The 57,671-nt window shown below is 39.8% G+C and carries 58 protein-coding genes and 1 pseudogene (1 of these 59 running past the window's edge); 24 read left to right on the forward strand and 35 right to left on the reverse strand.

Annotated elements, in window-relative coordinates:
- The 15 genes and pseudogenes from JU57_RS06325 to JU57_RS06395 form a co-directional block, all read right to left on the reverse strand.
- Nucleotides 1-382 (reverse strand): annotated as a pseudogene (locus JU57_RS06325) (hypothetical protein); the annotation flags it as partial.
- Nucleotides 382-1,872, reverse strand: a complete 1,491-nt coding sequence (locus tag JU57_RS06330) for a SulP family inorganic anion transporter (RefSeq protein WP_349678041.1) — start codon at nucleotides 1,870-1,872, stop codon at nucleotides 382-384. The gene JU57_RS06330 and the pseudogene JU57_RS06325, both read right to left, overlap by 1 nt.
- A gap of 125 nt (nucleotides 1,873-1,997) precedes the next feature.
- Entirely contained in the window at nucleotides 1,998-3,104 is a 1,107-nt protein-coding gene (locus tag JU57_RS06335) for a hypothetical protein (RefSeq protein ID WP_037958489.1), read from the reverse strand.
- Nucleotides 3,105-3,821, reverse strand: coding sequence for an outer membrane lipoprotein-sorting protein (locus JU57_RS06340; protein ID WP_037958492.1), 717 nt, complete (start codon nucleotides 3,819-3,821; stop codon nucleotides 3,105-3,107).
- Nucleotides 3,822-3,830: 9 nt separating this feature from the next.
- A complete protein-coding gene (locus JU57_RS06345; RefSeq protein WP_037958495.1) occupies nucleotides 3,831-5,069 on the reverse strand; it encodes an FtsX-like permease family protein in 1,239 nt (412 codons plus the stop codon).
- Nucleotides 5,066-5,752, reverse strand: coding sequence for an ABC transporter ATP-binding protein (locus tag JU57_RS06350; RefSeq protein WP_037958498.1), 687 nt, complete (start codon nucleotides 5,750-5,752; stop codon nucleotides 5,066-5,068). The genes JU57_RS06345 and JU57_RS06350 overlap by 4 nt, the downstream gene beginning before the upstream one ends.
- Before the next feature lie 308 nt (nucleotides 5,753-6,060).
- Nucleotides 6,061-7,173 (reverse strand): nickel/cobalt efflux transporter, encoded by a 1,113-nt coding sequence (locus JU57_RS06355; RefSeq protein ID WP_037958501.1) that lies wholly within the window; start codon nucleotides 7,171-7,173, stop codon nucleotides 6,061-6,063.
- 13 nt (nucleotides 7,174-7,186) lie between these two features.
- Nucleotides 7,187-7,456: a metal-sensing transcriptional repressor gene (locus tag JU57_RS06360; protein WP_037958504.1), complete on the reverse strand. Its 270-nt coding sequence runs from the start codon at nucleotides 7,454-7,456 to the stop codon at nucleotides 7,187-7,189.
- 90 nt (nucleotides 7,457-7,546) lie between these two features.
- Nucleotides 7,547-8,575 carry a hypothetical protein gene (locus JU57_RS06365; protein WP_294876312.1) on the reverse strand — a complete coding sequence of 343 codons (1,029 nt, stop codon included), beginning with the start codon at nucleotides 8,573-8,575 and terminating at the stop codon, nucleotides 7,547-7,549.
- Nucleotides 8,576-8,771: 196 nt separating this feature from the next.
- A complete protein-coding gene (locus tag JU57_RS06370; protein ID WP_037958511.1) occupies nucleotides 8,772-9,434 on the reverse strand; it encodes a response regulator transcription factor in 663 nt (220 codons plus the stop codon).
- Between the two features lies 1 nt (nucleotide 9,435).
- The gene (locus JU57_RS06375) at nucleotides 9,436-9,897 is read right to left on the reverse strand and encodes a hypothetical protein (RefSeq protein WP_037958514.1); all 462 of its coding nucleotides are present in this window, start codon (nucleotides 9,895-9,897) and stop codon (nucleotides 9,436-9,438) included.
- A 10-nt stretch (nucleotides 9,898-9,907) separates the two neighbouring features.
- Nucleotides 9,908-10,354, reverse strand: a complete 447-nt coding sequence (locus JU57_RS06380) for a hypothetical protein (protein ID WP_037958517.1) — start codon at nucleotides 10,352-10,354, stop codon at nucleotides 9,908-9,910.
- Nucleotides 10,351-10,893 (reverse strand): cytochrome b/b6 domain-containing protein, encoded by a 543-nt coding sequence (locus tag JU57_RS06385; protein WP_037958520.1) that lies wholly within the window; start codon nucleotides 10,891-10,893, stop codon nucleotides 10,351-10,353. The genes JU57_RS06380 and JU57_RS06385 overlap by 4 nt, the downstream gene beginning before the upstream one ends.
- Nucleotides 10,894-11,107: 214 nt before the next feature.
- Nucleotides 11,108-12,115, reverse strand: a complete 1,008-nt coding sequence (locus JU57_RS06390) for a rod shape-determining protein (RefSeq protein WP_037958523.1) — start codon at nucleotides 12,113-12,115, stop codon at nucleotides 11,108-11,110.
- Nucleotides 12,115-12,858, reverse strand: coding sequence for a TerC family protein (locus JU57_RS06395; RefSeq protein WP_037958526.1), 744 nt, complete (start codon nucleotides 12,856-12,858; stop codon nucleotides 12,115-12,117). Before JU57_RS06395 ends, JU57_RS06390 begins: the two co-directional genes overlap by 1 nt.
- 124 nt (nucleotides 12,859-12,982) lie before the next feature.
- On the opposite strand from JU57_RS06395, the gene JU57_RS06400 reads away from it, so the two are divergent.
- Complete coding sequence (locus tag JU57_RS06400) at nucleotides 12,983-13,639, forward strand: MqnA/MqnD/SBP family protein (protein WP_037958529.1); 657 nt, start codon at nucleotides 12,983-12,985, stop codon at nucleotides 13,637-13,639.
- A gap of 34 nt (nucleotides 13,640-13,673) precedes the next feature.
- A complete protein-coding gene (gene gdhA / locus JU57_RS06405) occupies nucleotides 13,674-15,035 on the forward strand; it encodes an NADP-specific glutamate dehydrogenase (protein ID WP_037958531.1) in 1,362 nt (453 codons plus the stop codon).
- A 47-nt stretch (nucleotides 15,036-15,082) separates the two neighbouring features.
- On the opposite strand, the gene upp is transcribed toward gdhA, so the two are convergent.
- The 3 genes from upp to gltX are packed head-to-tail and all read right to left on the reverse strand — an operon-like array spanning nucleotide 15,083 to nucleotide 18,387.
- Nucleotides 15,083-15,715 carry a uracil phosphoribosyltransferase gene (gene upp, locus JU57_RS06410; protein WP_037958534.1) on the reverse strand — a complete coding sequence of 211 codons (633 nt, stop codon included), beginning with the start codon at nucleotides 15,713-15,715 and terminating at the stop codon, nucleotides 15,083-15,085.
- A gap of 1 nt (nucleotide 15,716) precedes the next feature.
- Entirely contained in the window at nucleotides 15,717-16,994 is a 1,278-nt protein-coding gene (locus JU57_RS06415) for a malic enzyme-like NAD(P)-binding protein (RefSeq protein WP_037958536.1), read from the reverse strand.
- On the reverse strand, nucleotides 16,984-18,387 hold the full coding sequence (gene gltX, locus JU57_RS06420; protein ID WP_037958538.1) for a glutamate--tRNA ligase: 1,404 nt from the start codon (nucleotides 18,385-18,387) through the stop codon (nucleotides 16,984-16,986). The genes JU57_RS06415 and gltX overlap by 11 nt, the downstream gene beginning before the upstream one ends.
- A gap of 200 nt (nucleotides 18,388-18,587) precedes the next feature.
- Between gltX and JU57_RS06425 the strand changes: the two genes are divergently transcribed.
- Nucleotides 18,588-19,442 (forward strand): peptidylprolyl isomerase, encoded by an 855-nt coding sequence (locus tag JU57_RS06425; RefSeq protein ID WP_037958540.1) that lies wholly within the window; start codon nucleotides 18,588-18,590, stop codon nucleotides 19,440-19,442.
- A gap of 76 nt (nucleotides 19,443-19,518) precedes the next feature.
- Here the strand turns inward: JU57_RS06425 and JU57_RS06430 are convergent, their stop codons facing one another.
- Complete coding sequence (locus tag JU57_RS06430) at nucleotides 19,519-20,850, reverse strand: acetyl-CoA carboxylase biotin carboxylase subunit (protein ID WP_037958543.1); 1,332 nt, start codon at nucleotides 20,848-20,850, stop codon at nucleotides 19,519-19,521.
- Nucleotides 20,850-21,326, reverse strand: coding sequence for an acetyl-CoA carboxylase biotin carboxyl carrier protein (gene accB / locus JU57_RS06435; RefSeq protein WP_037958546.1), 477 nt, complete (start codon nucleotides 21,324-21,326; stop codon nucleotides 20,850-20,852). Before accB ends, JU57_RS06430 begins: the two co-directional genes overlap by 1 nt.
- Nucleotides 21,327-21,417: 91 nt before the next feature.
- Between accB and dcd the strand changes: the two genes are divergently transcribed.
- Genes dcd through JU57_RS06450 form a run of 3 tightly spaced genes read left to right on the forward strand, consistent with a single transcriptional unit; the run spans nucleotide 21,418 to nucleotide 23,090 of the window.
- The gene (gene dcd / locus JU57_RS06440; protein ID WP_037958548.1) at nucleotides 21,418-21,978 is read left to right on the forward strand and encodes a dCTP deaminase; all 561 of its coding nucleotides are present in this window, start codon (nucleotides 21,418-21,420) and stop codon (nucleotides 21,976-21,978) included.
- 6 nt (nucleotides 21,979-21,984) lie between these two features.
- Complete coding sequence (locus JU57_RS06445) at nucleotides 21,985-22,623, forward strand: GNAT family N-acetyltransferase (RefSeq protein ID WP_037958551.1); 639 nt, start codon at nucleotides 21,985-21,987, stop codon at nucleotides 22,621-22,623.
- Between the two features lie 11 nt (nucleotides 22,624-22,634).
- Nucleotides 22,635-23,090, forward strand: coding sequence for a hypothetical protein (locus tag JU57_RS06450; protein ID WP_037958552.1), 456 nt, complete (start codon nucleotides 22,635-22,637; stop codon nucleotides 23,088-23,090).
- A gap of 55 nt (nucleotides 23,091-23,145) precedes the next feature.
- Here the strand turns inward: JU57_RS06450 and JU57_RS06455 are convergent, their stop codons facing one another.
- The 6 genes from JU57_RS06455 to JU57_RS06480 form a co-directional block, all read right to left on the reverse strand.
- On the reverse strand, nucleotides 23,146-23,415 hold the full coding sequence (locus JU57_RS06455; RefSeq protein WP_037958554.1) for a type II toxin-antitoxin system YafQ family toxin: 270 nt from the start codon (nucleotides 23,413-23,415) through the stop codon (nucleotides 23,146-23,148).
- Nucleotides 23,402-23,650, reverse strand: a complete 249-nt coding sequence (locus JU57_RS06460) for a type II toxin-antitoxin system RelB/DinJ family antitoxin (protein ID WP_037958556.1) — start codon at nucleotides 23,648-23,650, stop codon at nucleotides 23,402-23,404. Before JU57_RS06460 ends, JU57_RS06455 begins: the two co-directional genes overlap by 14 nt.
- A gap of 61 nt (nucleotides 23,651-23,711) precedes the next feature.
- A complete protein-coding gene (locus tag JU57_RS06465; protein WP_037958558.1) occupies nucleotides 23,712-24,884 on the reverse strand; it encodes a class I SAM-dependent rRNA methyltransferase in 1,173 nt (390 codons plus the stop codon).
- Complete coding sequence (locus JU57_RS06470; protein ID WP_037958560.1) at nucleotides 24,877-25,659, reverse strand: alpha/beta fold hydrolase; 783 nt, start codon at nucleotides 25,657-25,659, stop codon at nucleotides 24,877-24,879. The genes JU57_RS06465 and JU57_RS06470 overlap by 8 nt, the downstream gene beginning before the upstream one ends.
- Nucleotides 25,656-26,243: a class I SAM-dependent methyltransferase gene (locus JU57_RS06475; RefSeq protein WP_037958562.1), complete on the reverse strand. Its 588-nt coding sequence runs from the start codon at nucleotides 26,241-26,243 to the stop codon at nucleotides 25,656-25,658. Before JU57_RS06475 ends, JU57_RS06470 begins: the two co-directional genes overlap by 4 nt.
- Nucleotides 26,244-26,272: 29 nt before the next feature.
- Nucleotides 26,273-26,992, reverse strand: coding sequence for a flagellin (locus tag JU57_RS06480; RefSeq protein ID WP_037958564.1), 720 nt, complete (start codon nucleotides 26,990-26,992; stop codon nucleotides 26,273-26,275).
- A gap of 115 nt (nucleotides 26,993-27,107) precedes the next feature.
- Here JU57_RS06480 and pseB point away from each other — a divergent pair, with 115 nt between their 5' ends.
- From pseB to JU57_RS06570, 18 genes are all read left to right on the forward strand, one after another.
- The gene (pseB, locus tag JU57_RS06485) at nucleotides 27,108-28,097 is read left to right on the forward strand and encodes a UDP-N-acetylglucosamine 4,6-dehydratase (inverting) (protein WP_037958566.1); all 990 of its coding nucleotides are present in this window, start codon (nucleotides 27,108-27,110) and stop codon (nucleotides 28,095-28,097) included.
- Nucleotides 28,094-29,215, forward strand: a complete 1,122-nt coding sequence (pseC, locus tag JU57_RS06490) for a UDP-4-amino-4,6-dideoxy-N-acetyl-beta-L-altrosamine transaminase (protein ID WP_037958568.1) — start codon at nucleotides 28,094-28,096, stop codon at nucleotides 29,213-29,215. Before pseB ends, pseC begins: the two co-directional genes overlap by 4 nt.
- The gene (gene pseF / locus JU57_RS06495) at nucleotides 29,212-29,910 is read left to right on the forward strand and encodes a pseudaminic acid cytidylyltransferase (protein ID WP_037958570.1); all 699 of its coding nucleotides are present in this window, start codon (nucleotides 29,212-29,214) and stop codon (nucleotides 29,908-29,910) included. The genes pseC and pseF overlap by 4 nt, the downstream gene beginning before the upstream one ends.
- Nucleotides 29,888-30,778: a UDP-2,4-diacetamido-2,4,6-trideoxy-beta-L-altropyranose hydrolase gene (gene pseG / locus JU57_RS06500; RefSeq protein WP_037958571.1), complete on the forward strand. Its 891-nt coding sequence runs from the start codon at nucleotides 29,888-29,890 to the stop codon at nucleotides 30,776-30,778. Before pseF ends, pseG begins: the two co-directional genes overlap by 23 nt.
- Entirely contained in the window at nucleotides 30,765-31,808 is a 1,044-nt protein-coding gene (gene pseI / locus JU57_RS06505; protein WP_037958573.1) for a pseudaminic acid synthase, read from the forward strand. The genes pseG and pseI overlap by 14 nt, the downstream gene beginning before the upstream one ends.
- A gap of 16 nt (nucleotides 31,809-31,824) precedes the next feature.
- Nucleotides 31,825-32,361, forward strand: a complete 537-nt coding sequence (locus JU57_RS06510; RefSeq protein WP_037958575.1) for a GNAT family protein — start codon at nucleotides 31,825-31,827, stop codon at nucleotides 32,359-32,361.
- 2 nt (nucleotides 32,362-32,363) lie between these two features.
- The gene (locus JU57_RS06515; protein ID WP_037958577.1) at nucleotides 32,364-32,651 is read left to right on the forward strand and encodes an acyl carrier protein; all 288 of its coding nucleotides are present in this window, start codon (nucleotides 32,364-32,366) and stop codon (nucleotides 32,649-32,651) included.
- A complete protein-coding gene (locus JU57_RS06520; protein ID WP_037958579.1) occupies nucleotides 32,644-33,345 on the forward strand; it encodes an SDR family NAD(P)-dependent oxidoreductase in 702 nt (233 codons plus the stop codon). The genes JU57_RS06515 and JU57_RS06520 overlap by 8 nt, the downstream gene beginning before the upstream one ends.
- On the forward strand, nucleotides 33,345-34,679 hold the full coding sequence (locus JU57_RS06525; protein ID WP_037958581.1) for a fatty acid--CoA ligase family protein: 1,335 nt from the start codon (nucleotides 33,345-33,347) through the stop codon (nucleotides 34,677-34,679). Before JU57_RS06520 ends, JU57_RS06525 begins: the two co-directional genes overlap by 1 nt.
- An 8-nt stretch (nucleotides 34,680-34,687) precedes the next feature.
- Nucleotides 34,688-35,659 carry a glycosyltransferase family 2 protein gene (locus tag JU57_RS06530; protein WP_037958770.1) on the forward strand — a complete coding sequence of 324 codons (972 nt, stop codon included), beginning with the start codon at nucleotides 34,688-34,690 and terminating at the stop codon, nucleotides 35,657-35,659.
- Nucleotides 35,652-36,785, forward strand: a complete 1,134-nt coding sequence (gene glf, locus JU57_RS06535; protein ID WP_037958583.1) for a UDP-galactopyranose mutase — start codon at nucleotides 35,652-35,654, stop codon at nucleotides 36,783-36,785. Before JU57_RS06530 ends, glf begins: the two co-directional genes overlap by 8 nt.
- Nucleotides 36,782-39,067, forward strand: a complete 2,286-nt coding sequence (locus tag JU57_RS06540; protein WP_037958585.1) for an HAD family hydrolase — start codon at nucleotides 36,782-36,784, stop codon at nucleotides 39,065-39,067. The genes glf and JU57_RS06540 overlap by 4 nt, the downstream gene beginning before the upstream one ends.
- 15 nt (nucleotides 39,068-39,082) lie before the next feature.
- Nucleotides 39,083-41,434, forward strand: a complete 2,352-nt coding sequence (locus JU57_RS06545; protein ID WP_037958588.1) for a hypothetical protein — start codon at nucleotides 39,083-39,085, stop codon at nucleotides 41,432-41,434.
- Between the two features lie 18 nt (nucleotides 41,435-41,452).
- Nucleotides 41,453-42,526, forward strand: coding sequence for a polysialyltransferase family glycosyltransferase (locus tag JU57_RS06550; protein ID WP_037958592.1), 1,074 nt, complete (start codon nucleotides 41,453-41,455; stop codon nucleotides 42,524-42,526).
- An 80-nt stretch (nucleotides 42,527-42,606) separates the two neighbouring features.
- Entirely contained in the window at nucleotides 42,607-43,653 is a 1,047-nt protein-coding gene (locus JU57_RS06555; RefSeq protein ID WP_037958594.1) for a nucleotidyltransferase family protein, read from the forward strand.
- A gap of 11 nt (nucleotides 43,654-43,664) precedes the next feature.
- Nucleotides 43,665-44,516 (forward strand): radical SAM protein, encoded by an 852-nt coding sequence (locus JU57_RS06560; RefSeq protein WP_037958596.1) that lies wholly within the window; start codon nucleotides 43,665-43,667, stop codon nucleotides 44,514-44,516.
- Complete coding sequence (locus tag JU57_RS06565) at nucleotides 44,509-45,225, forward strand: acylneuraminate cytidylyltransferase family protein (protein WP_037958597.1); 717 nt, start codon at nucleotides 44,509-44,511, stop codon at nucleotides 45,223-45,225. The genes JU57_RS06560 and JU57_RS06565 overlap by 8 nt, the downstream gene beginning before the upstream one ends.
- The gene (locus tag JU57_RS06570) at nucleotides 45,219-46,247 is read left to right on the forward strand and encodes a radical SAM protein (protein WP_037958599.1); all 1,029 of its coding nucleotides are present in this window, start codon (nucleotides 45,219-45,221) and stop codon (nucleotides 46,245-46,247) included. Before JU57_RS06565 ends, JU57_RS06570 begins: the two co-directional genes overlap by 7 nt.
- On the opposite strand, the gene neuC is transcribed toward JU57_RS06570, so the two are convergent.
- From neuC to JU57_RS06615, 9 genes are all read right to left on the reverse strand, one after another.
- Entirely contained in the window at nucleotides 46,237-47,403 is a 1,167-nt protein-coding gene (gene neuC / locus JU57_RS06575; protein WP_037958601.1) for a UDP-N-acetylglucosamine 2-epimerase, read from the reverse strand. The genes JU57_RS06570 and neuC overlap by 11 nt on opposite strands.
- Nucleotides 47,400-48,398, reverse strand: coding sequence for an N-acetylneuraminate synthase (neuB, locus tag JU57_RS06580; RefSeq protein WP_037958604.1), 999 nt, complete (start codon nucleotides 48,396-48,398; stop codon nucleotides 47,400-47,402). The genes neuC and neuB overlap by 4 nt, the downstream gene beginning before the upstream one ends.
- Complete coding sequence (locus tag JU57_RS06585) at nucleotides 48,395-48,970, reverse strand: NeuD/PglB/VioB family sugar acetyltransferase (RefSeq protein ID WP_037958607.1); 576 nt, start codon at nucleotides 48,968-48,970, stop codon at nucleotides 48,395-48,397. Before JU57_RS06585 ends, neuB begins: the two co-directional genes overlap by 4 nt.
- Entirely contained in the window at nucleotides 48,967-50,106 is a 1,140-nt protein-coding gene (locus tag JU57_RS06590) for a LegC family aminotransferase (RefSeq protein WP_037958610.1), read from the reverse strand. Before JU57_RS06590 ends, JU57_RS06585 begins: the two co-directional genes overlap by 4 nt.
- Nucleotides 50,099-51,079, reverse strand: coding sequence for an NAD-dependent 4,6-dehydratase LegB (locus JU57_RS06595; protein ID WP_037958613.1), 981 nt, complete (start codon nucleotides 51,077-51,079; stop codon nucleotides 50,099-50,101). Before JU57_RS06595 ends, JU57_RS06590 begins: the two co-directional genes overlap by 8 nt.
- Entirely contained in the window at nucleotides 51,076-52,089 is a 1,014-nt protein-coding gene (locus JU57_RS06600; protein ID WP_037958616.1) for a phytanoyl-CoA dioxygenase family protein, read from the reverse strand. Before JU57_RS06600 ends, JU57_RS06595 begins: the two co-directional genes overlap by 4 nt.
- Nucleotides 52,090-52,106: 17 nt before the next feature.
- Complete coding sequence (locus JU57_RS06605) at nucleotides 52,107-53,726, reverse strand: hypothetical protein (RefSeq protein ID WP_294876358.1); 1,620 nt, start codon at nucleotides 53,724-53,726, stop codon at nucleotides 52,107-52,109.
- A 6-nt stretch (nucleotides 53,727-53,732) separates the two neighbouring features.
- Complete coding sequence (locus JU57_RS06610) at nucleotides 53,733-56,516, reverse strand: 6-hydroxymethylpterin diphosphokinase MptE-like protein (RefSeq protein WP_294876361.1); 2,784 nt, start codon at nucleotides 56,514-56,516, stop codon at nucleotides 53,733-53,735.
- Between the two features lie 159 nt (nucleotides 56,517-56,675).
- On the reverse strand, nucleotides 56,676-57,671 hold the 3' portion of the coding sequence (locus JU57_RS06615; protein ID WP_037958622.1) for a flagellin B. The gene runs 474 nt beyond the window's last position; only the last 996 of its 1,470 coding nucleotides appear in the window; its start codon lies off the right edge, out of view; the stop codon is at nucleotides 56,676-56,678.

A 57,671-nucleotide genomic window follows, 5' to 3' on the forward strand; every position in this document is an offset into this window, starting at 1 on the left:
ATGTATTTATATGGTGTAGTAATAGTTCGACCAGTGTTTCGTAAAGAGTACCGTGTCGTTGTGCTATTTGCACACTATGCGCCCCTTGATCTTTGGCACTCTCTTTAAAAATCTCCAAAAGAGCTTTCCCTTTACAAATGTTTTCTCTGCTTGTAGTCTCGTCTTCATTGACAAGCGTTTCCAGCAAAAGATCCCGTGAACCCAGACCAATATTTCCCGCAAGATTCATCGAAGTAGAAACATGTGCGTGTTCTACGGTGTGTAAAAGCGCCAAAGGAAGATTCAGTGTTTTCGAAAAGAATGCGCCATAAGCAGTGACGGATTGACTCAATTTTGACCCATCAATACATGCAAAGACTGTTTTTGTATTAGTATTTTTCATCAATGACCTCCCATCATTTTTTCAATCTCTTCGGGTTTATCATGAATCCCAAAACGATCGATAATTGTTTGATTTGCCTCATTAAGACCCATCAATTCGACCTGAGCGCCTTCACGGCGAAATTTAATCACCACTTTATCCAAGGCACTCACCCCTGTAATGTCCCAAAAATGAGCACGACTGAGATCAATCACCACTTTTTCGACCACCTCTTTAAAATCAAATGAAGCGATAAAACGATCAGCGGAATTAAAAAAGACCTGACCCACAACGGTGTAGATTTTGGTGTTGTTCTCTTCATCGAAACGCGATTCAACATACATAAAATGGCTGATTTTGTTGGCAAAGAAAAGCGATGCTAAAAGCACACCAGTTAAAACGCCATACGCCAAATTGTGCGTAAAAACAACGACAACAACGGTCATCACCATCACAAGATTTGTTGAAAAAGGAAGTGTTTTAAGCCTCTTTATCGAACCCCAATCAAACGTTCCAATGGAGACCATAATCATAATAGCCACAAGTGCCGCCATCGGAATCAGTGAGAGCCATTGGCTTAAAAATACCACCATGATAAGCAACATCACGCCTGCAAAGAGGGTTGAAAGCCTGCCGCGTCCACCTGATTTGATGTTGATGACCGACTGCCCGATCATCGCGCATCCTGCCATGCCACCAAAAAATCCTGCAACGATGTTCGCTACCCCTTGACCTTTACACTCACAGTTTTTATCGCTTTTGGTATCGGTGAGTTCATCCACAATGGTAGCGGTCATAAGTGACTCTAAAAGTCCAACAACCGCAAGCGCTGCGGAATAGGGAAAGATGATTTGAAGTGTTTCCAAACTCAAAGGCACATCGGGGAGTAAAAAAATGGGCAAGGTATCAGGCAGTGTTCCCATGTCACCGATGGTGCGCACATCCCAACCACTTAGCAATACAAACCCCGTAATCACCACAATCGTGACCAAGGGAGAGGGAACCAACTTACCCAACATAGGAATCAAAGGAAATCCATAAATGATGCCAAGTCCAAAAGCAACCAGTGCGTAAGTGTGCCACGAGACATGGGTGAGTTCAGGCAATTGCGCCATAAAAATCAAAATGGCTAACGCATTCACAAAGCCTACCACAACAGAGCGAGAAACAAAACTCATCAAAGAGCCCAACTTCAAATACCCAGCGCCTATTTGCAAAACGCCTGTCAAAACCGTAGCCGCAAGCAGATACTCTAAACCATACGATTTAACCAATGTCACCATCAAAAGCGCCATCGCTCCCGTGGCAGCTGAGATCATACCAGCGCGACCTCCCACAAACGCAATCACTACGGCGATACAAAACGACGCGTAAAGCCCCACTTTGGGATCAACCTCTGCGATAATTGAAAAGGCAATCGCCTCAGGAATCAGTGCCAATGCAACAACCAGACCTGAGAGAATATCGCCTCTTATATTTCCAAACCACTCTTTTTTTACTGTTAAGACCAACAATTTTTCCTTTGCATAGTGCAAGCGTAAAAGTACATAAAATCTGAAACTAAAACACAAGTATCTTTGTATGTAAGAGTTTTAGTATAGCCAAAGAAGCGTTATAAAGGCATAAGAGTACGTGTTTAAAAATACCAATACAACTTTGTCCAAAGCGTATCTTGAACCAGTTTTGAGCCGTATTCAGAGCCTATTTGTCCATCGTTCATATTGTAGGAAATATCCAAGAGCATGTTGTTTTTAAAGCTATACGTTGCGCCAAAAGAGTTTTGCATCGACTTATCTTCGAGGTTGTAAATATTTTTATAGTAAAGTGACCCATACAGCCAATCAAAGGGTTCTTTTTGTGAAAACTTGTTTATGAAATACTGATGATCAAAAAAAGGCTCAGACTTGCTGCTTTGATTTTTTTGGTAAAAATACTCACTGGTGATGCTCAACTCAAACTCGGTTAAATACTTTAACCCCACCAAATAAGCATAATCATCCGCGCCTAATGTTTTAGCAAACTCTCCATGCACTTCAATGTTCGTTTGAAGATTTTTAGAAAAATCCAGCCCTATTTTATCGCTCTGCTCGCTTCGATGATAATAGATAAGGTCAATATCCGTATCATACGCCAAAAAATAGGCTTTAACCCCTATATGATTTTGCTCTTCTTCATTAAAATCACTGTTCATCTGGTCATTGCTTTGCATCACAATGAGATCTAATGAGATATTTTTCACATCCCCATCGTAGCTTTTGTTGTACCGATAATTCGCCATCACATACCCCTCACGTGAAGCATCAGGGTCATTTGGGTCTTTCTTTCGATCAAAAAATGCGATGGGATTGACAAAGTAGCCTTTACCCCATTTAGGCGCTTTTTTACCGACCTCTATAAGATTATTTTGATCAAACTTATACTGCACGAAGAGTTGCGCGATGGTGTAGGCATCACTGTATTCGCCATCGACATCGTTGTAATTCACCATCACTTCAGAATCGAACTTGAACGCATCGTGAAAGTAAGCAAATTTAAGATCACCCTCGCTAGCATAAGTCTTCATGCTATCTTTGTTTTTAGTACGAAACTGCGGTGAGTCTTCATTTAAGCCTTGAAGTTTATTTTCACCTTTGAGATAACCACTCAAAGTATAGGGTTTGACCTCGATGGCATCAAGGTCAAAATCGTAATCTCCTGCATGGCCTAAAACAGCTGCAAAAAGAATTACATGTAAAGGTTTCATCTATTTTCGAAACTCTTGCACTTTGCCAATATTTTCGATGGTAAAGAGTTCATCGGCAAACTCACGCGAGGTTATTTTCCCATACACCATGATGGATTTGTAGCCTTTATACAGTGGCGAATCTGTCTCAATCACCGCAGGTCTTACGATGCCCCCACCAAAGTCTTTCATATCTTTGTAGTAGAGCGTTTTTATGAGCATCCCCGTAGAAGTATAACAGGCAATTTTTGTCGGTGTCACTGTTTTTTTATCGACTTCCATCAACAATTTATCATATGCAACCGTCTCATTTTTAGCTTTCAAATCTAAGACAATGATTGCCCCTTCATCTGTTTCACTTTTGATGTCATACTCAGCCGAGAAATCGAGTTGCATAATATCGCTGTTGTTAAATACGCCTCCCACCACACTTTGCATCGAAGTGATACGAATAGGTTTACCGACCTCAGGCAAATAAAGCCACATATTTTCATCCAATCTCAGTGTACTTCTGCCTTTTTCACTGTCAGGCTGTAAGAACAACGAGACAATTTTATCTTTGCCTTTTTTGATCTGATACAGCAAAAACTCTTTTTTACTCCCATCTGGCTCAATGTTAATGAGCTTTTTATAACTATCCGCAGAACTAGGACTGAGCTTTTTATCCACTTGTTCTAAAAGGCTCTCCGCTCCAAAGAGGGCTAGCGTTGTGAGTAAAAAAAGTATGATCTTCTTCATGGTCTTCTCCTAATAAGTACGTAACGCTTCAACAGGATCAAGTCTTGAAGCTTTGATGGCGGGAGATATGGACGCAACGAGTGAGATCAAAATAACGATGATACTCACACTAAGTATCTCATTTATCCCTAAACTCGGTGTTAAAATAAGACCGCTCTGTTGCCCAATGCTATAGGTAATTTTGACAATGTTGAGAAGATAAACAATCCCCAAAGACAAGATGCTTCCCACAACTGCTCCAAACACGCCTAACATCAAGCCTTCACATAAAAAAAGTTTGACGATGGTCAAAGGCGGTGTGCCCATCGCCGCGATGGTTCCTATTTCTCTGACACGCTCAAACACACTCATGATCATCACATTAAGGATGGAGATAAGAACAATCGAGATAAGAATGATTTGAATCGAAATATTCATAATATCAATCATCTTAATGATGTTGTAAAAAGGAGAGAGTTGCTGCCATGTGTGAATTTCCAAAACAGGCTTGCCCTCTTTATTGAATTTTTCCAAAAGTGGCTGAAGTGATTTTTCTGCAACTCCTAGTTTTTCTACATCTTTGAGGCGAAGGACGATTTCACTGATCTCAAGTTCATTATTCATACGCAGTGCCTTCTTGGCATCTTCGATGTGAATGTACCCATCCCTTCCTCCAGGTCCCATGACTTGCCCCACAATACCTGCAACTTTAAGGTTAATGCCATTGACGGAACCATTTTTGTTATTGGCAACCAAGACGATGGTATCGCCTATTTTGACATCCATACCTTTGATAAGCAGTTCAGGAACGATGATTTCGCCTGGTTTAAAGGTACCATTCATATCCGAAATTCGACTTTCAAGCAGTGGCAGCGTTGGAAATTCATCTTTAGGATTAATCGCATTCAGTCTGATGTTGGTCGTACTGGTAAAGTTAGAAAACATTGCACCAAACTTTATGCGGTAAGAGTAACTCTGCACATAAGGGTTAGACGCTAACGTTGATTCGATAAATTCTAACATTTTGGCATTGAGGTTTTTATCGAGAGGGAGGTTATCGACAGAAGCCACATACCCTTTTTTGTGTATCTGAATATGCCCCATTAACGAATCGGTAATCTGCCCAACCGTGTAACTTTTAAAGCTTCCTGACATCGCCGTGTAGATAAGCACAAAGATGACCCCTATCGTAATAAGTGAAGCCGTTAAAAGCGTTCTTCGATAGTTTCGTTTGAGATTTCGATAGGATATTTTAAGGATATTGTTCATTGGTTCATCCTTTGATCAGCTACAATTTCACCATCGACAAGGGTGATAAGTCTGTCCACATTCGAGACTATTTTTTCATCATGCGTTGCGAACACAAACGTCGTTTGATGCTCTCTTTGAATTTTTTTCATCAGATCAATAATCATATGCGCTGTTTTGGTATCAAGATTTGCCGTAGGTTCATCGGCAAAAACGATTTTGGGATTGGTGACAAGCGCTCTTGCAATAGCGACGCGTTGCATCTGCCCACCTGAGATTTTATCGGGTGTTTTGTCTTTATGATCCAGCATCCCTACTTCTTCTAAAAGCTTCAAAACCCTACTTTTGCGTTCATTCTCGCTTAAATTTTGAATCATAATAAGAGGATATTCAATGTTTTCATACACGCTCAAAACAGGAATAAGGTTAAAACTTTGAAAGATAAAGCCAATGTTTTCACCCCGAAAGTTAGCTCTTTGCGTTCGACTCATTGCTTTAGTAGAGACACCATCAATGATGATTTCACCACTAGTTGGAGTATCAAGGCACCCTAACATATTAAGCACCGTACTTTTTCCACTACCACTTGGACCCACGAGTGAAACAAACTCGCCTTCATTTATCTCCAGTGAAAAATCCTTGATAACCTCAAGATCTATCTCGCCTGCTCGATAAACTTTTTTCAGATGACTCGCTTTAACCATAGTATCTCCAAAGTTTTAATTTTAAACAATAGACTTCTTGCATAACCCTTGAAAAGATAAAGAGTTTGCTTAGAGTGCGTTAATTTTTGAAACTCAAAATTGAGTCATAGCCGAAGCTATGGCGATGTTTTTAGTTTCAAAAAGTGATGTGCTATAAGCGATACTCTTTTTGCAATGGGTTATGCAAGAAGTCTAATATAGACCGTCTATCTTAATAGCGTGTTAATACTAGAATAGTACACGATTACCTTCACTAAACTATCAAGTGAAGATAAACGAAGTTAAACACCTCATAGCTTCCTTTTTAACTATACTAAATGTATCAATCCTTCATATCCAATATAGAGACCAATACATAAAATAAGTCCTCCAGAGAAATAAGGTGCTTTTCTTGCGATGGTGCCAAAACCCGTAAATTTTTTCGACATATAGTTAGCACTAATTGCTGCAATTGAGCCTGTCAATACAAGAGTTATGGCTAATCCAATACTAAAACCTAGAACTAGTGTAGCGCCCAAAGCCATTTTTTTGAGTTGTAAACAAAGAAGGAGTACCGTAATACTTGCGGGACAGGGAATAAGCCCTCCTGTTAAACCAAAGAGTAAAACTTGCCAATTGGTTACATCTTTATTGGCGAATCGTTTTCGTATATCATTGGCATGTGCCAACTCATGCGCATCTTGGTATCCAGGGGAAGTAAGATCAAGTCCTACTAATTCATTATGTACATGTCCGTGAGCATGTTCTACAAACTCTATATCATAAGCATAGGCTTCTTCATTGTGCGTAAGAAGAACTCTTGCCATAAACTCATGAGGTTCTGGTATATCATCAACTGATTCTAAAAAATCACCTTTATCTATGAAAGAAAAAGATTGTGCTTCTCCATTTGCTCTTTCTGTTTGAACCGTGAATATATCTTGTTTTGTTATATCAAAATCTTTAGCAATTAATCTAAATTTTGGTGGTTGACCTTTTTCAAAGATTGATAAATTGATGATACCTATTTCTGTCTCTATGACAAAATCTTCACAATGATGATCATGTGCATCTTCTTTGTGATCATGTTCATAGGACTGTTGATGAGTTTTATATGTCTGTCGAATCATCCATAATGCTATGCCAATAATTATAATGGCAGAGGCAACTTGGAGATAAGGTTCAAGTACACCGTCACTATACTGTGCTCCAAAGTACAATCCCATTAAGGCGATGATCCAAACAATAGCAGTGTGTGAAATCGTAGCAGCAACACCAAGCATAACGGCTTGCCAAATACTTCCTTTAATAGCAATGATAAAAGAAGCCATCATCGTTTTAGAATGTCCTGGCTCTAACCCATGTAGGGCGCCTAATATAATAGCACTAGCCAATAAAACCCAAAGGTTTGACCCATCTGTAATAAGCGTTGTCATATCCATTTGTTTTTATTCCTTATAAATATTTCGTGATTTGTTTAAATTCATGAATCAGTTCATCGGAACTTAAGGTGCCATCTTTTGCGGCATTATCGAGACAGTGGTTTATATGATCATGAATTAAAAGCTTTTTTGCATTGCTTACAGCTTTTTCAACAGCATGTAGTTGCTGTGCTATCTCAGAACACGCGCGTTCTTCTTCAATCATGCTAATAATGCTTTTTAAATGCCCACTAGCTCTTTTTAATCGTTTTGAAACATCTTCATGTGAATTGTGTTTTGACATGTTATATCCTATAGGGGGGGATAGGATATTGTAAAATAAAAATACTTCAATAGAGTTTAGAAACTAAGACTTACATGTAAATCTTAGTTTCTAGCTGTATGGCTTTGCATCAATTTGAATAGAGACCAAATGTGTAGTATCATCGTAGGTATAGTGGAGGAAATATTTGTTGATAGAAACAATGGTTTTGATAATAAATAGCCCAAAGCCGTAGCCAGTAGAGCTTTTATGGCGTATGCTTGAGTCTATTTTCCATTGAGTACCCTCTTGCGAAACATCAATGGGCAAAGCATTACCTTTGTTATAAAAAATGAGGCTTTGGTCATTACATGTAATGTAAAGCTTTTTATCGGATGTATATTTTAGGCCATTATCAATCAAGTTTTTAAAACAAAGTACCCACAATTCTGCATTACCTTTAAGCAACAAAGATTTACAACCACTGATCACAATAGCATTTTTTTCAGTGGATTCAAACAGCTTCATCGCCTCTTCGATTAAATCTGAAGCCATGTTTAATGTCTCATCACTTTGGTGTTGTGCTACTATCAAGCGTTCAATGTGCAAAAATTCATCCAATTGGTCATTGAGCCCTTTTAAAATGTGAGCAAGTTTTGCATGACTCTCATAAGAAGGCTCTTGTTTGACATAAAACATACCCTTTGCAAGGGGGGTTTTCATCTCATGCATAAAGACTTTGTTAAACATTTCCCGCATTTCTATCATCTGTTTAAGCTGAGCAACTGAGCGATTATAAGAGTCAATCAAACGATAAATCTCTTCATGAGGAGAGGAGGTATCTAACGAAGAGAGATCGCCTGATTCAAGAGCTTTTAGTTTTTCATTGACGAGGGCAAGAGGCTTAAGCCCTTTTTGCAACCGCTTGTACACAAATACTTGCGATAACAATAATATGGTAAAAATAAAATGTACGACCTCATTACCACGAGGGAGTGCCTTATCGCTAAGTATCACTTCTCCTATTGAATTGTAAACGCGTAGCACTTTCTCATTTCCAATTTCAAGGACTTCAAATCCTTTAGTAACATCACCTCGTTTAAGTAGACTCTTAGCGTGAGTCGGTAATATTTCCTCATAAGGTGTCAATTCAAACAGCACTAAAACCTCTTTAGGAATGGGCAATGCTTGAAAAATAAAGGGCTGTAAAGCACTCACACTACTGAAATAGCGTGTCATATCCAATGCCTCTTGGCGTTGTTTTTGATCATAAATAAAAAGTGCCCACAAACCAATCATAACCATTGCTACTAAAACAAACAAAAATTTGGTTTGCTGTAAAAGTGAACTTTTGATACTACTCCACAAGGCGATACCCTCTTCCTCGTATAGATACAATATGTTTTTTATCGGAAAATGGCGCAATTTTAAGTCGAATTTTACTAATAATCATCTCCAAACTATTACCACACTGGGATTGAATGGCATAGGCTTCTGCTAAGAGCTGATCCTTGGAAACAATGGAGCCAAAATGTTTTATGAGTGCAAAGTAAACTTGAAACTCTGCTTCGGTAAGAAGGAGTGGCTTACCTTGATACAGCCCATCATGCGCATTTTTATCGATTTCAAAAGGTTTTACATGTAAGGTTTTTTCTAACCCACCACCCACTCTTCGGTATACACTGATGATACGCGCATACAACTCATCAGGGTCATAAGGTTTAGGGAGATAATCATCAGCGCCTATTTGTAGCCCCAAAACTTTATCTCCCACACTGCCCCTAGCCGAAGAGATGATGATAGGAATAGTACTTTTTTGTCGCATTTTCTTGCACACTTCAAGCCCGTCCATCCCCGGAAGTCCCAAATCAAGCAATACCAAATCATACTGCTTAAGATCCAATACCAAAGCCCTAAAAGGGTCATCGCATATCTCACAAGCAATGCTTCGATGGTGTAAAAAATCTACTATTAGCTCTGCAAATTCGATATCATCTTCTACGAGGAGTATTTTTATCATGTTATTTCATAATATATTTAACATTGTTTTTCCACGCAACATGACAAGAGATACATGTGCGATCAAGCTCTTGTGAAGCCTCTTGAGCTCCTGCCCAATCTTTTTGCAACAGTGCTTTTTCTATTTTTGCTACATCTTCATCCATGATTTTATCCATCACCACCAAAGTCTCCTTAAATGCTTCTCGCTCTTCTTGCGCCATAATTACCCATGGTTTATCTTTGGGGGCTGGATGCGTGCGTATAAAATCTATCCCTCTTTTGACCAAATAAGGATTCATCCCGATGATACCTCTTTGGATATTGCTAGCAGCATTGCCCATGCCCTCCATCAATTGTGCGTAAGTTATATCTTCTTGCTTCATGGACTTCAACAAATCCTCTGCTGTTTTAACCTCAGCAAACAATGCGCTAGAGAGTCCAACCAGTAATGCTACAGTGATGATTTTATGACTATTTTTCATGATTATTCCTTTAAATTGTAGCTAATTTTTGAATGATTGCTTGTTTTTGTGTATCATTTAACACACTTAGAATATCGCCAATGGCTTTAGCCTGCGCTTCGATAAAATCACGGGAAGCTTGAGCTTGTTCTTTGATAAATAAACCTTTGTCAAAATGACCATTTTTATCCAAAGGAATGGCAACTTTTTGCTTTTGAGTAGTCACATCACATGGCTTTTGTGCTAAATCTCTCATGATACTTTGTATCGCCATCTTTTGTTTGATTTCAAGCTCTATCGTCGAAATGGCAGACATCAATACCGCCATACTATTCACGCTTGAGGGTTGGTTAAACCAAGTACCTCTCAAGTGATCCTCGGCGCAAAAATCCCTCGCACCCATGGGTCCACCAAAACCATAAGCAACATTTGTCGCCAACACAAAAGCAAATCCTAATGCTATTATTTTTGTTTTCATCTTCTATCCTTTGGTTTTGGGAACCACATTCTTTTGAGAATATTTTCTTTTGTTTTCAACATATATGAAAAGACTCCGATGATATGAATAACGATCAGTGCAATAAGAACTTTTGAGAGCATCCCATGAACAACGCCTACTGTTAAAGCCTTAAAATTTTCAGGCAAAGCGAGGGTTGAACCAAAAAAGATGATCTCCGATAACCCTGTCATTCTTCCTAGTACAATACCACTAACCGCCATGGCAAGGATAACCATGTAAATCAAAAGGTGATTCAAAGAAATGAGTTTTTCTCTCAAAATACCCATTTGGGTAAGCTTTGCGGGTTTTGGGTATTTGGCTAAAACGATTAACCTTACGATGGTAAGAAGAAAAATAAACAACCCTAGCACAATGTGCACCTTGAGTGAGCCTATTTTTGCAATAGTATTGGGGATATTGGAGAGAACAAGCGTACCGCTCACCAAAATAAAAGTGAGCAATATGCCTTGAAACCAGTGTAGAATGACTAACGGATTACTGTATGTTTTAGGCATCATCTGTTTTCCTTGATGTTTTGATAATGAAATCTTACAATGCAAGATTCATCACAAAATCAAGTGAAATTAAACGAACTTAAACCAACAATAAAACAATTTCATCCACACTCAAAAGTTTTCCACTACTTTTAACTTCAATCTAATATGCAAGAGTTCAAACTGTAAGCTTTTTCAAAAGGTTTTATCTTTACATGTAAAGATAAAACCGATGCGTTTACGTGCCTAAAAGGGAGCTGTAACGCGTCTCTTCCATGGCACGTCCAGCACCAAGGATAATGTTATGCAGAGGATTTTCCACAAGATTGACCTGTATCTCTAACTTCGCACTGAGGTAGCGATCGAGTCCTTGAAGCATCGAAGAACCGCCTGTGAGCAAGATGCCTTGATCGTAAATATCTTGGGCAAACGAAGGGGGGAGCTCTGAAAGCAGTGAATGGGTGAGTGCTACCATTTTATCGGCAAGGGGCATAATGGCACGGTGCACATCGGTGGAGCTGACCACAAAACTCTCAGGCAGTCTGGAGACGAGATTTTTTATATTGATTTTCATCGTTTTTTCTTCGGTTTCAAACAAATTACCCAGCTCTTTTTTCAAACGCTCTGCATCGTTATGCGAGATGAGAATACGTTTATGCGCTTTAAAATACTCGATAATCGCCTCATCAAGGTCATTCCCTGCAAGGCGAAGCGACTTACTCATCACAATGCCATTGCACGAAAGCAGTGAAATATCGCTCACACCAGCTCCAATGTCAAGCACTAAAACACCTTTGGGTAGCTCAATGGACTGCATAGAACCAAGAGCCGCAGAAAAAGGGTCTTTGATGAGCATCACATCACGTGCACCCCCATCTTTGCACGCTTCCACCACCGCACTTCGCTCCATGGATGTCAGGTCGCTCGGCACACTCACCACGATAGTTGGCTTGAAAAAACGACGTTGCGCAATACGCGAAATCACCTCTTTGATATAGGCTTTTGCCACCGTCAAATTGGCAATCGCCCCTCTGGAAAGTGGGTGCATGATTTCAATGTATTTGGGATTTTTACCCCACATGCGCCTTGAAGAAGCACCTCCATCAAAAAAGGAGTTTCGGTTATTATCAAAAGCGATGGAGGTGGGTTCATCTAAAATAATCCCACGGCTTGGTTGATACACCAGTGTATTATTGGTGCCAAGATCAATGGCAAAGGCGTTGGAAGAACGGAGAATTGCAAACATTACAACTCTTTAGGTGTGACTGATTTTTTAGCTTTTTTCTTACGACTGTAGATGTTAATCGACTCAACCGCAAGGGAGAATGCCATCGCAAAGTAGACATATGCTTTTGAGATATGAAGCCCAAGCCCTTCAGCGATCAAAGTTACCCCCACCAAGATCAAAAACGAAAGTGCTAAAATTTTGATGGTAGGATTCATATCGATAAAATGTGAGATGCCTTTACTAGCAAACATCATCACTCCAACCGCGATCACAACGGCTAAAATCATAACGATGATGTCATTCGCCATACCCACTGCGGTAATGACCGAGTCAAGTGAGAAGACGATGTCCAAGATCGCGATCTGAATGAGTGTATTGAAAAAACCGCGTGAGCCTTTTTTGAGCTCTTTTTCCTCTTCGCCTGCCTCTTCAATATCTTGGTGAATCTCCGTCGTTGACTTTGCAAGCAGGAAAAGTCCTCCGATGATTAAGATCAAATCGCGCCCTGAAATATCTTGCCCTAAAATGGTCAAAAGAGGTGTCGTAAGCTTCATAATCCAAAAGAGTGATAGTAAAAGCATAATGCGGGTGATCATCGCAAGTGCGAGTCCAAAAATGCGCCCTTTATCGCGTTGATGGGCTGGTAAACGCCCTACTAAAATGGCAATAAAGATAATATTGTCGATGCCAAGTACAATTTCCAAAGCCGTCAAGGTCAATAACGCCATAAGCGCTTCAAGGGTAAACAACGATTCTAACATTTCATTCTTTCCTGATTTTTGTTTATTTCATTGTACCGACTTTTGGGTATAACTCTTCTTAGTAAATCCTCTTGTTAAGCTAGCTACGTTATAATTTGTCCATTGTTATCTAAGGAGTTTTTATATGATTTTTGGAAAGATAGATTATATCAATCTACTTCCGTTTCATGTTTTCTTAAAAAAATCTTCTCTACCCAATGCTTTTAAACGCTCATGTGAACATCAAAAATCCGTTCCCTCCGCCATTAATCGCAAATTTAGAAAACGTGCTGTGGATGCTGCTTTTATCTCAAGCATTGAGAGTAAACGCACAGGGATTAAACGCCTCAATATCGGCATTGTGGCGCAAAAAAATGTTAAAAGTGTCATCATGAAACAAGGTGAGCCCAAAAGTGATCCTGCATCCGCAACATCCAATAAACTAGCCCGTGTCCTTGGGTTACAAGGTGAAGTGTTTATTGGTGATCGCGCTTTAAAGCTCTATTTAAAATCCCCCGAAACCTACATCGATCTTGCGCAAACATGGCATGACACGTACCATTTGCCGTTTGTATTTGCCCGTTTTTGTGTCAATGCCCGTTACCGTTTTTACAAACGTCTCTCAACTCAATTTGTACGACATCCGATTAAAATTCCCAACTACATTCTCTCCCAGTACGCCAAAGAGCGTGGTATCGTTGAAAAAGATATTAAAGCGTATCTCAAACTGATTAGCTATACTATCGGACGAAAAGAGCAAAAAGCGCTCTTTATGTTTTTAAAAAAAGCCAAACGCCTTTAAGCCTTCATCGTAAAATCCCCAAAGGAGTTGCCTGATGTCTGTGAAAAGTGATATTGAGAAAGTTTTAAAATCCACGATCCAAAGTACCCCTGGACAAACCGAGTTCTACCAAGCCGTTGAGGAGGTTTTGATCTCCCTTGAACCGCTTTTACACGCAGAACCCAAATACGATCAGTACAACATTTTAGAGCGCATCGTCATCCCCGAGCGCCAAATTCTTTTTCGCGTCGTTTGGATGGACGACCAAGGCAAAATTCAAACCAACATCGGCTACCGTGTGCAGTTTAACTCCGCCATTGGACCTTACAAAGGCGGTCTTCGTTTTCACCCGAGCGTCAATCTTGGGATCATCAAGTTTCTAGGCTTTGAGCAGATTTTTAAAAATTCCCTCACAGGGCTTGCCATCGGCGGTGCCAAAGGGGGAAGCAATTTTGATCCCAAAGGAAAAAGTGAAGGCGAAATCATGCGCTTTTGCCAATCATTTATGGTCGAACTTTCCAAACACATCGGCGAAACCAAAGACATTCCAGCAGGCGACATTGGCGTGGGAGGGCGCGAAATTGGTTATATGTTTGGCGAATACAAACGTCTTACGAGTCGTTTTGAAGGCGTTTTAACGGGGAAAGGACTCAACTGGGGTGGCTCCCTTGCGCGCACCGAAGCGACAGGCTATGGCTCTGTCTATTTCGCCGAAAACATTCTCAACAAAGCCAGCGACTCACTCAAAGATAAAGTCTGCACCGTCTCAGGCGCAGGTAACGTTGCCCTCTACACGATCCAAAAACTCTATGAGATGGGCGCACTTCCCGTTACATGTAGCGATTCAAAAGGGATGATTTACGACAAAAATGGTGTCGATTTCACCGTGCTGAAAGCGATCAAAGAGGTAGCGCGTCAAGACCTCAGTGAATACATCAAAATTCGTCCTAATGCCGTCTATATTCCCCTCTCTGAGTATCCTCAAGGAACCAATGCGGTGTGGAGTATCCCTTGTTTTGCGGCCTTTCCAAGTGCTACTCAAAATGAACTTAACCTGACCGACGTCCAAATTCTCTACAAAAACGGGTGTCGTTTGGTCAATGAGGGTGCGAACATGCCAAGTACCCCTGGTGCGATTGGCTTTATGCTGGCACACAAGATGTTCTACGGCCCTGCCAAAGCCGCCAACGCGGGAGGTGTCGCAACCAGTCAACTGGAGATGAGTCAAAATGCCAGCATGCAAAAATGGAGTTTTGCCGAGGTTGACAGCAAACTTCACACCATTATGCGGTCTATCTTTGATCTTGCCTACGCCACCTCAAAAGAGTTTGGAAATGAGGGAAATTTGATGCTGGGTGCAAACATCGCAGGCTTTCGAAAAGTAGCCGACTCCATGATCGACCAAGGCGCGGTGTAGTAAAACGGGCAAAGCCCGTTTTACATGTAAAGATTTAAAAAGTGTTTTTAAGTACCCAACGTATTAAAAACACGATCTCCTGCGTCTCCAAGGCCGGGAACGATATAGCCATTTTCATTCAGCCCATCATCCACACATGCCGTAAAAACAGGGACATCTGGGTGAACGTCACTAAAACGCTTTAACCCTTCAGGCGCCGAGACCAACGCTAAAAAGCGAATATCTTTGACCCCTTTGCTTTTAAGAAAATTCACCGCATCAATCGCTGTGCCACCCGTCGCAAACATCGGATCAATGATGATCGCGGTACGCTCAAGATGATCCGAGGGAAGTTTGGCATAGTAAAACTCTGCTTCGAGTGTTTTTTCATTGCGTTGAAAACCCAAAAAGCCTACGCTCGCATCGGGAATCAGTTTAAAAACACTGTCCAACATGCCAAGAGCAGCTCTTAGAATCGGGCAAATCATAATCTTAGCATCCAGTTTTTTAGCATTTGCCACGGCAACAGGGGTTTGAACCTTAACGTCACGAAGCGGTAAATCTCTGGTTGCCTCAAAGAGCATCAAATAAGAGATTTCATCGACCAAAAGTCGAAACTGAAAGGGCTCTGTTTTTTCATCTCTTAAGATCGAAAGTTTATGCTCAATCAGAGGATGTTTGATGACATGAACATTTTTCACGTTATTTCAACTCCGCGTCGATCATCGCTTGTAAATCTCTTTTATACAGACCAATATCAAAGTCCTCTACACGAGCTACGCCATCTTTAATTGCAGCTTCAGCCACCGCAGCAGAGACCCAAACAAGCACACGTCTGTCAAATGGTTTTGGAATAATGTAATGAATACCAAACTTCAACTCTTCACCATTGTAGGCTGATTTGACATAATCAGGCACCTCTTCTTTCGCCAATTTGGCCAAAGCAACAGCAGCCGCCATTTTCATGCCTTCGGTTACTTTGGTTGCTTTGACATCCAACGCACCTCTAAAGATGAAAGGGAAACCTAACACGTTGTTGACTTGGTTTGGATAGTCACTTCTTCCTGTTCCCATCATTACATCATCTCTGACCGCATGAACTTCTTCTGGCAGAATTTCAGGAGTTGGATTCGCAAGGGCGAAAATAATAGGGTATGGATTCATGGATTTAACCATCTCCGCACTCACAACACCCGGCGCTGAAAGTCCAAGGAACATATCTGCACCCTTCATGGCATCCTCAAGTGTGCGATCACTTGTCTCTAAGGCAAATTCTGCTTTGTAGCTGTTAAGATCGTCTCGACCTGAGTGAATCACCCCTTTGGTATCGATCATAACGATCTTTTTAGCGCCCAAAAGTTTGTACATTTTTGCACATGCAATACCAGCAGCTCCAGCACCTGAGACGACAATTTTCATATCTTCGATTTTTTTACCGCTGATCTCAAGGGCATTGATAAGACCGGCAGAGGTAATCATCGCCGTACCGTGTTGGTCATCGTGCATCACGGGGATATTGACACATGCTTGAAGTTTTTGCTCAATCTCAAAACATTTAGGTGCTTTAATATCTTCGAGGTTGATACCGCCAAACGTTGGAGCCAGTGCTTTACAAATAGCTATAATTTTATCAGGATCTTTTTCATCCAATTCAATATCAAACGCATCAACGCCTGCAAATTTTTTAAACAGAACGGATTTGCCTTCCATAACAGGTTTACCAGCGACTGCGCCAATATCACCCAGACCAAGAACCGCTGTTCCATCGGTAATCACCGCAACAAGATTGCCTTTGTTGGTATAGGTATAGGCTAGCTCGTTATCTTTTTCAATTTCAAGACATGGATGGGCAACACCTGGAGTATAGGCCATTGAAAGGTCTCTGGCTGTATCACAACGTGTTTTAACATTGATCTCGATCTTTCCACCAACGTGGTATGCTAAAGATTCCTCTTTCGTTACTTTTCCTTTATGACTCACCAGAACTCCTTTGAAATAAAATTAATGTTTCGATTCTTTTAACCACGTCTTCATATCCAATAATTTCCAAAACGTCAAAAATAGAAGGACTGACTGAACTGCCTACCATGGCAATACGAATCGCTTGCGCCAAATCTTTAAGCTTTAAGCCGCGCTCTTCTAAGAATGCTTTGGTAAATGTTTCAAATTCACTCGCAAGTAAAAGCGATTTCTCACCTTTTAATACCACCAAATAGTCTTCTAAAACGCCTAGTCCATCGGCAGTTAAGAACTTCTCAACCGCTTTTTCATCGTAACACGTTGGTGCCTCTAAAATCTGCTGAATAAGGTTTGCAAACTCGACCAAGGTTTTTGCACGGTCACGAAGTGCGTCAATCAGTAACTCTTTCTTTACATGTAAGGAAATATCGACATCAAAAAAGCGCAATTCTTCAATCAAACGCTCATAACTGGCCTGCTTAATGTAATGCGTATTAAGCCATACCAATTTTTCTTGGTTGTAGGCTGACGCTGATTTGTTGATATGCGAAGGATCAAAGAGCGCTTGCATTTGCTCAAAAGAAAAAATCTCCTGATCGCCATGACTCCACCCCAAACGAATGAGAAAATTCAGCAGTGCTTCTGGCAAATACCCTTCGCGTTTATACTCCATCACATCCACCGCACCATCGCGTTTGGAGAGCTTTTTCCCTTGCGGATTTAAGATCATCGGCACATGGTAAAATTTTGGAATTTTAAAACCAAAGGCTTCATACAAAATGATCTGTTTAGGGGTATTAGAAACATGATCGTCGCCTCTAATGACCTCATTAACACCCATCAGCGCATCATCAATGACCACAACAAAATTATACGTTGGCGTGCCATCACTGCGCGCAATAATAAAATCATCAAGAATGTCAGTGGCATTAAAACAGATTTCACCTTTGACACCATCGACAAAGGAAATCACGCCACTCGTGGGCGCTTTAATGCGAATCACAGGCTCAACGCCCACAGGAGGTGTACCTGTAAAATCACGGTATCTGCCATCGTAATGCGGGCGCTCTTTGCGTGCGGATTGCTCTTCACGCAGGGCATCAAGCTCTTCTTTGCTCATATAACATTTATAGGCTTTGCCTGCATCTAAAAGTTTTTGAACATAACTTTTATACAGATCAAAACGCTCAGATTGATAAACAACCTCACCTTCATGTGCCAATCCCACCCATTTAAACGCTTCTATAATGGCATCTACGGCTTCTTTTGAGTTTCGTGCGAGGTCTGTATCTTCAATGCGAAATAAAAATTTTCCACTGTTTTTTTTCGCCCAAAGATAGCTGTAAAGGGCTGTGCGAAGCCCTCCTATATGCAAATATCCCGTAGGACTAGGGGCAAAACGTGTCACTACCATGACTCTACCTTCACTGTAATTTGATGAATTATGTATAAATTATGTATCATTTTGTTACGCGTTAACTAAAAATTCTACGAGAGCGGACGCAAAAACATTTTTTTAATTTTTTTTGTCTAAAAACATGTTATCATTCGTAGCTCTTATTTTTAATACAGACACGATTATATAGCTATTTTTCTTAAAACAAAGGACTATTGATGAAGATAAACCTAAAGGTGTTAACTTTTGTAACGTTGAGTGCTACCCTTCTTTTTTCACCTGTCAATGCAGGAACCATTGATGGCGTTTCCGTTATTATTAACAAAGAACCCATCACGCTTTACGATGTTTTCAAATACTCACAGCGCTTTAACATCTCTAAAAAAGAGTCTTTGGACATTTTGGTAAGACAAAAGTTGGAAGAGTCTGAGATCAAAAAACAAAGTATCACCGTTGATAATTTTGAAGTTGATCAGTACATTGAAAACTTAGCAATTAGCAACAACATGAGTCAATACGACTTTCTCAATATGATCCGTTCAAAAAACATTGATGTCTCCGAGTACAAAGAAGATCTCAAAAAGAAATTACAACGCGATAAGCTGTATAAAAAAATTGTCAACACCAAAATGCAACAAATGGGTGATGGTGAGCTTCAAGCCTATTACAATGAAAACCTCAATGAGTTTTCACAAGCCAGTGCGTTTGATGTAACGATCTATACCAGCGCAAATCAACAAAGCCTTGCCGCGATTCAAAGTAACCCCATGAGTGCAGTGAGTGATGTTGAGCTTAAAGAGGGAAAACTTGAAGCGAGTCAAACCGATCCAAAATTAGCAGCCCTGCTTAACAAAACGGCCATTGGTCACTTTTCACCTGTTGTCAAATCCGATGCCAATAACTACGCGATGTTTTTTGTGAAAGAGAAACACAATGTGCAAAGTGTCTCATTTGAGAACGCTAAAAACTATATCTACTCAAAACTAAGCGAAGGTAAAGAGCAAAAAGCGATTGAAGAGTTTTTTGAAAAACTCAAATCTTCTGCCAATATTCAAGTCGTTAGAGCGCCATAATTTTTTACATGTAAACGAAAAAAGGGGCTTGCTTCAAAATCGAAGCAAGCCCCTTTTTTATCTCGAAAAATGTGTTTTAGTAGTGTGAAAGGTAGTTTGTATCGAAATGATTTTCGATAAAATCAGGATTTTCCATCATGTTTAAGTGAAAATCACGAACAGTTTTAATGCCCTCGATTTGTAACTCACTCAAAGCTTGTTTCATCTTTTTGATCGCACGTTCACGGTTTTCACCCCAAACAATCAACTTTCCAATCATAGAGTCATAATGCGGTGGTACAGAATAGCCTTGGTACGCATGTGAATCCATACGTACATTGCGGCCTCCTGGAATGATGTACTTTGTAATCTTACCTGGGCTTGGGATGAATTTGACAGGATCTTCCGCCGTAATACGACACTCAATCGAATGACCTTTGAAAGTAAGGGCACTTTGATCAAAAAGTTTTTCACCCTCCGCAACGCGAATCATCCACTCGATGATGTCAATGCCGCTAACCATTTCACTCACACAGTGTTCGACTTGAAGTCTCGTGTTCATCTCCATAAAGTAGAAGTTTTTATCGGCATCCAAAAGGAACTCAAAGGTACCGGCATTTTCATAGCCGATGTATTTGGTTGCCTTAACCGCGACTTCGTGAAGGCGTGCTCTGGTTTTATCATCAAGTGCAATCGCAGGAGACTCTTCAATCAGCTTTTGGTGACGTCGCTGCATCGAACAGTCACGCTCGCCTACATGCACAACATTGCCAAACGAATCGCCAATAACTTGCACTTCAATGTGACGAGGATTTTTGATGTATTTTTCCATATAAAGCGCGCCATCGCCAAACGCACTGAGCGCTTCGCTTTCAGCCGCAAGAAACGATTTTTCCAAATCTTCCATCTTCTCAACCACACGCATACCACGTCCACCACCGCCTGCACTCGCTTTGACAATCACAGGAAGTCCGATCTGTTCAGCCAATTTTTTGGCGTCTTCAACACTCTCAAGAATGCCTTCACTCCCAAGGATAACAGGCACGCCTGCTTTTTTCATCACATCTTTGGCTTTGGATTTATCGCTCATCAAAACCATAGAGTCCACTGAAGGGCCGATAAATTTGATATTGTGGTGTTGGCACACTTCAACAAAGGTTTGGTTTTCACTTAAAAAACCATACCCTGGGAAGATCGCGTCACACCCACTGATTTCAGCGGCACTGATAATGGCAGGAATGCTAAGATAACTTTCCGATGATTTGGGGCCACCAATGCAAATACTCGCATCAGCATGTTGAAGATAGAGCGCATCTTTGTCCGCCGTAGAATAAACCGCAATCGCTTGCTTGCCCATCTCTTTGATGGTTCTTATTGCGCGAAGGGCGATCTCACCACGATTGGCAACAAGAATTTTCTCAATCTTCATTACACTTTCTCCACCGCAAAGATTGGCATATCGTATTCTACTGGCTGACCATCTTCAACAAGGATTTCTAAAATTTTACAATCAAATTCTGCTTCGATTTCATTCATAATCTTCATCGCTTCGATAATGCCAATAGGCTGACCTTTACGGATCACATCGCCTACTTTGGCAAAGGGAGCAGCACCAGGAGCTGGAGAACGGTAGAATGTTCCAACCATCGGTGATTTCATACTAAGACCTGCGGGTGCAGCATTAATGCTCGCTTCGCCGCCAACGTGAGCAGCAGGTGTTGCAGCAACAGCGTGTGCAACACCTGCTGCTTGATGTACGACAGGCGCAGGAGCTGCTGCATAGGCAACAGGACCATCAAAACCTTTTTGAAGTTCAATGCTAAAATCACCCTCTTTGATTTTCAATTTTGTAATATCGCTTTTATCAAAAATACGTATTAACTCTCTAATCTCACTTTTGTCCATTCGGTTTCTCCTAAATATTTGCCATTTTTTGGCATGACATAAAATGTGTTATAATACCACACTAAATATATACGATCACTTAAGGGAAATTATGGGTTTAAAAGCAGACAGTTGGATACGAGAAAAATCGCTCAAAGAGCGTATGATAGAGCCTTTTTGCGAAGAACAAGTGGGCAAAGATGTCGTCAGTTACGGTGTGAGCAGTTACGGGTATGACATCCGCGTAGGACGAGAATTTAAGATCTTTACCAATGTCAATTCCACCGTCGTTGATCCCAAAGAATTTGACGATAAAAATGTGATTGATTTTGAAGGTGACATCTGCATTGTCCCCCCCAATTCATTTGCCTTAGCACGTACCGTGGAGTACTTCATAATCCCTAAAAACGTCCTAGCCATTTGTCTTGGCAAAAGTACCTATGCACGTTGTGGTATCATCGTTAATGTCACACCGTTTGAACCAGAGTTTGAAGGTCATATCACCATCGAAATTTCAAACACGACACCGTTACCTGCTAAAATCTATGCCAACGAAGGCATCGCACAAGTGCTCTTTTTAGAGGGGGACACCGCATGTGAAACCACCTACAAAGACAAACACGGTAAGTACCAAGGACAAACAGGTATTACCCTACCACGCATTTTAAAATAAGCACTTATGGCTTTACATGTAAAAGCTTTAGAGCAAAATAATTTAGAAGAGTTTGATGGCTTTTATGCCATCTACTCAACTGCATTTCCCCTCTCAGAGCAAAAATCTCGCGACGCACTTTTAGCAATGCAACACGCCCCTTTTTACACCATTTATCTTGCCTATAATGACGAAAAAATAGTTGGATTTTGCATTATGTATCATCCGCACAATGACGATTTTTTCTTGCTCGAATACATGGCGGTCGATGAGCGTCTTCGTGGCAGTGGACTGGGCTCCACGCTTTTAAAAAGTAGCATCGAACAGCTCTTTGAAACGCATGGCACGCGCGCACTTTTGATCGAAATCGACTCACCTGAAAAAAGCTCAATTGATCATGAAATTCGCCAAAAGCGAGAAGCCTTTTACCGTCGTTTGGGGGCATTAAAAATTGATCCGTTTGATTATATCTTAGCGCTCCAAAGTAGTGAAAAAGCCCCACCTATGGAGCTTTTAGTCTATCACCTCCGTATGCGCGAAGTTTCCAAAGAGACGCTGCACACATGGCTTGAAAAACTTTATGTTGATGTGTATGGATGCACGAATGACGATCCTCGCATTGCACACATGCTTGCGCCTATGCCCCCGATGTTAAACCTCATTTAGAAGGATTGTTGATGGAGATTTTTTTAAGCGACCAATACGAAACCCTCTGGACAGCGATTAGCTCCATTATGGGTGTTATCGCAACAACTTTGGCTATTTTTGCACTTATTTATTCGATGCGGACGTATCGTAAAACGATGCAAATCGTCCATTACGGCGAAATCGATAAAATGTACTTTGAGATTCTCAAAGAAGCCCTTGCTAAACCACATTTAGTGCAAAAAAACAGTGAACGAAGTGCCGAACAAGAGGTAGAGTATGACATCTACGCGTTTATTATCTGGAACTTTTTAGAGTCAATCTATGATCGCTGTATGCTCGATCACGATCTACAAAATACATGGTTCCCCATCATCCAAGCCGAACGAAAAATTCATCTTCCATGGATTCAAGAGAGCGAGAATAGAGCTAAATTTAAAGCAGAATTTTTGAGATTTATTGATGAGGGGAAGTTTGAGATAGCTTAATACTACCGAAAACGCTCTTTTTTTAAAGAGTAAGAATCTTTACATGTAAAGATTCTTAGCCGAAAAGCTCACTATGCGTTGCAAGTCTTGCCAAGATGATTTCATCATTGATTTTTTGATACACCAGTAGAATATCGCCACCCAAATGGCACTCTCTAAAATCTTTCCAATTCCCTTTTAAAGCGTGATCTTTTGACTCTGGTGGAAGTTCACAACCCTCTTTCAACAACGCCAAAAAAGAGATAAGTTTTTCAAATTGCATATCTGTTAATTTGGTATGGGCATAATCTTTTAAAAATGATTTATGCCTCTTAAGCGTTGGCACGTTTTAACTCGTCAAGTGAAAAAGTGTCAACATTTTTACCTTCTCGAACCTCTTGCAATATCTGTTGTGTTTTTGCATTGGGTATTTCGATGTCAAAAGGGATGCCTTTTCTAAGACGGACTTGATTTAAAAAAAGATTGACCGCTTCGCCCAGTGTTAAGCCAAGCGTTGCGAAAATTTCTTGCGCTTCTTGTTTGACAGTCGGGTCTAGTTTGATGCTCGTAGTTTGTCTCATAATGCGACCTCCTATTTTTGTAATACCATCGTATTATAGAGCAATCCCAAAACCTTGTCAATTACTTCTCAACTCGGAGCAACAACCCATTCAAATAAAACGAAGCGCTTGCGTTGATAAGGCACGGATGGTCGCTGTCTTGTTGCATTTGCTCTAAGAGGATGTATTGCACTTTCAGATCGTGGGAAACTTCCATGGCGATCTCTAAAAGCTCTTTTTTACCGACGTGAAAGGAGCAGGAGAACAGAGCGATTAACCCACCGTCTTTGACCGCTTTGGTACTTTCCATTAAGAGGTGTTTGAAGCCTCGTTTGGCGCCACTGGTTTGCTCTTTGGTTTTGGCGAAGGATGGTGGGTCGAGTACGATCAGATCGAAGCTATTTTTATATTTTTTCTCTTTCATAAAGGTAAACGCGTCGGCGGCATAAGCTTCGTAATTTTCCATCGCATTGGCTGCTAAATTGGCTTTGGTTTGTTCTATTGCCGATTCGGAAATGTCGACGAAGATGGCATTTTTAGCCCCTTTTGAGAGTGCGTAGATACCAAAACCACCCGCATTGCAACAGATGTCGAGCACGGTGTCGTTCTCTTTGATGTAACTCGCACAGATGGCTCTGTTTTTGCGTTGGTCGAGGTAAAAGCCTGTCTTTTGGGCATCTTCGATGTCGACTAAAAAATGGAGCCCATTTTCATTCAACGTAAACTCTTTAGTGGGTGTTCCAAAAAGGGTGCCATTTTTGCTCTCCAAGCCTTCGATTTCTCGGGAGTGAATGTCGGATTTTTCGACGATCCATGAAGGGTTTACAAGCTGCTTGAGTGTGCTTAAAATGAGTTCACGAAAGATTTCCATACCTGCGGTGTTGATCTGAATGGAGAGCGTGTCGCCGTATTTGTCGACAATCAAGCCTGGCAAAAAGTCGGCTTCGGAGTGAATCAGGCGCACCGCGTTGGTACCATGTAAAAGCGTTTCGCGTTTCGCGATAGAACGTTTGATGCGGTTATGGAAAAACTTTTTGCCGATCTCTTCTTTGCCAAAACTCAAAATTCGTGCGAAAATGGCGCATTTGGGGTTGACGTACGCGGTTCCTAAAAAACCGTCTTTTTTAGAAAACAGTGCGATTATTTCACCGCTTTGAAACTCTTCAGCGCTTGAGTCGATTTCGTTGGCGTACACCCATGGGGTAAAGCATCTGATTTTGGGGACAACGGAGTGTTTTACGTATACTTTATTCAATGATTTTTCCTAATATAGTTTGTAACTCTTTGGTAAAGGCAGGATGTTCGAGTACGTCACCGTGCGTTGTGTTGGAAAAGATGACATGTAAAGGTTTTATTGGCATTACCTCTAAAAGTTTTTCAAGATGATACCGCGGAATGATCGTATCATGTTCAACTTCGATAACAGCAATTTGTGCTTTGACCAAAGGGAGGTAATTTACACTTTCAAATTTGTTTTTGAGCAAAAGATCCACGGGGAAAAAAGGGTACTTGAGTTTGGCTAAAGAGAGGATCGAATCATACGGGGTGATTAAAACCAAGCCGTCCACAACGCGTTTACTGGCAAGATACGTCGCAACGCCTGTGCCCAAACTTCGCCCTATCACAACCACTTTGCGACCTTTCGCATAGGTGTCATAGATCTTCAAAGCATCTTCAAAAAAGGCTTGCTCGCTAGGCTCTCCCGTACTTTCCACATACCCTCGGTAGTTAAAAGCAACCACATCATACCCTTGCAACACTTTTACATGTAAAACAAAATGCGTCGCATCATCGGCATTTCCACCAAAGTAGAGAATCAACCCTGCATCGCTTTGCGCATCGGTACGCAATACACCATCTAACACGGCATCAGCGCTTACATGTAAGGAGAGTCGCTCAATGTTTTCACCACTTATCTGAGCCTGCTTTTCAATTAAATGTGCAGGGAAAAGCTGCGCGTTTTGCGTGAAATAGAGATACCCCATCGCTACTGCATAAAATCCGATCATTCCAAATAAAAGTTTTTTCATCGTGCTTCTTTCTTCAAAAATACCGTAAAATCGCCATCCATATAGCCCTCATACATTTCCACATCGTAGGCAAAATCACTCACGTGGGCTTCGATTTCTTCGGGCAAGAAGTAGTTAAAATGCCCCTCTTTTTCTTCACCTCGAAGCAGGTTAAAGACAAATCCTTTTTTAGAAACCTCATAACAACGGCGAATAAATAAAAAGGTCTCCGAACGGTTCAAGATATTCATCGAACCACTGGCGATGTAAAAATCCGCAAACGCCAATTCGTCATTTAAAATATCTTTTTTCACGCAGGTCTGCTTGGTACGTTTATGCGCCACAAAGAGGGCCTCTTCAAGCATATCGTAGCCTGTGTATTTTCGAGGCAACGCACCTTTTTGCTGCAAAAAAAGATACAAATCGCCAAAGCCACACCCCGCATCAATAACGCTACTAAAGGGCAAATGCTCCCCCAAAAGCTCATGGATCACTTCAAAACGGGTGTGTTGCGACTGTTTGGAGTTCCAGTTGAGTCCTCGTGCCGTACACCCATAGCGTTTGATGGCATTTTCATAAAAGGTTTTATTGTTGATACGTGGCATACAAGGAGGCTAAAAAAAGAGGGGCACTTTTAGCTTAAAAGTGCCGAAATGCTTTGTTGCATCATACTGTTTTGGTGGACTTGTGCAAGAACAGCGCTGGTGAGTTTGATCTCATCGCTCTTGATTTGCGTGATTTTTTGATCGAGAGGGGTTTCTGAAATCTGCGAATTGGCACTGCTTAAATTGGTAATCGTCGTCAAAGAATTGGTAATAGAACTGCTAGAAGCATTGATCTGATTACCTGCTGTTTGGCTCAGACTGCTTAAATTTTCTCTAAAATTCGCAATGCCCTCTTGATTGTCCAAAGAGAGAGAACTGAGCCCTGAAACATCAAGACCATAGTTACTCGAGAGGAGATTTTGCCCATTGTAAGTGGTTTGATTGGCGATATCTTGCATGGAGCTGCTAATCGCATCAAACTCTTCTTGAAGCATTGCTTTTTGATCGCTACTCAAGGAAGCATTGTTAGAACGAACCGCGAGATCATTTAATTGCTCTGTTCCTGCACTAATCGCTTGCAAGGAGGAGTCTGCGATCTGGTACATACTAACCGTCTCGTTGGCATTTTGAACGTTTTGGGTTAAAGAGGAGATTTGGGAAGAGAGTGCATCGGAGATGATAAGACTGGCACTGTCTTTTCCGCTAAGTTCTTTAGTCGCTGCAATCTTCTCTAATGTTGTGTCTGCATTGGTTTTCTTGTCAGAGATAAGGTTTAAAATCTGACTATTGGAACTGCTAGAAATTTTCATCACATGCTCCCTAACTTAAAGATGCATTTATTATACTACTCCTATGATACACTTGTCAAATCAGAAGCGGAATTAAAATTGCTTTTAAAATAAAAAACTGGCACAAAGGGCTAATGTGTTTAACGGTAAAAATATACTCATTACGGGCGGGACAGGCAGCTTTGGTAAAAAATATACTGAAATTCTTTTAAAAAATTACACACCCAACAAGATCATCATCTTCTCGCGCGATGAACTCAAACAGTACGAAATGGCACAGCAGTTTACACATCCTTGCATGCGCTTTTTTATCGGTGATGTACGTGACTTAGAACGTTTAAAACGAGCAATGGACAGCGTGGATTTTGTGATTCATGCCGCTGCGCTCAAACACGTTCCCATCGCGGAGTACAACCCAATGGAGTGTATTAAAACCAATATCAATGGTGCAGGCAATGTGATTGATGCTGCACTCGAATGCAAAGTCCAAAAAGTGATCGCACTCTCCACCGATAAAGCTGCCAATCCCATCAATCTTTACGGTGCAACTAAACTTGCGAGTGATAAGCTTTTTATTGCCGCCAATAATATCAGGGGAAGCCAACAAACGCGCTTTTCCGTCGTACGCTATGGCAATGTTTTAGGCAGTCGCGGCTCCGTGGTGCCTCTGTTTAAACGGTTGATCGAAGAGGGAGCCAAAGAGCTTCCCATCACCGATGAACATATGACACGCTTTTGGATTACCTTGGAGCAAGGGGTTCATTTTGTGCTGAAAAATTTTGAACGCATGCAAGGCGGCGAGATTTTCATCCCTAAAATTCCGTCCATGAAAATGTCCGATCTAGCGCATGCCATGGCGCCACATCTGGGTATTAAAATTATCGGAATTCGTCCAGGGGAGAAGATGCACGAAGTGATGGTGCCTAAAGATGACAGCCATTTAACCCTTGAATTTCACGACCATTATGTCATCCAGCCGACCATCCAATTTTCCCAAAAAGCCAACTTTACATGTAACGCCCTCAGAGAGAAGGGAACGCTCGTAACATTGGGCTTCGAGTACAGTTCAGACACGAATACACAGTGGCTTGATGCCAACAGTTTGAAAGAGATGATCGAGGCATGATTCCCTACAGCAGACAGAGCATTGACCAAAGCGACATCGACGCGGTGGTCGAGACACTCAAAGGCGATTTTCTAACCGGTGGTAAAACCGTCAGCGACTTTGAAGAAGCCTTAGCGCAGTATCTTGGTGTCAAACATGTCTGTGTCATGAACTCCGCGACTTCGGCGTTACATGTCGCCTATCAGATCATCGGACTGGGAGTGGGTGATGAAGTCATCACAACACCTCTCACATTTGCTGCCACTTCAAATACCGCCATCCAATGCGGTGCCAAACCTATTTTTTGTGACATTAAGTACGACGGAAATATCAACGAAACGAAACTAGAAGCGCTTATAACACCCCAAACCAAAGCCATTGCACCCGTTGATTTCGGGGGCAACCCTCTCCCTATCAAAACGATTAAAACACTTTGTGACAAACATAAACTTTTTCTCATTGAAGATGCAAGCCATGCGCTTGGCAGTGAAATAGATGGCGTAAAAGTAGGCAATGTCGCCGATATGACCATCTTTAGTTTTCATGCGATTAAGCCCATTACCACGTTTGAAGGCGGTGCTATTGCGACCCATAACACCGAATTTTATGAAAAAGCCAAACTGCTTCGCAGTCATGGCATCGTGAAAAAGACCCACTGGAATTCCGATATGATCGTTCTTGGCGAAAATTATCGTTTGAGCGATGTTGCATGTGCTTTGGGACTTTCTCAACTGAAACGTTTGGATAGCTTTATCGCTAAGCGCGCAGAGATCGCACACTACTACGACACGCGCTTTCAAAACAACCCTTACTTTACGACGATTGCGATTGCACCAACCAAAAAAAGCTCGTATCACCTCTACCCTATTTTGCTTGATGCTTCCCTCTGGTGCGCAAAAGAAGAGCTTTTTGAAGCGTTACATGTAAAAGGTATTGGGGTGCAAGTTCACTACAAACCGATCTACCAGTTTAGCTACTACAAAGCTCTTTTTGGCGAACAGCGTCTCGCAAATGCCGAAGATTTTTACCGTGCGGAACTCTCCATCCCGTGTCATCAAAGCATGAGCATGGACGATGCCATCTGGATTGCCGATACACTTCTTAAAGAGATTGAAAAACTCAAAGGATGCACGAGATGAACATCGCCATCATCCCTGCACGTGGCGGAAGCAAGCGCATTCCTCGCAAAAACATCAAAGATTTTTGCGGAAAGCCACTGATCGCCTACAGCATCGAAGCGGCGTTTCAAAGTGGACTTTTTGAGAAGATTATTGTGAGTACCGATGATGAAGCAATCGCAACGGTTGCCAAAAGCTATGGCGCCGAGGTTCCTTTTCTGCGACCGCGTGAACTGAGTGATGACTTTACAGGCACGGGCGCGGTGGTGGAGCACGTGCTTCAAACCTTAAAAGAGCGAGGTGAAACCTATGATTTTGCCTGCACGATTTACGCTACTGCACCGCTTTTAGAACCACGCTACCTCATCGAAGGCTTTGAAAGACTCAAAGAAAGTGACGCGGTGTACGCCTTTTCCGTGACATCGATGCCTTTTCCGATTTGGCGTACCTTCAAAATTACCGAAATAAAACGGTGTGAAATGTTTTGGAGGGACAAATTTGCTGCGCGAAGCCAAGACTTAGAGGAAGCGTACCAAGATGCTGGGCAATTTTACTGGCATAACCTTCATAAAACCGCGCACGATGTGATGTTTGGAAGCGAGAGTATTCCCATCGTTTTACCTCGCCATCTCGTTCAAGACATCGACACGCCCGAAGACTGGACACGCGCCGAACTCATGTACAAAGTGCTTCATGAAAACACTGATAAGAGCTGATAGTTCGAGCGCCATCGGACTTGGGCACATCATGCGCGACCTTGTGCTAGCGCAAAGCTTGGAGGGCGAAGTGGTGTTTGCCTGTCAAGCACTTCAAGGAAGCATGATAGAGCAGATTCCCTATGAAGTTCACATCCTTCAAACCAACGATGCAGACGAACTGATAGCGCTCATACACTCTTTACATGTAAACCTTTTGGTGATCGATCATTATGGCATTGACGCGCATTTTGAGCAAACCGTGAAAGAGACGACAAATGTCACCATCCTGAGTTTTGATGACACCTACCAAGCACATCACTGCGATATTTTGCTCAATCACACCATCTGCGCCGATGCCGCTCGTTACGCAAATCTTGTGCCCAAAGGATGTGAACTACGTTGTGGCAGTACGTATACGCTGATTCGTGATGAGTTTAAAGATGAGAAAAACATCGCGCGTGAAAAGATTTACGATGTGCTGATTGCGATGGGTGGAAGTGACGCAGGAAATCTTACGTTAGAGATCCTCAAAATCCTTCCTAAATCGTTACATGTAAGCATACTTTCGACCACAGCCAATGCCCACCTGCACGAGCTTCAAACCTATGTCGAGGCGTTTCCAAACATCGCTTTACATGTAAACGCAAACGAGGTCGCCAAAATCATGAATCAAAGCAAATGTGCGATTGTCACACCCAGTGGCATCGTGCAAGAGGTGCTTTTTATGGAACTGTCATTTATTGCGATTAAAGTCGCACACAATCAAGACGATATGTATCGATATTTAGAGGAGCATGACTATCCAGTTATGCACGATTTTGAGCCTCAAATCCTCAAAACCCTCATTCACGCATGGATGCAAGGAGAGAACTTTGAAGATCGCTGATTTTGATTTCAACACTATCAAAACGTTTATCATCGCCGAGCTCTCTGCCAACCACAACGGTTCATTGCAAACAGCGCTTGAGACGATTAAGGCGGCTAAAAAAGCAGGGGCGGACGCGATTAAATTGCAAACCTATCGCGCCGATACGATCACGCTTGATTGCGACAGAGACGAGTTTATCATCCAAGGTGGAACGCTGTGGGACAATGCCAAACTTTACGATTTGTACCAAAAAGCGTACACACCTTGGGAGTGGCACGAAACGCTTTTTAAAACAGCACGCGAAGAGGGGCTTATCTGTTTTTCATCTCCTTTCGATGAAACAGCGGTCGATTTTCTACGGCCATTTGATCCACCTGCATATAAAATCGCTTCATTTGAGATCACCGATCACGCGCTGATTCGTAAATGTGCTAAAGAGCATAAACCGATGATTATCTCCACGGGTACCGCCTATTTTGAAGAAATTGAAGAGGCAGTTGCCCTTTGCAAACAGGAAAACAATGACGAGATTATTCTGCTTCAATGCACCAGCTCTTACCCCGCACCTCTTGAGCATGCGCATCTGAAAACAATTCCTGATTTGGCAAAACGTTTTGGCGTTATCGCAGGATTGTCCGACCACACATTGGGCATCAGCGCACCCATTGCCGCTGTAGCATTAGGCGCGCGTGTCATTGAGAAACATTTCATTCTGGAACGCTCCATCGGTGGAGCTGACGCGGCATTTTCACTCGACGTGGAGACGTTTTCTGCCATGAGCAAAGCCATTCGCGAAACGGAACTTCTTTTAGGTGACGTGCATTACGAGATGGACGCGTTTAAGCTCAAAAATCGCCGTTTCAACCGAAGCCTTTATGTGAGTGCACCCATTCGCAAAGGGGAGATTTTAACACGGGAAAACGTCAAAAGTGTGCGCCCTTGCAATGGCTTGCATCCACGTCATTTACACGAAATCCTTGGCAAAAAAGCTGCCTGCGACTTAGCATTCGGCACGCCTTTACGCCTTGAAGATGTCATCTTATTATGAGAAAAGAAGACCTTAGATGCTCTATTTGACTCCCTATTTTAGGCTCACACACGAAGAACACAGAGCCCTTTTGGCACTGCGCAACCAAGAAGCCATTCTTCGCTATACACCGACCCAAAAAGAAATTGCGTTTAACGACCATCTTGCATGGGTGGAAACACTGAAAAACAATGATGACACACTTTATTTAGCTCTCAAGAAAGATCAGATCATGCAAGGGGCAATCCATGCAAATGCGATTAAGAGTCACACACCCTCATGGGGACTATTTTTTAATCCAACTACCTCACCGCTTGTGACATCAGCCGTTGCACTCTTTTTTTTAGATACACTTTTTAATCAGTACCGTGCATGCCATGTTAAGTCTTTTGTGCATGTTGAAAATAGCCCTGCTCTAAAATTCAATGAACGTTTAGGATTTAAGATGAGAGATACACAACCATCCTCCTTTTGCACGATGGCATTAAGCCATGAAGTATGGCAAATGAAAAAAAATTCTAAGCTCTTTCAACCCATTCTAAAAACAGCTTCACAACTCACGATAAGGAACTAAACATGGAGAAGATTACAGACATCATCATAGCGGCACTGCAAGAGTTTAATGAAGAACTCCAAGAGCCTTCCCTTGAGCATCCAAGCCTCGATACCAAACTTTTTGGAGGCAATGGCGTACTAGATAGCCTTGCCCTTGTCTCATTTATTGCGGACATTGAAGAGAAGGTATCGGAACACTATGGCAAAAACATTGTTTTAGCAGATGAAAAAGCCATGAGCCAAAAAGTATCTCCGTTTCGAACCGTAGAAACGCTCTCTGCTTATATTGAAAAGCTTCTCAATGTCTAAAATCATCATCATCACCGGCAGCCGCAAAGGTATTGGGTATGCGTTGTGTGAAGCCTATCTCAGCGAAGGGCATACCGTGATTGGATGCAGTCGTGAAGCCACAACCCTTGCGCATCCACACTACCGACATTTTATCTTGGATGTTGCGGATGAAATGGCGGTGGTGGCAATGATTCGAAGTGTCAAAAAAGAGTTTGGTCGTATCGATGTGTTGCTCAATAACGCAGGGATTGCGAGTATGAACCATACGCTTACAACCTCACTCTCCACACTCAATGCGATTCTTCAAACCAATATTGTCGGAACATTTCTCTTTCTTCGAGAAGTTTCCAAAGCAATGATGAAACAAAAAAAAGGGCGCATTGTCAATTATTCAACCATTGCGACAGCATTAAGGCTTGAGGGCGAAGCGATCTATGCAGCAAGTAAAGCAGCCATAGAAAACCTAACAGAGACAACGGCTAAAGAGCTTTCTCCTTTTGGCATTACCGTCAATGCAATAGCCCCAACACCGATCGAAACCGATCTGATTAAAGCGGTGCCAAAAGAGAAGATGGCGTCCCTTCTTGCCCAACAAGCGATTGCACGATTTGGTACATTTGACGATATTAAGCATGTCATCGATTTTTTGATAGACGATAAAAGTGATTTTATCACTGCGCAAGTTATTCATCTTGGAGGAGTACATCGCTGATGCTTAGTAAATTAGCTCTGTTTGATCAAAAAATTGCCATAGTAGATCATGATGATCGCTCCTACACGTACGATGATCTTATCAAACGTGCTTTGGTATATCAAAAGACGCTGCTTGCCAACATCCCTGAAGGCTCAAGCGTTGCCATTCTTTCAGACTACAACTTTGAGGCTATTGCACTTTTTAGTGCGCTTTATGAAAAAAAAGCAATCATCACCCCCATAACAAGTACCACACCCGCAGAAATAAATGAGCGAATTGCGATTGCACAATGTTTATATAGTATCGCCTATCATGGCGAATCTTTCGTTGTGACCACTCATACCAACGATGCAACACCTCATCCCATGCTTGAGAACCTTCAAAAAATAGGTGATGCAGGATTGATTCTTTTTAGCAGTGGCAGTACCGGAAAACCAAAAGCTATGGTACACAATCTTTCCCACCTTGTAGCCCATTATGAAATGAAAAAAAGTAAAAATTTAGTGATGCTTCTTTTCTTGATGTTCGACCATATCGGTGGACTCAATACCATGCTCAATATTCTCTCTATGGGCGCAACAATGGTCATACCGCATAATCGCAATCCTGAACATATCTGTGCGCTTATCGAACGTTATCATGTTGCAGTATTGCCCTCTTCGCCTACATTTTTAAACCTAATTCTGATGAGTGGAGCACACGAGCGTTACGATTTGTCTTCTCTTAGAATGATCACGTATGGTACGGAGACCATGCCAGAATCTCTGTTAAATAAACTCAAAATCGTTTTTCCGAAAATTAAATTTTTACAGACGTTTGGCACCAGTGAAACAGGCATCGCGACAACCTCTTCGAAGGCTTCTGATTCTACGCTGATGCGCATTGAAGATACGTCGTGTGAATATAAAATCGTCAATCACACCTTGTGGCTCAAAAGCGATACGCAAATTTTAGGCTATCTTAATGCTTCCATGGAGAGTTTTCATGAGGGCTGGTTTGACACGGGCGATCTTGTTGAAGAGAGTGAAGATGGATTTCTTCGCATCATCGGACGCGCAAAAGAGGTTATCAATGTCGGTGGACAAAAAGTGTTGCCCAATGAGGTCGAGTCCGTCATTTTGATGATGCCCGAAGTGCAAGACTGCATGGTAAGTGCGATCTCTAATGCCATTACAGGACAAAGTGTCGCCGTTGAAGTCGTTTTAAAAGACCCAAAAGAGGCAACATCCATTAAAAAAATGATCCGCACCTTTTGCAAATCACGACTGGATGGTTATAAAATCCCAACGCATGTGAATGTTGTAGAACAGACTCACTTTAGCGAACGCTTTAAGAAAATGAGACTTGGTTAATGACATCGATGCATCCTAAAATTTGTACCATTGTGGTAACCTATAATCGTTATACTCTTTTAAAAGAGTGCATCGATAGCTTACTGCATCAAACCTATCCAACAGATATTGTAGTGATAGACAATGCTTCTACCGATGGAACGGAAGCTAATCTTATCAAAGAAGGATACACCTCTTTTGAGAATCTTTGCTATCAGAAACTTGACACGAATTTAGGTGGAGCAGGAGGATTTCATGCAGGATGCACGTATGCATCTGCGTATGAATATGATTTTATGTGGTTAATGGATGATGATGCTGAGCCAGAATACACTGCTTTGGAAAAACTTATAGAAGCCATCTCTCTTAATGCTTCCTATCCTGCATATGCGCCTTCTGTGTTTATTGGAACAAAAGAGAAACACACGCTTTCAACCTTCGGGCATAGAGGGCAATTTAACTATAAACAGACATTACCTTCTTTTCAGCGTCCTCTTTCAGTAGAAACCTTTTTAAAAAAAACTGTTGAGATTGATATGGCCTCTTTCGTAGGTATTTTGATTTCTAGCAATGCGATGAAAAAGATTGGACTTCCTAAAAAAGAGTTTTTTATCCACCATGACGATACAGAGTATAGCTTACGCTTGGCAACTTTAGGAAAAATCCTTTTAGTCAATGAGAGTAAGATTTATCATAAAGAGAAACGTCAAAATGAGAAAATTGAGCGCCGATTTTTTGGATTTCATAAAAATCGCATTCGTTTTGAGGTATTGTGGCTAAAGTATTATGGATTAAGAAATTCTATTTATATTGCCATCCAATACAGTAAAACTCCTTTCGTGTGGCTAGATATTCTTAAACTCTATGGTACGTTATGCAAAGATATTCTGTTATACGATGATCACAAATGGCTACGTTTATGCTTCGCGACACATTCTATTTTGGATGGACTTCGTGGCAACTTTGACAATACCAAAGCCAAAAGACTGTTATATGTATGATTATGTCATTGTAGGAGCAGGTTTTGCAGGCGCAGTCAGTGCCAATCTTTTAGCAACACATCACAACAAAAAAGTTCTCGTGATTGAAAAAAGAGTACACATCGGCGGTAACTGCTACGATGAAGTCGATGAAAACGGCATCGTCGTGCATCGCTACGGACCGCATCTGTTTCATACTTCTTCCAAAGAGGTATGGGAATATCTTTCACGCTTTACAGAGTGGACACCTTATGAACATAAAGTCTTGGCACATATCCATGGAAAAAATGTCCCCATTCCATTTAATTTTAACACCATTGAAGCACTTTTTGAACCTACTCACGCCAAACAATTTATACAAAAACTTTCACAACATTATCCCCAAAATGCCAAAATACCCATTTTGGAGTTACAAAAAAACCCAGATGAAGATTTGCAACAGTTAAGTAATTTTATTTATGAAAATCTTTTTGTTCACTATACAGCAAAGCAGTGGGGCGTGTCTCCTCATGAGATTGACAGCGCCGTAACAGCGCGTGTACCCATTTTAATTGGGCGCGATGATCGCTACTTTAACGATACATTCCAAGCCATACCCAAACATGGCTATACAAAGCTTTTTGAAGCACTATTATACCATCCCAACATCACCGTTGAACTCAATAAAGATTTTTTAACCGAAGTGTGTTGGCAGGAAAAGCGTATAGGGTTTAGGAATGATTTTACATGTAAGATTATTTACACAGGCGCTGTTGATGAACTCTTTGGGTACTGTTTCGAAGCATTGCCCTACCGTAGCACCGATATGGTCTTTGAAACGATGGATCAAGCCTATTTTCAAGAGGCTGCAACGATAAATTACCCCAATGATCATGACTATACTCGCATCACAGAATTCAAGCATATTCATCCTAACCTAAGCCCAAAAACAACCATTTTAAAAGAGTATCCCAAAGAGCATTGTAAAGAGATTACTGTTCCTTATTATCCTATTTTTAACGATAAAAATCAGGAACAATATACACAATACATGCAAAAAGCACAGCACTTCTCCAACCTTACACTCATAGGAAGGCTTGCGGAGTATCGTTATTATGATATGGATGACATCGTTCTTCGTGCATTAAATACTGTAGGCATCGCATGAAGTATTTTAAGCAAGCGTTGATCGAGCAAACGTTTCATCGTTATCTTGAAAATCCAGCAATTAAGATTGTCTCTTTCGACATCTTTGACACTCTCTTTTTTCGAACATGCGGTACGCCCTCAATGGTTTTTGAAATTATGGGAGCGCATGAAGAGGTACGCGCATGGTTTGATACGCCCTCTTCTTTTGCGCATTATCGACGCCATACGGAACGCAAGCTCAAAGCAGAGGGAAAAGAGGTCAGCCTTGCGGAAATTTACGATACTCTTCCAATTCCTTCACAGCAAAAGAGTCGTTTTTTGGAGATAGAGCTCCAAACAGAACGTGATGTTTTAGTGCTCAATCCTCAACTCGAACGATGGATTGACATGGCTTATGAAGCCGGAAAGCAGATTATTTTAATCTCCGATATGTACCTTAGCACACAAGAAATCACATCCATTGCCCTGTCTCAGCTTAAAAACCTCCACAAAATATCTCACATCTACGTTTCGTGCGAACAGCAAAAGAGTAAAGCAACGGGAGAGCTTTTTTTACATGTAATGGATGATTTAAATATAGAGGCATCACAGCTTTTACACATTGGGGACAACCCAAATGCCGATATCTCCATAGCGAAAAGCTTTGGCATAGCAACACTGTACTATGGGTTAGAGAGCAATGAAAAAGAGGCGATGCACCATGAAGCGCTTTATCTCAAAGAAGTTTTACCCCACGGCAATCATGTACGCACGCTGAGCCTTCTGTGCAATCCCTACGACACTGCCTTAGAGCGATTTTACTTCAGACTAGGAGCTTCTCTTTTTGCTCCGATTATATGGGAATTGAGTCATTGGCTTTTGGCGTGTTCACACCAGTTTGGACTGGACAAGCTCTTATTTCTTATGCGAGAAGGTGCCATTTTTCAACACTATTTTCAAAAGCTCTATCCGCATATCGCAACAGATCGTGTGTATGCGTCTCGAAGATCCACCCAATTTCTCACGCTCATACCAGACGATATTGGCAGTCTAAAGCCAGATACGTTTAAAGGGCTTACGCTTAAAGATCTTTACGAAAACTTTTTTATCCCGTTTGAGACGAGCGCTCTGCACGCTTACGGCGATCTTTCCTATGAGATGCTTTCAACCCTAAGCATAGAAGGAAAACCTCTTTTAGAGCATGTTCAAGAGGAGCTAAATGCAAACAAAAAGAGCGTCAATGATGCGTTTGAGACACAAAAGAAGCTTTTGTGTGATTACCTTGACACGTTACATGTAAACGCTTCATCCGCCTTGATTGATTTTGGTGGAGGAGGAAGTGTTTTAAAAAATTTACACCCTTTATTTTCCCCTAAAACAAAACCGCATACTTCGATTCTTTTTTACCAAAGTATGCGCGGTTACCAAAATTTAAATCACGAGCACACACTCTCCTTTTTACCATATAACGCCAAAACAGCTCATGCCTTAGAGTGCATCGCTCGAACACCCGATTTTATTGAGATACTGCTCAACGGCGAGTACCCAACGACCGTAGGATACACCAAAAGTTCTGCTCAAACGGAGTACTTAGCGTGCAACGATCTCTCTATGAAAACCATCCAAAATGCTTTGCATGCAGGCATTGAGAGCTTTTTTAGCCTTGCTCGCGACTATGCTCTTCCTTCCAAAACTTTTTCAAGAGAGCATTTAGCACTGATACTTTCACGCCTTATTGAGCTTCCAACGCATGAAGAAGTTAAATTTTTGGGAGCTTTGGAGTACGATGAAGGACGTGGAAGCAGTCATCGTTATACGATTATTCAACCCGAGCAGATTACACAGGTAAAAAACCAAGGAGAAGAGGCTTTCTACAAACACTTTTTAGCCAATCCCTCACACATGAAACAACACTGTATTTGGCCACAAGGTGTTCTGACAACCATCCATCAAAACTTTCTTCTACCCTTTTATGGCACGAACACACATCCCAATCAAAAAGTCATCGACACCCTTTTAGAAAAATTGGATGCTTTAAAACCAAAAAAAATCATGATTTACGGAGCAGGTGATCTGTTTAAAGAGCTTCTTCCTTTTTTACATGTAAGAGATATTCACATTGAAGCGGTAATAGACTCACGTGCAGAAATTCAACCCTTTATCTCCGAAGATTTTCGTGTACTCTCCTTGGAAGAGGCGTTGCGCGACAAAAAAGAAGCTATCATTTTAATTGCCAGTGGCGTTTATGGGCAAAGCATATCGCTATTGATCAAAAAATTTGTACACGAACATACTAAAAAAATGACGATTATTTCCGTTTAAAATATTGAGGTTTCTATGACAAGCTTATTAAAAAAACAGTTCACAACCTACCTATCAAATCCTAGCATTAAAATGGTTTCTTTTGATGTGTTTGATACGCTCGCTTTTCGATATTGCCCAAAACCTGTTGATCTTTTTTTAGAAATTGGGCGCCATCCAATATCTTTAAGCTATTTTGCAACGCCTGAAGCCTATCAAACGTTTCGAATTGCGGCAGAAGCCCAAGCACGTGAACAAAAAAAAATTGGCGAAGAGGTAACACTACATGAAATCTATCAACAATTGAGGTTACCACAACACGTAGCGCAGCAACTCCTTACCCACGAAATAGAAATGGAATATCAATATATATTTTTAAACACTGATATTGTTGAGTGGATTGATCTTGCACAAAAATGGGGGAAAGAAGTCATTTTTATATCCGATATGTATCTCTCAGAATCTCAAATTAAACACATTGTTCTGTCAAAACTACCCAAGAACACACACATAAAGCAACTCTATGTTTCCTCGGAATATAACAGCACAAAAACATCAGGAAATCTTTTTCAAAAAGTTTTATCTGATCACGATTTGACACCTAACGCATTATTACATATTGGAGATCACCCTTTTGCGGATGTTAAAATACCTTCTGACTTGGGGATTCAAACCTTGCATTATCTACCAGATTCTTATTTGCAAAAGGCAGTAGAACTTGAACGTGCCTATTTTAAGGCATCTGCATTGTATAACACGCATACAAAATTTCGTATTCTCAGTGCTCTTAACAACCCTTACACGGAGGAATCGGATCGATTTTTTTATACTCTGGGAAGTTTTATTCTAGGACCACTACTTTGGGATTTTTCGTACTGGCTTATTGATCTTCAAAAGCAAAAAGCTCTTCAGCAAATCAATTGTGTAATGCGAGAAGGACGCATTTTTCAAAAATGTATCCATATGATTGATCCTACAATTAATGTAAATCTCCTCTATGCGTCACGAAAAGCAACATTTTTACCCTCATTTGATTTTGATGACTTCGAACAGAATGGATTAAACTTTTTTACGTTCCGAAAAATGACCGTTCAAAGTTACTATGAACTTCTTGGTCTTACCATTAACGATCCTTTTGTTTTAGTACATAAAGATCATATTTTTGACAATAGTACCTATTTTTCAACCAATAATCAAAAGCTCATTTTTCATATAACGCAGGAATTTAAACATAACATTGAGACGATTCGTACCAATGTCCAACAAAAGAAACAATGCTTCTTAGAGTATCTTCGCACGAATAAATTTACCTCAAACTCACTGCTTGTAGATTTTGGAGGGCAAGGGACTATTCTTAAGAACATTCTTTCAACGCTTGATCCAACAGATATAAAACCAACTATGGCACTTTTTTATATGCACCATAAAGGGTTTAAAAAAATGTTAGGAGAGCCTATCCATAGTTATCTTAGCTCAAATATTCACACAGAAACGTCACTATCCAAAATTGCTCGTAGCCCTGAATTTCTTGAAATTTTATTGAATGGTTTTTATACCACAACTACAGGATATACTCAAAATGCTAATGGAACAGCTAAAGCTATTACCGAGCCGTTACAACCGTGGCAAGAAAGTATGAAACCTTATTTTGATGCCTTTGATAAAGGAGTAGAAAACTTTTTTGAAACCGCACTATCGTACCAACTTCCAAAACAGCTCTTGAGCCATGATGACGCATTAAATATTTTATTACGCCTTATTGAAGTTCCTTCTTACACTGAAGCTTCTTACTTAGGATCACTATCTCATGATGAAGGTTATGGCACACCCTTTGCAGAAAATATTATCAATGAAAAACATAAAGAGACGCTTCGTGAAATAGGGCTTTTTGAATCCTATAAAAAACATATGTCAAATTTTAATTTTCAAGTTGGAAATATTCCTTGGGTGCAAGGGACTATTGCACAAATTGACGGTGATTTTTTACCCAACATAAAGGGATTTATACAAGAAAAACCAAATACCCTTGCCGTAAGAACGATTATTTCAACACTGATGGACAATGCCATTGATACGGTATGTATTTATGGTGCAGGCGAGCTTTTCGGTATGCTCTTGATTCATTTAAAGCAAAACCATATTCATATTCAACAGGTTTTTGATACACGTGCTACCTTTAAGCCATTTATATCCAATGGCCATGAAGTACATCCGCTTGATAAATCAACGATAGAAGTAGTGAGAAATCAAACAATCATTGTAGCAACCGTTGCCTTTGCGACAGACGTAACCAATCTGCTATCGCTCTACTCAATTGAAGCATCTATCCCGTTAAACATTGTCAATTACACGGATGGATTGGTTCGCATAGTGCCGTCCATACATTGAATGCACAAGGATCATTTCATGCAAAAAAAATACGTCCTTTACGATGCGAGTACTTCTTATATGATTATGGTGGCTTGGATTACAGCAGCATTCTATCGGTCTGAATACACTAATATTCTTTTTCTAAATACAACCTTTCTCGAAAATCCAACAGATATTCAGCAACGTCTTCTTGATACATCCATTTTTAGTAAAGTGATTTTAATCCATGATGAAAAAGATATCCATGTGGAGAATTTAATCACCCAGGTCTGCGATACCCCTGAAGAAATAGCCTATTATCATTTTTCAAGTTACGGCTCTTTTTATTCTACGCAACTCTTTAACTTTTGTCAATCTCATGCTATTGCGATTATTCTTAACGAAGAAGGTGGAGGAACCTATACCCTTTATGAAAGTTATTATGACTTTTTTCATACATATACCAATGGGCAACTCGCATGGGTGGATTTAGACTATCTCTCAGAAATTTGGGTGTTTAATCCTGCTCTTTACGGTAGCCAATCACCGCATAAGCTTCGTGAGATCAATTTTTGGTCATTCATCAGTAGTGTTGAAAAACGCGCCCATTTTGTCGATCAACTCAATCATGTCTTTAATTACCATGATTCTTCCTTCTCTTATGATGCGATCTTATTAACCCAAAATTTTTATGCCTATAAAACATTATCCCTCTATGAGCAACTCGATTTTTATGCGGAAATTCTTCATCATCTGAAACTCAACATTGCAGTCAAACCTCATCCTTGTGAAGCAAAAATGGACTATACTAAAAAAGGTTTTAACGTTATAGATACCGCACCATCTATTCCTTGGGAAATAATTATGCTCAACAGATGCCTAAAATCAAATACAAATACGCTTGTTTTGATCTCTGTTTTGTCTACCGCCCTCTATACACATCGATCTTTTTTTCATCGGAGCCCATATGGTGTTGTATCGATTTCACTTTACAAAATTGCACCTGAGGCTATTCAAAAAGTTATTGGAGACAAGCGCTTCAATATCTATTATAATCTCTTTAATCCATTCGATGAATGTCATTTTCCAATAAATATAACTGACTTAAAATCGCTATTGCAAGTACCTTAGCGATTTTATGAAACGTAAATCCCGTTCATACACAAATATTTCATTTTGTCGATTTAAAAAGAGATACATAAAGGGTTTTCATGCAAACAATAGAACATATAAAACTTACGGTTTCTTCAACCATTAAAGAAGCAATGCAAGTCATTGATACGGGGGCTATGAAAATCGCTGTAGTACTTGACCCGCATGATCACTTAATTGGCATCTTAACCGATGGAGACATCAGGCGTGGCTTTCTCGCAGGCATGAACTTAAATGAAAAGATAGAATCCATTGTTCAAAAAAGTCCAATTGTATGCCATGTCGGAGAGACAAAAGACGAAATACTCCAAAAATCATTAGGCAAACGAATTTATCACTTACCCATTTTAGACTCCAATGAAAAAGTTGTTGGTATAGAAGATGTTGAAGAACTTTTCAAACCACATAAAAAAAGCAACAAAGTTGTATTGATGGCGGGGGGATTGGGTACACGACTCCATCCACTTACCCAACAAACGCCAAAACCAATGCTACGAGTAGGTGATCAACCCATTTTAGAAACTATTATTAACAATTTCAAACATTATGGATTTTTTGACTTTATTATCAGTGTAAATTACAAAGCGGATGTGCTTAAAAACTATTTTGGGGATGGATCAAAATTTGGAGTATCAATCGAATATATAAATGAAACAATGCGAATGGGCACGGCAGGTGCGTTAAGCCTCATAGAAGAAAAATTTACTGAACCTATCTTTGTTATGAATGGCGATTTACTGACCAATATTAATTTTGATCATTTGTTAAACTTTCATCTCTCAAATAACGCCATGGCAACCATGGCAGTAAGAGAACATGAATTCCAAATCCCTTATGGTGTTATACATCAAACAAATCAAAAAATTATCTCAATCGAAGAAAAGCCTATCCAGCGTTTTTTTATTAATGCAGGGATATATTTACTCAACCCAAATGTTCTTGCGTATATTCCCAAAGAGACATTTTTTGATATGCCATCATTATTTGAAACTCTTATTCAAAACAATTATGAGCCTTTGAGTTTCCCTATACGAGAATACTGGCTTGATATAGGTCGCATGGATGAATTTGAAAAAGCACAAAATGATTACTATGACTTATTTTGAAAGAGACACCAGTGCTAAAGCGTAAAATTAATTTTGATATTTGTACCCACTGTAACCACCGATGTACATTCTGTTCCAATAGTGATTCGCGAACTATCAAAGACCAAACATCCTTGCATGATTTTATAATTGTTATGGACAATCTAACACGCTATATTCAAATCAGTGAACTTGGACTCTCCGCAAAAGGCGAAATTCTGATCAACAAAGATATTGAAGAGATTATCAAGGCAGCTAAAAAGATCTATCATATCCCTTATTTATATTTTAGTACGAATGGGGCTCTTTTAACCAAAGAAAAAGCAGTACAGGTTATAGAAGCAGGGATCGACAGTATCAAATTTTCAATTAACGCAACGGATGCAAAGAGCTATCACTCTATTCATAAAGTAGATGATTTTGATCGTGTGATTGATCATTTTAAACACTTACTCATATTAAAAAAAGAACATTACCCTTATTTAAAGCTGAGTATTTCTTCGGTCACTTTGCAAGATGAGACATCCTTAATTGAGGCATTTCAAGATATATTTGGGGAAGATTTTGTGCACATTGACCGTATCTCACGCTATGCGATCAGTTATACTCCAAAATTTGACGCTTCTTTAGCATCTCCAACAATTACAAAGCGTTGTTCTATCCCTTTTGAAGAAATTTATATTAATAGCGATGGCTCTTTAGGATTATGCTGTAAAGATTACTTTGATGAAATTAATTTTGGATCACTCAAAAAGAGTGATTTTTTAGAACTCTATCATTCAAAAATGTTTGCATCGATCAGAGCAATGCATGAGAATGGAGTGTTTAGTGATAATCACTTGTGCCAAAAATGTTTATTATTTGAAGGAAGAGACCGTGTATAACAATCAACGCATTGTAGCAATTATCACTGCACGCGGTGGAAGCAAGCGTCTTCTTGGAAAAAACATTCTCCCATTACAGGGTAAACCTTTAATTGCTTGGAGTATTGAGGCTGCATTGCATTCTCCTTTGATCGATGATGTCATTGTTTCTACCGATGATCCTACCATTGCACAAATAGCACGCCAGTACGGGGCACAAACCCCTTTTTTACGTCCTATAGAACTAGCATCTGATGCAGCTAAATCCATCGATGTAGTTTTACATGTACTTGATAGTTTAGAACATTCCAAGAAACAAAGGTATGATCACGCGATTTTACTTCAGCCCACTTCGCCATTAAGAGATACCGAGGATATAAACGGTGCCATTTGCTCTTTTTTTGATCAAAATGCTGATTCTGTAATTGGAGTATGTGAAGCGGAGCACAATCCAATTTGGAGTAATACCCTAAATGAAGATCGAAACATGAAAAATTTTATCCCTGATCAGTATAATAACCTAAGAAGTCAAGACTTACCTACATATTATCGCATTAATGGGGCATTTTATATGGCGAAAACAGCTATCTTACAAGAGCAAAAAACTTTTTTCATCAAAGAGAATATCTATGCTTATCTTATGTCACAGGAGCATTCCATCGATATAGATACATCGCTTGACTTCATGGTTGCAACGGCATTATTACAACAAAAGGAAACCAAATGTTAGGAACACACATAGAGAAGAAAGAAGAAAAAGTTAATTTTAATGCCAATGAGATTATCTTCTCAAAAGAGTGGGAAAGCTATCGTGGAAAAGAGTATTTTGAATACCGCAAAAATTGGGCAGAATTTCCTCAAAAAAAAATTATTTCTCATTTCCCTCTTAATTTAGATATTGAAACAACGGATCTTTGCAATCTAAAATGCCCAATGTGTGCTAGAACAATTAAAGATACAGACCAAGAGAATCATCTTGTTAAAAGCCGCTATATTGACCGCACAGCCTATATCAATATTATTGATCAAGCCGTTGAACATGGTGTCAAAGCAATTAAGCTTCAGTATTTAGGAGAACCTTTGCTACATAAAGACATTGTGTTTCAAGTCGAATATGCAAAGCAAAAAGGGATTATTGATGTTATGTTTAATACAAATGCTGTTTTATTAACACCAGAACTTTCCAAACAGCTACTTGACGCAAAACTTGATAAAATATTTATCTCATTCGATGCCGTAAATCCAAAACTATACGAACAGCAGCGTGTCGGTACAACAATGGGCAAAGTGATTGATAATATTTATGAATTTGTCAAACTACGTAACGCATGTTATCCTCAAACTCATATTCGCCTATCGATGGTTATGTATGATGATCCCATTTGGCAACAACAATTTGAAGCAATGAAAATCATGTGGAATGGATTAGTCGATTCACTAGGTTATGGTATTTTCAATGAACGTCATCCCGATAAAAAACATGAATACGAAAAAGTTGAAGGTTTTTGCTGTGAACAGCTATTTCAACGAATGTTTCTCAAATGCAATGGTAATGTAACAGTCTGCTGTGTTGATGGAGACGATGAGTATGTAGTCGGAAACTGGAAAGAACAACGACTAATCGATATTTGGAATGCTCCAGCATATCAACAGATTCGAAAAGATCACATTGTGGGAAATTACGATAAACACGCTATATGTCGAAAGTGTTTTCTACCAGATTTATACAAGAAAACCTATTTTAGCAAATAATTTCAAGATCGTAAAACTGTTTTTTTACAATCTCATTCAATATAACACTTTTTAAGATATCTTTGACTTTCAAACTTGCATTTCCATCTCCATAAGGATTTGATACGGTTTTAAGTTTTTGTTGAAATACAGCAGAGTACAACTCCTCAAAAGCGTTCAAAATACTCTTGCTATCACTCTTGCAGTCTATAACACTGCTAGCTTTTAGCCGACCTGTTTGTCTATCCCCGATATTAATCGTCCCTATTTTAAGACTAGGGGCTTCAAGTAATCCACTTGAACTATTGCCAACCACCGCATCAACATATTGCAGTGCACTAAGATATCGTAGCTGCCCTAATGAAGTAAACGCTATTGATTTATTCTTATTTGCTAACACATACTCATCAATCATTTGATTGATAATACGCCCATCAGTATCACTATTGGCTTTAGTAAATATAATATTGGTGTCTTGAAGCTCATTTAACGCATTGAGCAATTCTTGAAATTGTCCCTTTGCAGCAGAATTTTCCAAAGTAACTGGATGAAACGTCACAATAATATTCTTTTTATTTAACTTGAAACTAATAGATTTTTCAAACGCATCTTTAGTAAGAAGCTTTAATCTTTTAATATTTTCAATCCCTATTCCACCAACATTATAAACTCGATTAGGATGCTCGCCCAGCTGTATTACTCGATGACGGTATTCTTCAGTCGCAGTAAAATGTAAATTAGCCATTTTAGTAATACTATGGCGTATTGATTCATCAAATGCCCCCACTGTTATTTCACCACCATGAAGATGAGCAATCGGGATACATGCAATCATAGCCGCAATTGCAGCACTAAATATCTCATATCGATCGCCTAGAACTACGACTATATCTGGACGCAGTTCTTCGTATGCTTCCGAAAAAGAGATCTGAGCCAACCCCATTGATTTTGAAATGCCAATTGAGGTATCACTAGAGAGAAGCATTTCAATTTTTTTTGTAATGGTGAACTCTTTTTCAATCTCTTTGTACGTTAGTCCAAACTCTGGACTCAAATGCATTCCTGTTACAATGAGCTGAAGTTCTAAGGCATTATCGGCAACAATTTCTTTCATCAACCAATAAAGCAATCCATATTCAGCCCTTGTTCCTGTTACAACACATATTTTTCGCTTCATAATAGTTCGTCTTCTTGATAATTTTTAAGAGCAACTGTTCCAATAACTTCGTCCCATCGCTTAGGACTCATTCCATTACCTGGTCTTTTGACAGTGATATTTTCTTCACTAAATAGTTCGCCTTTTTTAATAGCTTTACATGTAAGAATAGATTTACGTGCTATTTCCATATTTTTCACCTCGCTTGGGCTTGGTTTTTTAATCCCATTACCCAAAGCTTGCTCAATATTGCGTATTGCTTTGACCATTGCCATCAATTCGGCAGGTTCCAAACTCGCTTTATGATCAGGTCCTTCCATTGTTCTATCTAATGTAAAATGTTTTTCAATCACACATGCACCCATAGCAACTGCTGCAATAGATACTTCAATGCCTTTGGTATGATCAGAATACCCAACGCGAATCCCAAATACATCTGCTATGGTTTGCATAGCCTTCAAATTTACATCTTCCATTGGGCAGGGATATTCTGTTGTGACATGCAAAACGGTAATGCGCTCTTTAGGTGTTCCTGATTGGATCAAAATTTCAAGCGCGTCTTTAATCTCTTCTAAATTTGCCATGCCTGTTGAGAGAATAACCTCTTTGCTAAGGGAACCTATATGCCGCAAATACGGCAGATTTGTAATCTCCCCGCTGGGAATTTTAAATATACTCATTTTAAGTTGATTGAGTAAGTCAATACTATCATGATCAAAAGGTGTTGAGAGAAAAAGAATATTTTTTAACGTGCAATATGTCATTAATTCATAATGTGCAGATGCATCCAATTCGAGCTTTTTGATCATCGTATATTGCGATTCATTCGCATCGGTTGTCTCTTTTTGATACGTTGCTTTTTGAGCTGTTTTGGAAACTAGCTTGTCAGCTTTAAACGTTTGGAATTTTACCGCGTCCGCACCAGACGCACTAGCAACATCAATCAACTCTTTGGCAAGCTTGAGACTTCCATTATGATTAACACCTGCTTCTGCGATGATAAAAACACTCTTCACTTTACCACGCTCCCCGCTTTTATAAAACCACTCACGTGAGCATACTCTTTACATGTAGCATTACTTCCGTAAAATGTTCCCATGTTCACATGTGCTCCACCATTTACAATAGCGCCTGTTGAGATATGACAACACTTTTCAATGATAGCGTCATGTTCTATGAGTGATTTTGTATTAATAATACAATTTTGACCTATCACAACATTGGAATTAATAAGAGCATGGTGCATAATCACGCAACCTTCTCCTATTTTTGCATGTTTTGATACATATGCCAAAGGAGAAATAATAATGGGAAGGACATAGCCAAATACTTTGAGCATTTCAAAAAATTTTATTCTCATTTCAGCCGATTTAATGTGACCAATCGTAATCAGGGCATAAGAATAATGATGACGTAAATCTTCCAGATTATCATCACTTCCAATGATCTTATAGCCCAAAACATCTTGCCCCACACACTCTTTTTTATCTATAATTCCTGCAATTTCATATTTATTTTCCAACTCAATCACATCAATCACCGACTTACAATGACCGCCACCGCCAATAAGTAGGATTTTCTTTTTCATAATCTTACCGAACTAGGTATATTGACGACTCTATTTTCTAACCAAAGAGCGTTCGATAAATCTCCACATTGACATGCTTTAAACATCTCTAATGTATTCATCAATGTCCAAATAGGGCGTGTCATCACACCGTTACTATTAGTATATTCTAAAAATTCATCTCTTTGTTTTTTAGTATCTAAAATAATAGTATTCAGCCAATAATTTGACTGTGTATCTTTTGGTTCTTTGACATAATGAATATTTGAATTTTCAAAAAATTCTTCATATATTTTAGCTAACTCTCGTTTATTTTCTAAAAAATTATCCAATTGCTCTAATTGTGCTAATAAAAGTGCCGCATTGAGGTTTGGAAGACGGTAATTAAAGCCAACTTCATCATGAACAAATTCCCATTTATGAGGTATTTTAGCTGTTGTGGTAAGGTGTTTTGCTTTTTTAGCAAGCTCTTCGTCATCCGTAATCATCACACCACCACCTCCGCTAGTGATGATTTTATTACCATTGAAACTAAATGCTCCTACTTTTCCAAATGTCCCTGTATGTTGAGCTTTGAAATAGCTTCCAAGCGACTCTGCCGCATCTTCAACCAAAGCAATATGCCACGCATCACAAAGATCCTTTATTTCATCAATCTTGCATGGATGCCCAAAAGAGTGCATCGGAACACATGCTCTAATGACTTTACCCGTTATTTTATTGATACATTGCCCCTCTTTGAGTTTGGCATTTTCATTTAAAAATATATGCAAAGCCTCGGGGGAGAGCCCTAATGTTTCTTTGTCAACATCCACAAAAATAGGCTTTGCTCCACAATACGTTATAGCATTACATGTAGCGATAAATGTCAAAGGCTGTGTAATTACTTCATCCTCTTTGCCCACACCCATCAAAATCAAGCTTACATGTAAAGCTGCCGTGCCATTCACCGTTGCAACAGCATACTTACTTCCTACATGTAAAGCAAATTCTTTTTCAAAACGATCAACATAAGAACCAACACTGGAAACAAAAGTAGAATCGATACAATCATTCATATACACTTTTTCATTCCCGTTAAAGCAAGGTTCATGCAAAGGTATTAAGGCTTTATTGTGAAACTGTCTTCGAATAAATGCTACGGTTTCTTTATACATTGTAAAGGTTTGCTTTATATTTTATCAGGTTTTCACGCTGCGTAAACCACTCAACAGTCAATGCTAGCCCTTCGCGAATCGTGATTGTCGGCTTAAACCCTGTGAGAGTATTGATTTTTGTATTATCACACCATAAGCGAAAAACCTCAGAGTTCTCAGGACGGATACGTTTTTCGTCTGTCAAAAATTCAACATTGCTATTCATGATCTCTTTGATGAGACAAAGCGTGTCATAGATGCTGATTTCATAATTTGAACCAATGTTTATGGCTTCCCCAATGGCAGCATCACATTCGAGCAATGCCATAAAGCCTCTGCATGTATCGCTTATATAGTTAAAATCGCGGGTAGGTCTAACATCGCCTAGCTGAATCTCCTTGGCACCGTTCATAATTTGTGTAATAATTGTTGGAATAACCGCACGGGCACTTTGTCTTGGGCCATAGGTGTTAAACGGTCTTGCAACCACTACGGGCAGTTTAAAGCTATTATAATAACTCAAAGCAACCATGTCCGCCCCTATTTTAGAAGCACTATAAGGACTCTGAGGCTGTAACGGATGCTTTTCATCAATTGGAACATACTGCGCCGTTCCATAGACTTCACTCGTACTTGTATGGATAATTTTTTTGACACCATTCTCTAAAGCAGCTTGACATATATTAAGCGTACCATTAACATTGGTTTCAATATAACTTTGAGGTGCTCTATAGGAATAAGGGATTGCGATTAATGCTGCCAAATGAAACACTGCATCAATATCTGTCGTAATCTCCTTGCATAAAAAGGGATCCCGAATGTCTCCGCTAATAATTTCTAGATCATCTTTGCACGCAACATCCTCCAACCATCCCCATGAATTAAATGAGTTATATTCATTTAATGCTCGAACTTCGTATCCACTCGCTATTAGCATTTCACAAAGATGAGATCCAATAAAACCATTGGCACCCGTAACTAATATTTTTTTCATCGTAATCCAAAATTGAGATATTGATCAATATGAAAGAGTATTGTGTTCTTCAACGTAGGCTGATGATCAAAATATAACACCATATCTTTGCGAGATCCACCATCATAAGCATAGTTAAAACTATGATGAATTTTCGTATCAAAGAGGACAATATCCCCTGCTTTTAAAACACCTAGTTCCGCTTTTTTTACTTTGGCAAATGAATCTTCAAAATGGTTATGTTCTTGAGTCGTCATCCCATTAATTGCATACATTTTGTAGTATCGATCTTGATACCTTTTTTTGATCTTGTGCGTTCTTCTAATAAATTTAAACGGACCATCATTCTCTTTCATGTCTTCTAAAATAACCATCACCTTGAATTGATCACTCAAGTTATCAATATGCCACAAATCATTATTTCGATAGTAATCTGGTGCAAAAAAATGTTCAACAATCGCCGCTGAAGGCTCAACATGATCGAGACGAAGATAGCGTGCGACTATTTCATTGATACGCGTATCTTTATAAAACTGATTTTGTATCTCAGAAGGCATATGTTTTTTGGGTGAAAAAATGACTCTTTTTCGACCATCGTACGTTGAACCTATCGCTATATTTTTTTCTGCTGAAGTCTCAAAATAAAACCGATTTCTAAGTGCTTTTTGTTCTTGCTCTGGTGTAAGTGGCGGCAACGCGTCAAATTCATGATTCCAAAGTTTCACTAATGTTTGAACTTCTTGTGAAGTCAAAAAATTTTCAATAATATAAATTCCATCTTTATCCAAAGCTTTAGTAATAGGATCAATGGAACAAGGAGCTTTTTCCAAATGTTTTTTATCCATAAATTTCCAAAGTGACCAGAATAATGAGGGATAAGATTGCAATAAAAATTTAATATCAGCACCATTACTACCAAAAAGTGACTCTTTGACATTGTGTGATTCTTGCACTTTGAGAATCTCTTTTTTTAACAACGTTTCAATTTCTTCTAAATTTTTATCGGGTCGCTTTAACAAATCATTAAACATAACCTCTCCTTTTGAATTTAAAGAAAAATACTCACTATTTTATCATAATCAGTATTATCGTGATACGCTTTCCACTTCGTCTCATCCGAACAAGAGCAAAATATGATTTTAGTATAATCGTCCAATTTTGCTAAATTATTCAATTCTATTAAGCATTTAACACTCTTTTCCGCGTGTAAAGCACCTATTAACTTAGCCAAAAAGCTAGTGCTCTCACCAATCAGTACAATTCTTTGAGTGTTAGCTAATTGATATTTTAAAAGTTGCACTAACGCATTTGACTGCACTTTAAAATATTCCCAATCAAATCCACTTGTGGATAATGTGTCATGAAAAGAAAATACTTTCTCTTTCGAAATACCCATCACTTCTTTTAACATGCTGCTTATCGTAGTTTCATGATTAATGGCCGTTATTAAAATCCTATCAAAATCTAAATTCAAAATACTTTCGGGCGTTTTAATAACTACGTCTTGATATGCCCCTGTGTACTGATCTATGATGGTGTTTTTTTTGTGGATATACCCACTGGCAAAAAGTATTTTGGCAAAATCAGAGAACCCATAAAAGATCAATGTCTCATCTTCTTTAATAATCTTTTGCAGCAATGTAGACAGTTTTTCAACCGCCAAGAGATACGCATCAATATTGGTAAAATTGACACTTTTCCTTAATGGATGGTACGAGTATAAACTTTGAATCACATGTGGATGGGTATAAGGAATACTATCAAGAATCTGCTCCGTAAATTGTGCAGCTCCGGTGTGTGATAAATGGTAATCATCGTAAAAATGGTGGTATTCTAATCCAAAATCATCTCCAAACAAACTTCCAAGGAGGGTTATTTTGCCTAAGTGGATACGTAATTTTTCAACTAAAATGGCATCATATTCTCCACACTCTTTTTTATACCCATATCCCCATGAATACGAAGGAGATAATACAAAATAGACTGTTTTACCCTCAGATTCAAAACAATCTTTTAATTGTTTTAAATACATAATTGACCAATTAGAAGGGGGGAACATCGTAAGAGGCTCAAAAACATTCTGTTTAAGATTTGTCGATTCCAAACATTTAAACGTTTTGTGTATCCGTGGTTCATACCCAAAAAAAACTTTACTCGGAAATTTAAAAACCAACGATTTAAAAAAAAGGAAAAAAGGAAAAATAATGGGGTATTTTATATCGGGGTGATATTTTTTCATATAACTTTGGTGATGTGTAAAAAAATATCGCCACTGAGCCCAAGACAAAAATTGTCGCTCATAAAGCATATACGGGTAAAATTTTTCTCCCAAAATATGAGGATCCAATCCAATAAAAATAGTATGTGCTTTTTGAAATATCGTTTTATTTTTTTGATACGTCCGAAACATGGCAAAAGGACCAGCAGAACTTTCACCAAAATTCATCACATCGCCTTCTTCAAGCGCATACCTAGATACTACGATTTTTGGAATTAGATGAACTTTGGCAAAACTACTGCCTAGAAAAATAATCTTTGGCTTTTTTCTTATTTTTTGTGCCCAATGAGCATAGTTGTATAAATGTGTCCATAATGCAATCGGCTGTATGATCCCTACTTTAAAGCCCAGAAGCAAGAAGAGATATCCAGCCGCTAGGACACATACCATAACGCATTATCCATAGCGTACAAGATATTTTTGCAAATATTCAATACAAAAAGCTTTATACTTTTCATTCGTAAGAAGGTATTTTAATTTATAATCAACTAAATAATCAAAATACAGCACCTCATCGTTAAAAAGATTTGAAGTTTTGCAGAGTGCTAAGGCATGATATTCAAAAATGTTAAAATAATTAAAGTTATTCTCTTGAATTTCAGATTGACTAAATCCGAAATATTCAGGATGACTCAATAATGGATGTCCCGTCTTTTTGATTTGTTCATTTAAGGCTTTAATTTTCATCTTTTTATACGTTTTATTAAAGACCATTGTGAAAATATGGCTACAGTATTTTTGTATGATTGACACTAACTCAGGGGTCTCTTTTTGAACATTATGCAGATAAATATCCATATATTGAACCATTTTATATATGGATCCTACGAGAACAAATTTGACATTTCTTACATTTGAAAAAATTGTTTGTGCTAATTGCATATCCATCTCATTTAAACAGCACGCATTGATACATAGATCATATTTATTTGCAATACGATGAATGAACGCAATAAATTCTTTATCTTCAAGATTTTTCTTAACTGCTGCAAATCCTATAGTATCTTTACAATAGAGATCTTTCATTTTTGCGACATCAATAGGCGCTCCAAGGCTATCATAAAACGTATATTCTAAATAATGTTTATCTTCACGATCGACTACATGAACAAAAGCAGAAGGTAGTATTTCCTGTGTATCTGCTCGCGTAAACATAATCCTATCAGATTTCCCAACATATTCATCAGGAACATCGTATAAAATCCCTCGCATATCGGCATCAAAAACACGCCCATTGTGAGCTTTCATCTCTTTACATGTAATCGTATCGATTTTTGTATCATTAAACCAAACATCGATTTCATGCACCGTATGAATCAAGGCTCGCCCTTTACCATAATCCATCGTTTTAACAATAGCATCAATACACCCTGCCAATGAAAAAAGCCATCCTTTGTACACAGAGAGAAGATCAACCATCTTTTGATAGTGTGATGCTTCATCAGGGGCATACCGCACTTCGATTGGTGCGATCGTGATCTCTTGAACCAGCATCATAGACTGAGCAATATGCCAGATCACTTGATCAAAAATCTCCTCTTTACGCTTCGCTCTTATTTCTTCAATGGCTTCCAATAAATCGCGCATCGTCTCCGTAGTCACTTCGTGCTTAGCCTCTAAGGAATCACATGTGTGTGCTACTTTTAAAAAAAGCGTTTCCACCTCATGTTGTGTTGCGTGAAGATATGCCTCGATGGACGTGACTTTATCCACGACATTTTGGGTAATCGCCACAATGTCTTTTGGAGAAACGTGAGAAAGTTTTACAGCCCTTTTTGGACTTTTTTGTTTTACATGTAAAGAGAGTGCTTTTTCAAAAGGAAGCTCAATAGCCCCAAAAATACGTGCTCCGCCTTCGGTGGCATTGATCGTCTCCATGCGTGCTTTGGCTTCAGCAATATCTTTTTCAAAAAATCCTCGAAACATATTCCAAATTGCTGTTGTCTTAACTTTGCCTTCTCCACCGTATGCCACGGTCCAGCCATCAATCTCGCTCTGTTTGACATTATCTTCACCAAAGACATGTCCACTCGCATGGCTTTTACCATCCTTTCCATACGCCAAATCTTGCCCGATAAGAATGCACGTTTTAAAATGACTATGAAAAATGAGTTCATACGCCATATTCGCAGCACTCATACCGATGCCAATGTATCCCCACTCTTTAGGCCCTGTGACGCGCATATAGCCTAAAGGGCGCAAACTGATGATCACATCGCTACTGTGCACACTGTCGATCACTTCAGCATGTTGCAATGAACTAAGCACCGTTATGACACCCTTCATTGCCTCTTTGGGCGTCTCTTGAAAAAAACGACTGGTAAGCGCCACGCGTTCTATTGAGGTAACAACATCGGGCTTAATCCCATGTTTGCTTAAGATCGGTAAACTCGCATCGACGGCAAATATCCGCACATACGGAGCAATTTTTTTAAGATGAGGAAGTTGTTTTGCAAGCGAAGGACCCGTGGATACAAGCACAGCAACATCCGTCGTACCTACTTTTTTGATTAGGTCAAAAAGAGGTGGGGTATGTGGAATGGAGGGAAGATTGGTCATATGATGTTTAAGTCCGATCAAGGCATCTGTCGTATCATTCCCAGCCAAGACAACGGCATGATGGATAGTTTCGATAAACAGATGATTGCTACGATGAATCAATTCGTTAAACTCCTCATAAAAAGGAGTCATTACATGTAAATAGTACACTTTAGCATACCGCTGTTGCTCAAGTTCTTTAAAGAGTGGCGCAATGGATGGAAAATCCAGTTGATCTTGCGCTAAGATCACCAAACGTCCTTCACGTATCTCTTGTGTAAAATCAATCATATGCAACACAATATAAGCAATCTGAGGATCAGGTTCAATGACTACAATGCGTTTAAGACGCTGATTTGAGAGTAAATATTTCAACAACACACCATTTCCTAAACCAAAAAAATAGAAATAGGGGTACTCTTGAAATACTTCAAAAGAAGCCATTTGCGCAGCAATCGCTACGTTAGGAGCGGTGTCATAAAGTGGTTTAAACAACGTTGTATGCACAAGGTTGAGACTCTCTATGCTATTTTCATCCATGAAAACTTCGTAATGAAGGGGCGTCTCTTCTAAAGGCAACATCGAAGCAAACAGTGGATTGATCTGTTGCAAAGCTGAAAAATTAATTTCGTAAAAAGACATTCAAACCCTTTGTTATAATAATGGATAAAACCCCTATCGTGCATACCTAACGCATTAAAGCAAAAACCATGCCGATAAAGCATAAAAAAAGGGGTTAGTGAGTTACCTCACCAACCCCTGAACGTATCTAAAGCCGCTACGCAACCTTAGGCACTGTTACTATTGTAACAATGTCATAACGTTTTGTTGAGCAGCGTTTGCTTGACTCAACGCATAACTTCCTGATTGCGCAAGAATGTTATATTTTGAGTAGTTAGCAGATTCTGTTGCAAAGTCAACGTCACGGATTTGAGATTCCGCGGATGTAACGTTTACTTGAGTTACAGAGATGTTACTGATCGTTGATTCCAATTGATTTTGAACAGAACCGATATTTGCACGAATGCTATCAAGTGACTCTTGTGCTGTTTGAGCAATTTTGATCATCGCTTGTGCGCCTGCATACGTTGTAACACCCGCACCGATATCATCGCCTGCCCCAACAGCATTGCTATTGGTAAAGGCACCCATAGCTTCAGCCACAGCAGAGCTGATCGTACCCATCATATCTTTAAGACCAACACTTTTTTGGTTTGCAGAAGTATCAACAGTGACAGATCCAGTTATTGTAGTAGAATAATTAATATCAGCTGCACCTGATTTTGTCAATGTTAAACGACCCGCATAGGTACTATCGGCAACATGACCTTGCGCAGTAAGTCCTGCGACGTCTATCGCACGACCATCGCTTGAGGTAAGCTCTAAGGCACCCTCAGAGTTGACGCTAGCACTTACACCCGTTGTTGCAGAGTATTGATTGATCGCATCAACTAGCGTACCGCTACTATCGTTCGCTTTAACATCAAGAGAAGAGGCAATCGTAACACCATTAATCGTGATCGTACCTGTCGTACCTGAAGTAACCGCAGCAGTACCTGTTTGTGTCAAACTCCAACTTGCACTGACACCTGTTGCATCGGTACTTTTATTGATCTCAGCCGCCAATGCACCTACACCTGTTCCTGCACTGGTACTGATAACAACGGAAGAAAGCGTAATGTCTGCACCCGATGCTGATGAGAAGGTCATCGTCACTTTACCCGTACCAGTCATCATCTCAGTCGTTTCAAAACGCGTTTGACCGATTTTATCAGAACTCGTTGCACCGATACTCAT

It is taken from the genome of Sulfurospirillum sp. SCADC, assembly GCF_000743525.1.
In the GTDB taxonomy this organism is placed as follows: Bacteria; Campylobacterota; Campylobacteria; order Campylobacterales; family Sulfurospirillaceae; genus Sulfurospirillum.

What these genes read in the sequence shown, in the direction of transcription:
- JU57_RS06335 (WP_037958489.1), bottom strand. Translation starts at nt 3,104, where the DNA reads ATGAAACCTTTACATGTAATTCTTTTTGCAGCTGTTTTAGGCCATGCA.
- JU57_RS06340 (WP_037958492.1), bottom strand. Translation starts at nt 3,821, where the DNA reads ATGAAGAAGATCATACTTTTTTTACTCACAACGCTAGCCCTCTTTGGA.
- JU57_RS06345 (WP_037958495.1), bottom strand. Translation starts at nt 5,069, where the DNA reads ATGAACAATATCCTTAAAATATCCTATCGAAATCTCAAACGAAACTAT.
- JU57_RS06350 (WP_037958498.1), bottom strand. Translation starts at nt 5,752, where the DNA reads ATGGTTAAAGCGAGTCATCTGAAAAAAGTTTATCGAGCAGGCGAGATA.
- JU57_RS06355 (WP_037958501.1), bottom strand. Translation starts at nt 7,173, where the DNA reads ATGGATATGACAACGCTTATTACAGATGGGTCAAACCTTTGGGTTTTA.
- JU57_RS06360 (WP_037958504.1), bottom strand. Translation starts at nt 7,456, where the DNA reads ATGTCAAAACACAATTCACATGAAGATGTTTCAAAACGATTAAAAAGA.
- JU57_RS06370 (WP_037958511.1), bottom strand. Translation starts at nt 9,434, where the DNA reads ATGATAAAAATACTCCTCGTAGAAGATGATATCGAATTTGCAGAGCTA.
- JU57_RS06375 (WP_037958514.1), bottom strand. Translation starts at nt 9,897, where the DNA reads ATGAAAAATAGTCATAAAATCATCACTGTAGCATTACTGGTTGGACTC.
- JU57_RS06380 (WP_037958517.1), bottom strand. Translation starts at nt 10,354, where the DNA reads ATGAAAACAAAAATAATAGCATTAGGATTTGCTTTTGTGTTGGCGACA.
- JU57_RS06385 (WP_037958520.1), bottom strand. Translation starts at nt 10,893, where the DNA reads ATGATGCCTAAAACATACAGTAATCCGTTAGTCATTCTACACTGGTTT.
- JU57_RS06390 (WP_037958523.1), bottom strand. Translation starts at nt 12,115, where the DNA reads ATGTTTGCAATTCTCCGTTCTTCCAACGCCTTTGCCATTGATCTTGGC.
- JU57_RS06395 (WP_037958526.1), bottom strand. Translation starts at nt 12,858, where the DNA reads ATGTTAGAATCGTTGTTTACCCTTGAAGCGCTTATGGCGTTATTGACC.
- JU57_RS06400 (WP_037958529.1), top strand. Translation starts at nt 12,983, where the DNA reads ATGATTTTTGGAAAGATAGATTATATCAATCTACTTCCGTTTCATGTT.
- gdhA (WP_037958531.1), top strand. Translation starts at nt 13,674, where the DNA reads ATGTCTGTGAAAAGTGATATTGAGAAAGTTTTAAAATCCACGATCCAA.
- gltX (WP_037958538.1), bottom strand. Translation starts at nt 18,387, where the DNA reads ATGGTAGTGACACGTTTTGCCCCTAGTCCTACGGGATATTTGCATATA.
- JU57_RS06425 (WP_037958540.1), top strand. Translation starts at nt 18,588, where the DNA reads ATGAAGATAAACCTAAAGGTGTTAACTTTTGTAACGTTGAGTGCTACC.
- JU57_RS06430 (WP_037958543.1), bottom strand. Translation starts at nt 20,850, where the DNA reads ATGAAGATTGAGAAAATTCTTGTTGCCAATCGTGGTGAGATCGCCCTT.
- accB (WP_037958546.1), bottom strand. Translation starts at nt 21,326, where the DNA reads ATGGACAAAAGTGAGATTAGAGAGTTAATACGTATTTTTGATAAAAGC.
- dcd (WP_037958548.1), top strand. Translation starts at nt 21,418, where the DNA reads ATGGGTTTAAAAGCAGACAGTTGGATACGAGAAAAATCGCTCAAAGAG.
- JU57_RS06445 (WP_037958551.1), top strand. Translation starts at nt 21,985, where the DNA reads ATGGCTTTACATGTAAAAGCTTTAGAGCAAAATAATTTAGAAGAGTTT.
- JU57_RS06450 (WP_037958552.1), top strand. Translation starts at nt 22,635, where the DNA reads ATGGAGATTTTTTTAAGCGACCAATACGAAACCCTCTGGACAGCGATT.
- JU57_RS06460 (WP_037958556.1), bottom strand. Translation starts at nt 23,650, where the DNA reads ATGAGACAAACTACGAGCATCAAACTAGACCCGACTGTCAAACAAGAA.
- JU57_RS06470 (WP_037958560.1), bottom strand. Translation starts at nt 25,659, where the DNA reads ATGAAAAAACTTTTATTTGGAATGATCGGATTTTATGCAGTAGCGATG.
- JU57_RS06475 (WP_037958562.1), bottom strand. Translation starts at nt 26,243, where the DNA reads ATGCCACGTATCAACAATAAAACCTTTTATGAAAATGCCATCAAACGC.
- JU57_RS06480 (WP_037958564.1), bottom strand. Translation starts at nt 26,992, where the DNA reads ATGAAAATTTCTAGCAGTTCCAATAGTCAGATTTTAAACCTTATCTCT.
- pseC (WP_037958568.1), top strand. Translation starts at nt 28,094, where the DNA reads ATGATTCCCTACAGCAGACAGAGCATTGACCAAAGCGACATCGACGCG.
- pseF (WP_037958570.1), top strand. Translation starts at nt 29,212, where the DNA reads ATGAACATCGCCATCATCCCTGCACGTGGCGGAAGCAAGCGCATTCCT.
- pseG (WP_037958571.1), top strand. Translation starts at nt 29,888, where the DNA reads ATGAAAACACTGATAAGAGCTGATAGTTCGAGCGCCATCGGACTTGGG.
- JU57_RS06510 (WP_037958575.1), top strand. Translation starts at nt 31,825, where the DNA reads ATGCTCTATTTGACTCCCTATTTTAGGCTCACACACGAAGAACACAGA.
- JU57_RS06515 (WP_037958577.1), top strand. Translation starts at nt 32,364, where the DNA reads ATGGAGAAGATTACAGACATCATCATAGCGGCACTGCAAGAGTTTAAT.
- JU57_RS06520 (WP_037958579.1), top strand. Translation starts at nt 32,644, where the DNA reads ATGTCTAAAATCATCATCATCACCGGCAGCCGCAAAGGTATTGGGTAT.
- JU57_RS06525 (WP_037958581.1), top strand. Translation starts at nt 33,345, where the DNA reads ATGCTTAGTAAATTAGCTCTGTTTGATCAAAAAATTGCCATAGTAGAT.
- JU57_RS06530 (WP_037958770.1), top strand. Translation starts at nt 34,688, where the DNA reads ATGCATCCTAAAATTTGTACCATTGTGGTAACCTATAATCGTTATACT.
- glf (WP_037958583.1), top strand. Translation starts at nt 35,652, where the DNA reads ATGTATGATTATGTCATTGTAGGAGCAGGTTTTGCAGGCGCAGTCAGT.
- JU57_RS06540 (WP_037958585.1), top strand. Translation starts at nt 36,782, where the DNA reads ATGAAGTATTTTAAGCAAGCGTTGATCGAGCAAACGTTTCATCGTTAT.
- JU57_RS06545 (WP_037958588.1), top strand. Translation starts at nt 39,083, where the DNA reads ATGACAAGCTTATTAAAAAAACAGTTCACAACCTACCTATCAAATCCT.
- JU57_RS06550 (WP_037958592.1), top strand. Translation starts at nt 41,453, where the DNA reads ATGCAAAAAAAATACGTCCTTTACGATGCGAGTACTTCTTATATGATT.
- JU57_RS06555 (WP_037958594.1), top strand. Translation starts at nt 42,607, where the DNA reads ATGCAAACAATAGAACATATAAAACTTACGGTTTCTTCAACCATTAAA.
- JU57_RS06570 (WP_037958599.1), top strand. Translation starts at nt 45,219, where the DNA reads ATGTTAGGAACACACATAGAGAAGAAAGAAGAAAAAGTTAATTTTAAT.
- neuC (WP_037958601.1), bottom strand. Translation starts at nt 47,403, where the DNA reads ATGAAGCGAAAAATATGTGTTGTAACAGGAACAAGGGCTGAATATGGA.
- JU57_RS06585 (WP_037958607.1), bottom strand. Translation starts at nt 48,970, where the DNA reads ATGAAAAAGAAAATCCTACTTATTGGCGGTGGCGGTCATTGTAAGTCG.
- JU57_RS06590 (WP_037958610.1), bottom strand. Translation starts at nt 50,106, where the DNA reads ATGTATAAAGAAACCGTAGCATTTATTCGAAGACAGTTTCACAATAAA.
- JU57_RS06595 (WP_037958613.1), bottom strand. Translation starts at nt 51,079, where the DNA reads ATGAAAAAAATATTAGTTACGGGTGCCAATGGTTTTATTGGATCTCAT.
- JU57_RS06600 (WP_037958616.1), bottom strand. Translation starts at nt 52,089, where the DNA reads ATGTTTAATGATTTGTTAAAGCGACCCGATAAAAATTTAGAAGAAATT.
- JU57_RS06605 (WP_294876358.1), bottom strand. Translation starts at nt 53,726, where the DNA reads ATGGTATGTGTCCTAGCGGCTGGATATCTCTTCTTGCTTCTGGGCTTT.
- JU57_RS06610 (WP_294876361.1), bottom strand. Translation starts at nt 56,516, where the DNA reads ATGTCTTTTTACGAAATTAATTTTTCAGCTTTGCAACAGATCAATCCA.